The organism is Streptomyces sp. NRRL F-5755, from assembly GCF_001279365.1.
Taxonomy (GTDB): Bacteria; Actinomycetota; Actinomycetes; order Streptomycetales; family Streptomycetaceae; genus Streptomyces; species Streptomyces rimosus.
In genome coordinates this window covers 1-56047 of sequence record NZ_LGCW01000266.1, presented here as the reverse complement: position 1 = coordinate 56047, position 56047 = coordinate 1, and the positions used below count along the sequence as shown (strand labels likewise).

Here is a 56047-nt window from a genome sequence, read left to right as displayed (position 1 = left end):
GAACCAGCGCGGTGAGGGGTTGGGGCGCTTGATGCCGTAGATGATGCCGCCGGCGCTGTAGAGGACGCCGCCGACGATGACGAGGACGAGGACGGCGATGCCGCCCTTGCGCAGGAAGTCGGGCAGGAAGAAGACGGCCGCCCAGCCGAGCGCGATGTAGCAGGGGGTGTAGAGCCAGCGTGGTGCGCCCACCCAGAAGACGCGGAAGGCGATGCCGGCGAGGGCGGCCGCCCAGACGGCCCACAGGAGTATCTGCCCGCGGGTGCCGGGAACCAGCAGCATGGTCAGCGGGGTGTAGGTGCCCGCGATGATCAGGAAAATGTTGGCGTGATCCAGTCGGCGCAGCACGGCTCCGGTGCGCGGGCCCCAATTGCCCCGGTGGTAAAGGGCGCTGACCCCGAAGAGCAGGCAGGCCGAGAGGGTGTAGACGGCGCAGGCGATCCGGCCGCGGGTGCTGTCGGCCAGGGCCGTGAGCACCACACCGGAGAAGAGGGCGGCGGGGAACATCCCCGCGTGCAGCCAGCCCCGCAGCTTGGGCTTGAGTGGCGCGGCCACCGCGGCGACCGCGGAGACTGCGTCGGCGGCCGCGCTGGTCACGGGGGAAGGGCGGCTTTCGGCGGCGTCGGGCGCGGAAGTCATGGCCGCAATGCTACCTACGCAACCGTAAGTTACGGATTGGTCCGGAAGTGGTGACGGTCACGAGAACCTCCTCTGGACAGATGTGGATCGGGGTCGGATGATCAAATGAGTGCGGTCGGCACCGGATGAGCGGTCGCGAAGCATCCGGGTCGCAGCCCCCAAGGGGCAGACACCATCATCAAGCGGGCTCTGCCGGCATGTGCGCAGACAGTGGTCCGACCAAACCCTCATCTAGGAGCGATCGTGGCGCGCGACAACGCGGCTCCCTCCCCCGTCCCGACCAACCACCAGGGGCTGATCTCCTGGGTCGATGAGATCGCAGCCATCACCGAGCCGGACCGTGTCGTGTGGTGCGACGGCTCGGAGGCGGAGTACGAGCGCCTGTGCGAGGAGCTCGTCGCCAAGGGCACCTTCACGAAGCTGGACCCGATCAAGCGCCCCAACTCGTACTACGCCGCGTCCGATCCGTCGGACGTCGCCCGGGTGGAGGACCGCACGTTCATCTGCTCCGAGAAGGAGGAGGACGCGGGCCCGACCAACCACTGGAAGGCCCCGGCGGAGATGCGCGACATCTTCACCGGTGAGCAGGGCATCTTCCGTGGCGCGATGCGCGGCCGGACGATGTACGTCGTCCCGTTCTGTATGGGCCCGCTCGGCTCCCCGCTCTCCGCGCTCGGTGTGGAGATCACCGACTCGGCGTACGTCGCCGTCTCGATGCGCACCATGACCCGGATGGGCCAGGCCGTCCTCGACGAACTGGGGACGGACGGGTTCTTCGTGAAGGCCGTGCACACCCTCGGCGCACCGCTCGCCGAAGGCGAGGCCGACGTGCCATGGCCGTGCAACTCGACCAAGTACATCTCGCACTTCCCCGAGGACCGCGAGATCTGGTCCTTCGGCTCCGGCTACGGCGGCAACGCCCTGCTGGGCAAGAAGTGCTACGCGCTGCGCATCGCCTCGGTCATGGCCCGCGACGAGGGCTGGCTCGCCGAGCACATGCTCATCCTCAAACTCACCCCGCCGCAGGGGGAGTCGAAGTACGTCGCCGCCGCGTTCCCGAGCGCCTGCGGCAAGACCAACCTCGCGATGCTGGAGCCCACGATCTCCGGCTGGACGGTCGAGACCATCGGCGACGACATCGCCTGGATGCGCTTCGGCGAGGACGGCCGCCTGTACGCGATCAACCCCGAGGCCGGTTTCTTCGGCGTCGCGCCCGGCACCGGTGAGCACACCAACGCCAACGCGATGAAGACCCTCTGGGGCAACTCGGTCTTCACCAACGTCGCGCTGACCGACGACGGCGACGTGTGGTGGGAGGGCATGACCGAGGAGAAGCCCGCGCACCTGACCGACTGGAAGGGCAACGACTGGACCCCGGAGTCGGAGACCCCGGCGGCCCACCCCAACGCCCGCTTCACCGTGCCGGCCGGGCAGTGCCCGATCATCGCGCCCGAGTGGGAGGACCCCAAGGGCGTGCCGATCTCGGCCATTCTCTTCGGTGGCCGCCGCGCCAGCGCCGTACCGCTGGTGACCGAGTCGCTGACCTGGCAGCACGGCGTCTTCCTCGGCGCGAACGTGGCGAGCGAGAAGACCGCGGCCGCCGAGGGCAAGGTCGGCGAGCTGCGCCGGGACCCGTTCGCCATGCTGCCGTTCTGCGGCTACAACATGGGCGACTACATGGGCCACTGGATCAAGGTCGGCGCGGACAAGGACCAGACGAAGCTGCCGAAGATCTACTACGTGAACTGGTTCCGCAAGGACGACGCGGGCCGCTTCGTGTGGCCGGGCTTCGGCGAGAACAGCCGGGTGCTCAAGTGGATCGTCGAGCGCCTGGACGGCAAGGCCGAGGGCGTCGAGACCCCGATCGGCATCCTGCCGACGAAGGAGGCGCTGGACACCGACGGCCTCGACCTGCCCGATGCGGACCTCGACTTCCTGCTCACCGTCGACAAGGACGTGTGGCGCGAGGAGGCGGCGCTGGTCCCCGAGCACCTGAACACCTTCGGTGACCACACGCCGAAGGAGCTGTGGGACGAGTACCACGCGCTCGTACGCCGACTGGGCTAGTACGGCGAAACGGTCCGGCGCGGACGCGGACGCGCACCGGACCGCCATGGTCGACGGCCGGGGCCACGTGCACGAACACGTGGCTCCGGCCGTCTTTGCTCACAAGGGCCTCAGGCCGTCGCCAGCTCCTGCACCGCCGAGCCGGCCTCATGGGCCTCCATGCGCTCGGCCGCCAGCGCGGCGGCGGCGCCGTCGGCCCGCGAGGTGGCCACCGCGAGGGCGCTGCCGGCCAGCATCCGCGCCCGCCGGTGCAGCCGGGGCGCGCGGGCCGGGTCGCCGCCGCTCGGTGCGGCCCGCAGCGGATACGCCCCGCCGCGCAGCCGGGTGACCTGCTCGGCGATGCGCTCGGCGGCGTCGTCCAGCGCGGGATCGGGCACGGTGGCGCGCAGTTCGTCGGTGACGGTGAGCAGTGCGGTCAGATGGCCGGCGAGCCGGATGTCCAGTTCCTCCGCGCGGGAGCGGTGCGGGACGTCCTGGTCGGCGGCCATGGAGTGGACCGACTTGGTGCGGATCGGTTCGTACATGGGATGGCCTCCTGGCAACGCGCAACGGCTAGGAGACCATCCTAGCTTAGACAGTGTCTAAAGTTGTGATCCGTACAGCAGGAATGCGGGCGTGGCGTCCGCCCGGACGCGCTCAGTACTGCCCGTAGCCGTCCAGGAACGTGCCGATGCGGGTCACCGCGTCCGTCAGGTCGTCCTTGTTCGGGAGGGTGACCAGGCGGAAGTGGTCCGGTTCGGGCCAGTTGAAGCCGGTGCCGTGCACGATCATGATCTTCTCGGCGCGCAGCAGGTCCAGCACCATCTGCCGGTCGTCCTTGATCTTGTAGACCTTCGGGTCCAGCCGCGGGAAGGCGTAGAGCGCGCCCTTGGGTTTGGTGCAGGTCACGCCCGGGATCTGGGTGAGCAGTTCGTAGGCGGTGTCGCGCTGTTCCAGCAGCCGGCCGCCCGGCAGCACCAGGTCGTTGATCGACTGCCGGCCGCCGAGGGCGGTGGCCACGGCGTGCTGGGCGGGCATGTTCGCGCACAGTCGCATGTTGGCCAGGATCGTCAGGCCCTCGATGTAGGAGGCGGCGTGCGCCTTGGGGCCGCAGACCGCCAGCCAGCCGCTGCGGTAGCCCGCCACCCGGTAGGACTTCGAGAGGCCGTTGAAGGTCAGGGTCAGCAGGTCGGGGGCGATCGCGGCGAACGGGGTGTGGGTGGCGCCGTCGTAGAGGATCTTGTCGTAGATCTCGTCGGCGCAGACGATCAGGTTGTGCCGGCGGGCGATCTCGGCGAGGCCGCGCAGCATCTCGTCGTCGTAGACCGCGCCGGTCGGGTTGTTCGGGTTGATGACCACGAGGGCCTTGGTGCGGTCGGTGACCTTGCGCTCGATGTCGGCGAGGTCCGGCATCCAGTCCGCCTGCTCGTCACAGCGGTAGTGCACCGCCGTGCCGCCCGACAGGGAGACCGCGGCCGTCCACAGCGGGTAGTCCGGGGCCGGTACGAGCACCTCGTCGCCGTCGTCCAGCAGCGCCTGCATCGACATCTGGATCAGCTCGGAGACGCCGTTGCCGAGGTAGATGTCGTCGACCGACAGCTCGATGCCCTGGGTCTGGTAGTGCTGCATGACCGCGCGCCGGGCGGAGAGCAGGCCCTTGGCGTCGCCGTAGCCGTGCGCCGTGCCGACGGTGCGGAGGATGTCCTCCAAGATCTCCGGCGGGCACTCGAAACCGAAGGCCGCCGGGTTTCCGGTGTTCAGCTTGAGGATGCGGTGACCCGCTGCTTCGAGTCGCATCGCCTCCTCAAGGACCGGCCCCCGGATCTCGTAGCAGACGTTGGCGAGCTTCGTTGACTGGATCACCTGCATGCCGCCACCTTACGGGCGCGTCATACGCCCTGCCTGGTGTTCTTGTTCACCTTCGGGGGCCGGAGGGTGTGGGTTTGGTCACCCGTCGTGACGGTGCGGAACGTGCCGTTCCGGTGGTGGACGGGGCCAACGGGGCTCCGTTGGCGGGCATACTGCCGTACGCTCCCGGCGGGTGCGCGCACGGGGAGGCGCACACCACGGCGCTGAGCGCCGGTGCCCGTACTCCGGCCGGTGCCGGGCGCGGGGCCGCACCACCGGCACCGATCACGGGGGCGACATCGTGTCATCCACGCAGCGGCTCTCGCTGCTCAACGACGAGCCGGTGGACTCCGCCGGAGGCGACCTGCTGGGCGCGGGCCGCGCCGCCCGGCAACTGGCCGACCTGCTGCTCGCCTCCCGGGCCTCCACCCCCTTCACCCTCGCCGTCGACGCGGGGTGGGGCATGGGCAAGAGCAGCCTGATGCGCCTGGTCGACGCGGAGCTGACGACGGCGCCCGAGGTGCACACCGTCTGGTACAACGCCTGGACCTCGACCGGCGCGGACGCCCTGGAAGGGCTGATCAAGTCGGTGCTGATGCGCTTCGACCGGCGGCTGCTGCGGCGGGCCCTGCACCGGGTCTCCGAACAGCGGGCCCTGCTGCGCGTCCTGCGGGCGCTCGCCACCGTCGCGGCGGGCCCGCTCGGCGCCGCCGGGCTGGTCGACGAACTGTGGAGCAGCCTGTCGGTCAACTCCCAGGCCCGCAACGAGATGCGCGACGCGATTCGCGACCTTGCCCAGGAGTGGTCCGAGAACGCGGCCTACTCGCCGCGCCGGATGCTCGTCGTCTTCATCGACGACCTGGACCGCTGCTCCGAGGAGACGGTGCTGGCGGTGTGCGAGGCGGTCAAGGTCTATCTGGACGTACCGGGGCTGGCGTTCGTCATCGGCTGCGACCGCTCCGTGATGGGGCCGAGCGGCCTGCTGCGCGACCTGTCCCCGGCCGGCACCGCCTTCATGGAGAAGATCTTCCAGACCAGCTACCGCATCCCGGTGGCCGACGGCCAGGACGTACGGGAGTACATCGCGTGGTGCGCGCGCACCGCCGGGATCGAACGGCTGCTGGACGCGCCCCTGGTCGACCTGCTCGCCGAGCGCTCGGCCCGCAACCCGCGCCGCATCAAACGGCTGGTCAACGGCTTCGTCCTGGAAGCCACCCTGAACCCGATGTGGGCCGACCACCCGCCGGAGGCGGTGCTGCGCACCCTGCTGATCCAGTACTTCTACGCCGACTTCTACCGGATGATGACCAGCCCGCCGGGGGTCGACGACGGTGATGTGGTCGCGGACTTCTGTACGTACCGGCGGGTGCGGACGCTGTTGCGGGCCCCGGAGGACGTCCCCGAGGAGATGCGGCCGCTGGTGAACACCTTCCTGGAGCAGCGCGACGTGGCGCCCGACCCGGTGAACCGGCGGGCGGCGCTGGAGCGGCTGGAACGCGAACTGCCCACCGTCTTCCCCGACATGGTCACCGACGCCGCGTTCAACTCGCTGCTCGACGGCCTGCTCGACCTGCCGCGCTCCGGGAAACTGGTGCGCAGGCTGCGCGAGGGCGCGCCCGCGCTGGTGGCGGCGCCGCAGCGGGAGCCGGACATCGGGGCCGGGGCGATACCGGACGCGCGGACCGGCATCGTCGTACGGCGCGGGACCGGCTTCCCGGACTTCGACCCGCAAGCGCCCCTGGCCGGCCGCACGATCCTCTGGGTCGACGACCGCCCCGAGAACAACACCTCACTGGCCGCCTGGTTCCGCCGGGAAGGGGCGACCGTGGAGATCGCCGTGGATTCCGCTGCCGCCGACGCCGCCATCGCCGCCTGGTCTCCGTGCCTGATCATCTCCGACATCGCCCGCGGTACGGACAACCAGGCCGGTTTCACCCACGTGGCGGCCCTGCGCCGGGACGAGCGCTACACCGGCCCCGTCGTCTTCTTCGCCGGCCGGGTCACCCCCGCCCGCCAGGACACCGCCCGCGACCTGGGGGCGCTGGGCGTGGCGGCCGACGCGGACGAGCTGATCCGGCTGATCAGGGGCGCGTTCGCCGCACCGTACGCCCCGCCAGTACATCCGTCCGCCGCCCGTCCTCGATGACGAACCGCCCGTCGATCAGGACGTGCGGAATGCCCGTCGGCAGGGTGCGCGGCGCCTCGAAGGTGGACCCGGCGGCGACCGTGTCCGGGTCGAAGAGGACCAGATCGGCACGGTAGCCCTCGCGGACCAGGCCGCGGTCGGGCAGCCGCAGCCGCGCCGCCGGACGCCCGGTCAGATGCGCCACGCACTCCTCCAGCGACAGCACGCCCAGCTCCCGCGTGTAGGTCCCCAGGTACTTCGGGAACGTGCCGTACGCCCGCGGGTGCGGCTTGGCGCCCTGGAGGATGCCGTCGCTGCCGCCGGTGTGCACCGGGTGGCGCATGATCGCGCGGACGTTCTCCTCGTGGCCGACGTGCTGGAGGATCGTCGGGCCCAGCCGGTCCCGGAGCAGCAGCCGCCGGGCCGTCGTCCACGGCGCCTCGCCGCGCTCCCGCGCCGACGCGGCGACCGTCCGGCCGACGTGGTCCGCCAGCGCGGGGTCCGAGACGCCGGAGATCTCGATGGTGTCCCATTCGATCGGCACGCCGTGGCAGCCGTCCGCGCCCTCCACCTCCATGACGTGCCGGATGCGCTCCGCCGTCGCGTCGTCCCGCAGCCGCGCCAGGGTCGCCTCCGGACCGCCCTCGCTCGCCCAGCTCGGCAGCATGGCGACCAGCGTCGTACAGCCGGGCGTGTACGGGTACGTGTCGAGGGTGATGTCCGCGCCCGCCGCCAGGGCCTCGTCCAGGAGGGCGAGGAGTTCGGGGGCGCGGCCCTTGTTCACGCCGAAGTTCATGGTGGCGTGGGCGAGGTGCAGGGCGCAGCCCGCCCGGCGGGTCAGGCCGACCATCTCCGCGTACGCCTCCAGGGCGCCCGCCCCGTACGAGCGGTGGTGCGGGCAGTAGTAGCCGCCGTAGCGGGCCACGACCCGGCACAGTTCGGTGAGTTCGGCGTCGTCCGCGTACATGCCGGGGGTGTAGGTGAGGCCCGAGGACAGCCCGACGGCGCCCTGCTCCAGGCCCTCCGCGACCAGCTGCCGCATCCGCGCCAGTTCGCCGGGCGTGGCCGCGCGGTCCTCCCAGCCGAGTGCCAGCATCCGTACGGTGCCCTGCGGGACGAGGTACGCCGCGTTGACGGCGATGCCCTGGCCGCCGAAGCCGTGGTCGAGGCGGTCCAGGTACTCGCCGACCGTGCGCCAGCCGAAGTCGATGTCCGAGCCGTCCCCGTTCCAGCCGGTGATCTGGGCGCGGACCTCGGCGAGCGTACGGTCGTCGACCGGCGCGTACGACAGGCCGTCCTGCCCGATGACTTCGAGCGTGACGCCCTGTGCGGCCTTCGCCTCGTGTGCCGGGTCGCGCAGCAGCGCCAGGTCGCTGTGCGCGTGCATGTCGATGAAGCCGGGGGAGAGGGCCAGGCCCGCGCCGTCCACGACGCGTGCGGCGCCGGGGCGCGGCCCGGAGTCCGTCTCCCGGCGGATCTCGGCGATCCGGCCGCCGTCGAGGGCGACGTCCGCCCGGTAGGAGGGGGTGCCGGAGCCGTCGATGACGCGTACGTCGCGGACCACGGTGTCCATGACCGAACTGCCTTTCCTGTCGAAGAGAGGCCGGGGCCGGGCCGCGGCGTACGGCCATGGCGTACGGCCCCCGCTCCGGCGAAAGGGGGGTGCACCGGAGCGGGGACCTGGCGCGCCCGGGGCAGGGGGATGCCCCCGGCGCTCGGCGCGGGGCTCGGGGGTGGTGCCCCGCGCCGGGATCGTGGGGCCCCGGGGTCACGGGGCCGCGGTGGCCCGCCTCAGAAGAACGTTGGGCCGCCTCAGAAGAACGTACGGACGTAGTCCACGACCGTGCCGTCCGCCTCGGCCACCGGGATCAGCTGCCACTTGTCGAAGGACGTGCACGGGTGCGACAGCCCCAGGCCGACCCAGTCGCCGACCTCCAGGGCGTCGCCCCGCTCCGTACGGACCCAGGCGTGCTGGTCGGAGAGCCCGGTGACGGTGATGCCGTCCGCCGGCCGCTCGCTGCCGTCCCGGCCGGACCGTACGACCTGGGCCTGCGGCAGGTCGAGGTCGTACGCCGCGTCCCGCTTGCCCGCGTTCAGGAACGCCTGCTCGGGGGTCGGGCGGGAGACGACCTGCGCCCACAGGCGGAAGGCGGGCCGCAGGGCGCCCTCGTCCGGGACGCGGTTGAAGGGGGTCAGGCGGCGGTAGTGGCCGTCGTCGTGGGAGACGTACGCGCCGGAGCGCAGCAGCTTCAGCAGGGGCCGGGACAGTTCGGGCGCCTCGGCGAAGACCTCGGCGACCGCGTCGAACCAGGCGCTGCCGCCCGCGCTGAGCACGATCTCCTCCAGGTCGGCGAAGCGCCCGGTCCGGTCGAAGGACACGGTCAGCGCGAGGAGGCGGCGCAGCCAGGCCGTCACCCGCTCGTGCGTGGCGTCGGGCACCTCGCCCTCGTACCCGGCGATGCCGACCAGGCGCAGCGTGTCCACGCCCGCGACGGCGTCGGCCAGTTCGAAGCACTCGGCGTCGGTACGGACACCGGTCCGCGCGCCCTCGCCCGCGGCCAGTTCGATCACCACGTCCAGCGGGCGGGTGGCGCCCGCCTCGCGCAGGGCGGCGTCCATCAGCTCGATGCCGCGCAGCGAGTCGACGTAGCAGACGCAGCGGAAGCCGGGGTCGGCGTCCAGTTCGGCGGCGAGCCAGCGCAGTGCGACGGCGTCGACGACCTCGTTGGCGAGGAAGATCCGCTGGATGCCGTAGGCGCGGTAGACGCGGGCCTGGTGCGGGACGGCGGCGGTGATGCCCCAGGCGCCGCGGGCGAGTTGGCCGGCGAAGAGCTGCGGGGCCATCGAGGTCTTGCCGTGCGGGGCGAAGGCCAGGCCGTGCCGCTCGGCGTAGCTCTCCAGCAGCGCGAGGTTGTGCTCCAGCGACTCGGCGGACAGGGCGAGGACGGGGGTGGTGAAGCCGCCGGTGAACAGGTTCCGCCGTTCGGCCGCGAGCTCGCCGACGGTACGGCCGTCCGCGTCCGGGGGAAGTCCCTTGAAGCGGTGGTCGACGCGTTCGTCCGCGAGGGTCCTCGCGTGCCGGGCGGCGGTGGCTGCGTCGGCGCCGGGCGCGGCACCGGTGGCGCTGCGGTCGGCGTGGGGCGCGGCGGCCATGGGGGCCTCCTCCAGATCATGTTGCACTGTGTGCAACACCCATTGCGCATATCGCTTACTGCTGTCTAACATCCGAGCCATCGCCGGGTCAATGGTGCGTAACACGTCGCGGAACGGCTCAACGAGCCCGTACGCAAAGGAGTGCAGGAGATCGTGACCACGTCCCAGAACGTCCGCACCGATGGCACCGGCACGACGGACGGCACCGCCACGCCGCGAGGTGCCGGTGCGCCGGACGGCGCGGGGCCCGGCGGACCGGGCACCGACGTCGTCTGCCTCGGCGAATCCATGGTCACCTTCATGCCCACCGAACCCGGGCGGCTCGCCGACGTCTCCCTCTTCGAGCGCGGTATCGGCGGCGCCGAGTCCAACGTCGCCTGCGCCCTCGCCCGCACCGGCCACCGCACCCGCTGGATCTCCCGCGTCGGCGCCGACGCCTTCGGCGACCACCTGCGCGCGGCCGTCGCCGCCTGCGGCGTGGACGTCTCCCACGTTCAGCGCGACCCGGACCGCCCCACCGGCGTCTACTTCCGTACGGCGGGCGAACGCGCCACCGGTACGCGGACGGCCGCCGGCGAGGCCGAGGTGGCGTACTACCGCGCCGGATCCGCCGCCTCCGCCATGGCCCCCGGCCTGCTCGACCACGACGTGCTGCGCGACACCCGCGTCCTGCACCTCACCGGCATCACCGCCGCCCTGTCCGACAGCTGCCTCGACGTGCTGCGCACCCTCACCGCGCCGTCCCCCGGGCGCCCGCTCGTCTCCTTCGACGTCAACTACCGCGTCGGCCTCTGGCAGGACCGCACCGTACGCGGCCCCGAGATCGTCCTCGACCTCGCCCGCCGCTGCGACCTGGTCTTCGTCGGCGAGGATGAGGCCGCGGCCGCCTGGGACCTGCACGGGCCGGAAGCCCTGCGCGAAGCGCTGCCCGAACCCGCCGTCCTCGTCGTCAAACAGGGCGCCCACGGCGCCACCGTCCACGCCCGCCAGGCCGACGGCACCGACACGCTCACCACCGCGCCCGCCCTCGCGGTCGACGTGGTCGCGCCCGTCGGCGCCGGCGACGCCTTCGCCGCCGGATTCCTCTCCGCCACCCTCCGCGACCTGCCCGTGTTCGAGCGCATCCGGCACGGCCACCTCATGGCCGCCGCCTCCCTCACCGTCCCCGGCGACCTCGGCACACCCCCCTCCCGCGACCTCGCCGACCACCTTGCGGGCCTCGACCCCGCCGCCTGGGGGAGACTGCGACTCGGCCCCGGCTGGACGACCGACGGTGACACACCCACCGAGCGCAACGGCGACACCACCAGCCACGGGGTGCACAACCCACGGGTGGAGGTCCGTACACGATGAGTCAGACAGTCGACCGCGCACTGAGCATCCTGCCGCTGCTGGCGGAGGGCCCGGCCAACCTGGAACAGGTGGCCGGCCGCCTCGGCGTGCACAAGTCCACCGCGCTGCGGCTGCTGCGCACGCTCCACGAGCACGGCATGGTCTACCGGCAGGGCGACCAGCGCTACCGCCTCGGCGCCCGGCTCTTCGCCCTCGCCCAGCAGGCCGTGGAGAACCTGGACGTACGCGAGATCGCCCACCCGCACCTGGTCGAGCTGAACGAGAAGTGCGGGCACACGGTGCACCTCGCGGTGTACGAGGAGAACGAGGTCCTCTACATCGACAAGGTCGAGAGCCGCTATCCCGTACGGATGTACTCGCGCATCGGCAAACCCGTCGCCATCACCGTCGCGGCCGTCGCCAAGCTGCTGCTCGCCGACCTGCCCGAGGCCGAGCGCCGCGCGCTCGCCGAAAAGCTCGACTACCCCCTCTACACGTCCCGTTCGACACCCAACGCCACGGCGTTCCTCGCCGAACTGGCCAAGGTGCGCGAACAGGGCTGGGCCACCGACCTCGGCGGCCACGAGGAGTCCATCAACTGCGTCGGGGCCCCCATCCGCGGCGCGGACGGCCGGGTCGTCGCCGCCATGTCGGTGTCCGCGCCGAACGTGGTCGTCACGGCCGAGGAACTCCTCACCCTGCTTCCGTCGGTACGCCGTACCGCGGACGCCATCAGCCGGGAGTACTCCGGCAACACCCCGCAGAAGGACCAGTAAGGAAGCCTGACCATGACCGAGAAGACCGCCCTCACCCCCGCCACCCACACCACCCCGCCCGCCAAGTTCTCGCACGGCGTGAAGAAGGGCAACATCCTCCAGGTCGCCGGCCAGGTCGGCTTCCTGCCCGCCGTCGAGGGCCAGGCCCCCACCCCGGCCGGCCCCACCCTGCGCGAGCAGACGCTCCAGACCTTCGCCAACGTCAAGGCGATCCTGGAGGAAGGCGGCGCAACCTGGGACGACGTCATGATGATGCGCGTCTACCTCACCGATGTCGACCACTTCGCCGAGATGAACGAGATCTACAACGCGTACTTCGAGGCCGAGGGCCTGAAGGAAGCGCCGGCCGCCCGTACGACCGTGTACGTCGGCCTCCCCAAGGGCCTGCTCATCGAGATCGACGCCCTCGCGGTGCTGGGCTGACCGGGACACCCCCTTGCCGTTACCGCCGCTGAACCCGCCGCACGGTGCGGCGCCCCGCACGCCCGGGGCGCCGTGCCGCGGTCCCCCCTGCCTGGAACCACCCTGTCTGACAACGGAGTCACCACATGGTCCACGCTGCCCTCGCCGCTGCCGCGGCCCCCGCCGCACCACCGACGCCACCTCACACCGGCGGCCTGCTCGCCCTCATACCGGGAACCCCCGGGCTCCTCACCGTCGCCGCCCTGGGAATCCTCCTTCTCCTCTTCCTCATCATCAAAGTCCGCCTCCAGCCGTTCGTAGCGCTGCTGGGCGTCTCCATAGCCGTAGGCCTGGCAGCCGGCCTCTCGGTAACCGAACTCTTCGGCACAGTCCAGAAATCCAGCCTCCCCTCCCTCATCGAGAGCGGCATGGGCGGCATCCTGGGCCACGTCGCCATCATCATCGGCCTGGGCACCATGCTCGGCGCGATCCTCGAAGTCTCCGGAGGAGCCGAGGTATTGAGCGCGCGCCTACTGGGCCTCTTCGGCGAACGCCGCGCCCCCCTGGCGATGGGCCTCACCGGCCTGATCTTCGGCATCCCGGTCTTCTTCGACGTGGGCATCTTCGTCCTGGCGCCGATCGTCTACGCGGCAGCCAAGAGAAGCGGCAAGTCCATCCTCCTCTACTGCATGCCGTTGCTCGCCGGCCTCTCCATGACCCACGCGTTCCTGCCGCCCCACCCCGGCCCGGTCGCGGCCGCCGGCCTCTTCAAGGTGGACCTGGGCTGGATCATCCTCATGGGCATCGTCTGCGGCATCCCCGCCGTCCTGGCCGCCTGGGCCTACGCCGCGTGGATCGGCAAGCGGATCTTCGTCCCCGTACCGCAGGACATGGTCGAGGCGGCCGAAGAGTCCCGAGCCGCGGTGATCGCCGAACAGACGGCGGCAGGCGTCCGGCCCCACGAAAAGCCGGTCGCCCTGGGCACCGTCCTCACCATCATCGGCACCCCCCTGGTCCTGATCCTCCTCGCCACCTTCTCCTCGATCGCCCTGGCGCCCTCCACCCTGCGCTCGGTCGTTGAGTTCTTCGGCAACCCCTTCGTGGCCCTGACGATCGCCCTGCTCCTCGCGTACTACCTCCTGGGCATCCGCCGAGGCTGGTCCCGCAAGTCCCTGGAAACGGTCTCCACCGCGTCCCTCAAACCGGTGGGCAACATCCTGCTGGTGGTCGGCGCGGGCGGCATCTTCGGCGCCGTCCTCAAGGGCAGCGGCGTGGCCGACGCCCTCTCCGACACCTTCCACAACGTCGGCCTCCCCGTCATCCTGCTCGCCTGGCTCCTTTCCGTGGTCCTCCGAGTAGCCCAGGGCTCGGCAACCGTGGCCATCGTCACCACCGCCGGCATCGTCCTCCCCCTGATAGACGGCCAACACCTCTCCCAACCCCACCTGGCCCTGATCATCATGGCCATCTCAGCCGGCTCGATCTTCGCCTCCCACGTCAACGACGGCGGCTTCTGGATGGTCGCCAAGTACTTCGGCATCTCCGAACGCGACACGTTGAAGTCGTGGACGGTGTTGGAGACGGTGCTTTCGGTGGTGGGGTTTTTGGTGGCGGCGGGGGTGGGGGTGGTGGTCTGAGGCGTGCCCGGTGGATCACGCTGCGATCAGAAGGGTGAAGCAGGTCGTCTCATTGCGATGATGAGATGTTCGAGTACCACGGGTGGATCACGGTCAGGGAGACCGCAGGCGATGACGACGACAGATCTCGGCTGCGGCACATAGTCGATGAGCTTCGCATGTATATCGCCCAGATGGACAGCCCATACTTGCTTGACCTCAGATGGATGAACGGCGAGCCGTTCATCCACCTCGGCGGCCTTTCCAATCACCGTTCGTCACCTGACGTCGTCGAGCTGTTCGAACATGTGGCCGTGACCGCCCCTGGTTCCTACGGACTTCTCCATGTCTGCGACGACGAAGACCCGAACCACGAGAACGAGGTATACGTGCTCAGGCTCGTTCGCGGCACGGTCACCCAGCACACGGAGACGCTGCTGTCCCCGTACGTGCCGACGGTGGAAGATGCCTGCATGGGCTGAGGCACAGCCCCGCGAAGTGGTACGTCCTGACGTGCTCAAGCGGGTCGCCGACCCCGTAGTGGTTCCGCATCCTTCGCATGGTGGAAACAGCTGTGGCCGACCGTGAACGTTCAGTACGACAACCGGAGGCTGGCGTGTTCGAAGCCGAGCTGAAAGCGCGTGTACGGGAACCGACGGTGGTGCGCAGCGGTTTGGAGCGGATGGCTGTCGGGCGGTCGGGGTCGAAGCCCGAGTATGAGACGAGTGTCGGTGACCCGGATGCCGTCCGGGCCATGCTCGGCGGGCTCGGTTATGCGGAGGCGATCGCCTTCGAGAAGCGCTGCCGTAATGACGAATTCACCGCATACGGCCGGCCGATGCTCGCCATCCTCGTTCGAGTCCCGGAGATCGATGGAACGTATGTCGAGTTGGAGACGAAGGTGGGGGAGGAAGGGGCATTGCCGGATGCATTGAGGGACGTACGGGCAGTCCTCGGGGAGTTGGGGATCGGGGAAGGTGACCTGACCACCGAGATGTACACCGACGCCGTTCGGGCGCGGCGTACGGGGAAATCTTGATGGCCGGGGCCCGCCGTACGGCAGGCCCCGGTTACGCGATCGGTGGCGTCCGGCTCAGGCGTCCGGCTTCTTGCCCGCTGCTGCCTTCTTGATGCGGTCGCTCTGCGGCTTCGCGAAATCGGCGTAGGGCTCGCCGGCCGTGAGGTCCGTGGATTCCAGGCGGATCAGGACTCCTCCCAGGCGCATGTGGACCTCGGTGCGCTTTCCGGTGAAGGCGTCGGTCGCTTCCGCGCCGGCGTAGATCTGGAGAGGTTTCGCGTCGGCGCCGGCCTTGTGGCGTTCTCTCTTGGTCAGGCCCTTCATGGCGGCCTGTGCGTCTTCCGGGGTTTTCCGTGGTGTCCTGGCATTTACGCAGGGCGTGGCCGGGGAACAGGAACCCCGGGCTCCGGCTCTTCCAGCCCCCGGGTGCGCAACTGGCTCACGAGGGCGGTGCGCGCCTGGTCCTGCTTTCTGTTGCTCGTCGCTGCCCTGGTCCGCGTCGTTACCGGTCTTCGTGCCGCCGCTGCCACAGGCGGCCAGTGCCGCCGCCCTCACCGCTTCCGGTCGCGTACGGCCGCGACGATCGTCACCGCGGTGCCGGCGAGTATCGGCACGAGCATTGCCGGGACAAGCCAGCCGGGCACGTCCGGGTCCGGCGTGGAACGCCAGAACAGGCCGCAGCCCGCGAGGAGGGAGAGGCCGATGCAGGCGTTGAGCAGGAGTACGGCGCGGGCGAGGCGGCGGGCCGAGGCCCGGTTGGCGGGTCTGTTGGTCAGGGACGAGGCGGCCCGTGCGGCGAACGGTGTGTCGGCGGCCGTCAGCTCGTCGCGTGGTGTCAGCCGCAGCGTCATCTCCGCGCCGGCGGCCGTCACCACCGTCACGCCCGCGTACACGAAGACCAGCACGAACGCGCTGCCGACCGACTTGTCCGCCCAGGCGTCCACTCCGTCGCTCCCGATGTGCCACGGTATCCGCCCCGGCAGGTGCGGATAGCGCAGCGCGCCCCAGATCGTCTGGGCGGCGAGCAGGGCGGCGCTGGGGAGCAGCCACGGCCGGATCGGGGAGGAGAAGATCGCCATGGGGCAATCGTCTGATGAAAGTCCCGGGTGGGGAAGCAGGCGTGGTACGCCGTGACCGGGGCCCGCCCACGGCCGGCCCCGGTCACGCGAGGGATCACCCCGTCTTGCAGTACTGCGCCTCCTTGCCGATCGAGCGGTACATGCAGTCGCTGTTCTCCAGGAGTTGGAGGACCGCGTCGCGGTTGCGGGACGTTTCGCGGGCGATGACGGAGTCGCGGGGGTAGAAGCCGCCCGCGCCCGCGGAGGACGGGTACATCTCGAAGGTGTAGCCGAAGATTCTCTGATTGCCCCAGAGCCAGTCGTCGATGGAGCCGTCCGTGATGTAGAGGTCGCTGGACTGCTCGGGGGTGTAGCCGTTGCCGGCGGCCATGGACTTGCCGACGGCGGCGAACGCGTCGCGGTCGTCCTGGGTCATGCCGGGGGCGGTGTCGTTGTAGGTGTAGCCGAAGGGCCACAGGACCAGTTCGCTGTACGTGTGGAAGTCGATGGCGGTCTTGATCTGCTGGACGCCGCCGACGACACGGCCGCGGACGAAGTTGCTGACGACCTTGACCTCGGGGGCCGAGGCGGCGGACGGACCGCGGTAGGTCTCCGAGCCGGTGCTGCCCGAGGAGCCGCCACAGCAGCCCCACTTGAAGTCCCAGTTGCGGTTCAGGTCGGTGCCGACGTTCGCCGATCCGCTGTTGGGCTGGCGGTTCTTGCGCCAACTGCGGAACGAGCCGCTGGCGATGTCATACGCGCCGCCGTCCGGGTTCACGTCCGGGATGATCCAGATCTCGCGCGAGTCGAGCATCTTGGTGACGCGCGGATCGCTGCCGTACTTGGACGTGTAGTCGTTGAGCAGGTAGAGCGCCATTTCCACGGTGAGGTGTTCGCGCGCGTGCTGGTGCGCGGTGAACAGGACCTCGGGTTCCTGTTCGTCCTGGGCGACGTTCTTGCTGAGTTTGAGGGCGAGAATGTCCCGGCCCTCGTAGGACTTGCCGATGACGCGCTTGCTGAGGATGGCCGGGTACTTGGCCACCAGGGCGTTGATCTCGGCGGTGGCCTCGGCGTAGTTGTGGTATTTGCCGTAGCCGGAGGGGAAGTCCTTGACGTGGTCGCCGGTGCCCGACGGCGGTGCGGGCAAGGCCCGTAGCCGGTAGCCGAGTTTGCGTACGAGTGTGGCCTGCGCGGTGTCCGCGGTGATGACGACGGTGCGGCCGTGCACCTCGTCGATGGACACGCCCGTCGAGGCGAGCGCGCTGCGCTGCGCGGCGGTGGCGGGGCCGGTGATCTCGTACTGGCGGGGTGTGCCGGTGTCCGCCGCCGGGGTGCCGACGCCGACGGCGGTACGGGCGGAAGTGTCCTGGCGAGGGGAGTCCTCGGCCTGCGCGGCAAAGGGCGCGGCCAGGGCGAGGGAGACGAGCGCGGTGAGGACGGTGGTCCGCCTGCCGCGTCTTCGGGGTCGTCGCATGGTGTCCTCCGTGGGGGTGTGAGGCGAGCGACGGCGCCAGTGTTCGGCGTTGGCATGCCTCGGTCAATCCCTTCCGTTGACACAAACACGCCAAATTCACGCGGGTTTCCGGAAGATTCTTGTCAGGGGCCGGTGCCGCCCCAACAATGCGCACGACAAGTCCGGCGCCACGCCGGACTCACCAGTGTGAGAGGACCCCCACATGAACAGACCTCTCGTCGGCGCCCTGGCCACGGCCGTCCTGGGCGCCACGGCGCTCGCGGGCACCGCCGGTACGGCCCATGCGGCCACGACATCGGACGCGGCGGACCGGGGTGCGGCCCGGACCGCGACGGCACCGCAGCTCGCGGCCGTGGCGCAGGCCGTGGCTCCCAAGGCGAAAGCCGTCACCTTCGCGGGCACGGTCGCGCTCAGCAACTGTTCGGGATCGATCGTCCGGATGCCGAACTCAGCCGACAACGATCCGGCTTTGGTCATGTCCAACGGCCACTGCCTGGAGAGCGGTATGCCCGACCCGGGCGAGGTCGTCGTCGACCAGCCGTCCAGCCGCAGCTTCACCGTGCTCAGCGCCTCGGCCGGCAACCTCGGCACGGTACGCGCCACCAAGATCGCGTACGCCACCATGACCGACACCGACGTGTCCTTCTACGAACTCTCCTCCACCTACGCCCAGATAAAGCAGCGCTACGGCATCAAGGCCCTGGACATCGCCACCACCCACCCCACCAAGGGCGCCGGGATCACCGTCGTGTCCGGTTACTGGAAGAAGACGTACTCCTGCAACATCGACGGATTCGTGTACCAGTTGAAGGAGGGGGGCTATGTGATGAAGGATTCCGTGCGCTACACCCCCGCCTGCAAGACGATCGGCGGTACGTCCGGGTCGCCCGTCATCGACACCGCCTCCGGCAAGGTCGCCGCCATCAACAACACGGGCAACGAGAACGGCGGCCGCTGCACCATGAACAACCCGTGCGAGGTCGACGAGAACGGCAAGGTCACCGTGCGCAAGGGCATCAATTACGCGCAGGAGATCTACACCATCCCCAAGTGCTTCGGCACCGGCAACAAGCTGGACCTGGGGCGGGCGGGGTGCGTACTGCCCAAGCCGTGACGGCGCGGGAGGCATACGCGGTCTATGGCCCGTAGAACGTGAGCCGGCCGTGCAGTGCTTCGAGCACCGCGCGGCCGGTCTTCCGCTGTACGTACGGGATCACGTACCTACGGGATCACATACCTACGGGATCACGCACCTACGGGATTACGGCATCCCATGCACATGCGCCCCCACCTGCCCCGCGAACGCATTGCCGTTCGCCGCGTCCCAGTTGGTGGACCAGGCCATCGCGCCCCGCAGGCCGGGGTAGGTCTTCGGCGGCTTGAACGAGCCGCAGTTCTCGCCCTGCGTCAGACAGTCCAGCGCCGCGTTCACCACGGACGGCTCCACGTACCCGCCGCCCGCCGCGCGCGAGGACGCCGGTACGCCGATGCCCACCTGCGACGGGGCGAGCCCGCCTTCCAGCTGGACGCAGGCGAGCGAGGTGAGGAAGTCCACCGTGCCCTGCGCGTACACCTTGCCGTCGCAGCCGTTCATCGAGCCGCTGTTGTAGTACTGCATGTTGACGACGGTGAGGAAGTCCTTGATCCCCAGGGCCGTCTTGAAGTACTCGTTCTGCGGCGACTGCATGTCGACCGTCTGCGGCGCCATCGTGACGACCACACCGCTGTGCGCGGCATGCAGGGCCTTGAGCGCCTTCGTCATATAAGTCGAGTTGAGTCCGTTCTCCAGGTCGATGTCGACGCCGTCGAACCCGTACTCGTCCATGAGCCTGCCGACCGAGTCGGCGAAGTTCTTCGCGGAGGCGTCGTTGCCGACCGAGACCGCGCCCTTCTCGCCGCCGACCGAGATGATCACCGATTTCCCGGCCGCCTGCTTGGCCTTGATGTCCGCCTTGAACTCGTCGGCGGAGCCGTAGCCGACCGCCGGGTCGAGGTGGAATCCGACGGCGCCGGGCGCACCGGTCGCCTCCGCGAAGGACACCGCGATGATGTCGTAGGCGTCGTCCACGTCCTTGAGTTTCTGGTCGCCTCCGCGAAGGACACCGCGATGATGTCGTAGGCGTCGTCCACGTCCTTGAGTTTCTGGACCGTGGCGCCGTTGTCGAAGTTCTGCCAGTAGCCGGTGACGGCGTGCTTCGGTACGGCCGCGGTGCGGGCCACTGTGGGGGAGTGGCCGGCTTGCGCCGTGGCGGACACAGTGGCTTCGGACGCGTCGGCGGTGCCGGCCGCGACGACGCCGGCGGCGGTCAGGGCCGCGGCGGCGAGGCCCGCGAGCGCCCGCGCGCCGCGTCGTGCCGTACGTCCTGTACGTCGTTCCGGATGTGCTGCTCTTCCTGATCGTGCGCGTACCACTGGTGCCTCCGTGGGGGGAGTTGAGCTTGGTGGTTCTGCTGCGCGTTCAGGGGCCCCTGAGCTGTTGTGGTGCTGGTGTTGCACGTGGTGCGTCGTGCTGGCGTACAAGGTGGTCCAGACCAATGTCCGTGTCAAGAGGTCGCGCGGAACACGGAATTCCCCGGGGCCGGGACGGGAGAAGGGAGCGACGGGGAAAAGGAGATGCCAAGACGGGGACCGAGTAACCCGGAACATGTTCTCCGGGGCGGAACTCGTGGATAAGGTGCTGAGCCAACAGCAGTGCCGACAGCGCCATGAGCCAACAGCAGTGCCGACAGCGCCAGCAGCGCAGTGGGGGACGCGACGTGCCGACCGCGATTGCAGTCACCAGCGCCGACCTCGCGCTGCCCGCCACCGACCGGCAGACCCCGGCCGCCGTCGTCGTCCGCCCGCCGCACGCCCAGCCGTTGGACGAGGCGCTGACCGAGCTGGGCGCGGTGCTGGAACACCACGGCCACCTCGTCGCCCTCTACTCCACGGCCTGCCCGCCGGACCACGTACGCCGTCTGCACACCCTGCGCGCCGTCCTGGAGAGCGACCGGTTCGCGATCGTGCCGGTCGACCTGCCGCCGCTCGGCCTCGCCGTACTGGGCCACCAGCTCCGGCAGTTGTCGCTGTGCGACTTCAGCCCCGGCCTGCTGGCCTGCGCGGCCCGCCTGCTGGCCCACTACGTGCACGCGGGCGCCCTGCTGGGCAGCGTGGCCCGGCTCGACCGGGTCGCCACCGATCTGCGCTCCCACCTGCGTTCCTGGGTCCCCGGTACGCACTTCGCCGTGCTCGCCAACCCCGAAGCGCACCTCGTCCACCTCGACCGGCACGCCGAACGGGCCGCCGACGCCGGGCTGCGCCCGCCCGGCTTCGCCACCCGCCTCGTCCACGCGCGCGGCCAGCTGGCCGGCGACTGGGTCGGCGGCGTGCTGGCCCGCTCCTGGCAGGTGCAGGGCACGTACGAGGTCCCGCTGCCCGCCGAGTCGGCGGCCTGGTGGGGCACTCGCAAGCTGGCCGAGTTCGCGGCGGCCATCCCGGATCTCTCGGTGCTCTACCAGCTCGTGGCGTCCGTACGGAGAGAGGAGTGCCGCTGGTGCGGTCTCGAACTCATCGGCGACCGGTGCGCGTTCTGCTGCGCGCCGTCCGCCGCTCCGACCGCGGGCGCGGGCCCGGGCGCCGCGCGCCGTACGAACCGGTCCGCGCGCTCCCTCCCCGGCCCGGACGCCGACACGCCCGCCTCCTCCCTGCTGCGGCGGCGCGGTCTGGCCCCGGTCGCACCGGCCGGCGTCCCCGGGCCCGAGCCGGGCCGCCGGACGGCCGTACGGGCACGCTGAGCCAACGGCGCACGGCCGACCGGCCCGTACCGAACCCATCCGTACCCGCCCCGCCCGGCACCCGCGCGCCGGACCCCCACCCGTGCGAACCGCCCCGCCCGGCCCCGGCCGTACCCGCCCCCGCCCGCCCCGTCCCCAGCGAGGTCCCGCACTCATGAACTCACGCCAGCGCCGCGGAGTGATCCTGCTGCTCCTGTCGGTCCTCTGCGCGCTCGGCGCGTTCGTCGGCGTGCTGTCGGTGATCCGCGACGTGGAGTCCAAGGTCGGGCCCGAGCGCACCGCGTACCGGCTCAAGTCGGACGTGGCCGCCTACCAGGCGCTCGATCCGGGCCAGTTCGAGCAGGTCGCGATACCGGAGCGCTGGCTGCCGGACACCGCCGTCACCGACCTGGCCCGGGTACGCGGGAAGATCACCGTCACGCCCCTGCACAAGGGCTCGCTCCTCCAGAACGACATGGTCGTCGACCGCCCGGCGCTCAAGCCGGGACAGCAGGAGATCGCCATCATGATCGACGCGGCCACCGGGGTGGCCGGGAAGATCAACCCCGGGGCGCGGGTGAACATCTACGCCACCTTCGAGGGCAAGCGCGCCGAGGACAAGCCCGTCTCCAAGGTGATCGTCGCCAACGCGCAGGTCATCGACCGCGGCAAGCTGACCCCGCTGGAGAACAAGGACCCCGGCGACACCCGCTCCTCCAGCACCCGCCGCGCCACCGAGGCGGTGCCGATCACCTTCGCGCTGAGCACCGCGGACGCCCAGCGCGTCGCCTACGCGGAGTCCTTCGCCACCCACGTACGGCTCGCCCTGGTCGCCCCCGGCACCGAGGCCGCCATCCCGCCGGGCGAGCGCACCTACACCCTCGACGGCGACAAATGACCCGGAGGCACAGGTGACCATCCGCATCCTCGCGGCCGTCGGCGAACCGGACGCAGCCCGTGCCGTGTCCTCGCTGATCGGCCAGCTGCCGGGCGCCGAGCCCGCGCCGCCGGTCGCCGACTCGACGGCCCTGGTCAACGCCCTCGACCAGGCCGCGTCCCGGTCGGTGGCCGGTGCCGCGGCCCCGCCGTCCGCGGCCGTGGACGAACTCCCCGAGGTCGTCCTCGTCCACGAGCGCATCGGCCCGGTGCCCGCGCTGGAGCTGATCCGCGACATCGCGCTGCGCTTCCCCGCGGTCGGCGTCGTGCTGATCACCGCCGACGCGGGTCCCGCCTTGTTCGCCGCCGCCATGGACGCCGGCGCGCGCGGCGTCGTCGGCCTGCCGCTCGGCTACGACGAACTGGCCGCCCGGGTGCAGGCCGCCGCCCAGTGGGCGACCGGCGTACGGGTGCACCTGGGCGGCGGCCAGGAGGCGGCGGCCGGGCCTGCCGGGACGCTCGTCACCGTCACGGGCGCCAAGGGCGGCGTGGGGACGACCCTCACCGCCGTCCAACTGGCCCTTGCCGCGCGCGCCGCCGGGCGCAGCGTCGCGCTGGTGGACATGGACCTCCAGTCCGGCGATGTGGCCTCCTATCTGGACGTCCAGTTCCGCCGTTCGATCGTCGACCTGGTGGGCATCCAGGACATCTCCGTACGCGTCCTCCAGGACGCCGTGCACGCCCACCACACCGGCCTCGGCCTGCTGCTGGCGCCGGAGGAGGGGGAGCGCGGGGAGGAGGTGGACGACCGGGCCGCCCGTACGGTCCTCTCAGCGCTGCGCTCGCGCTATGAGCTGGTGGTGGTGGACTGCGGCGCCCAGATGCAGTCCGCCAACGCGGCAGCCGTCGAACTCTCCGACGTGGCGCTGCTGGTGACCACGCCGGATGTGGTTGCCGTACGGGCCGCCAAGCGCCTCGTACGGCTGTGGGACCGCCTCCAGATCCGCAAGGCCGAGGACACCACCACCGTCGTCAACCGCCTCACCCGCAACACCGAGATCCAGCCGCCGCTGGTCGCCAAGGCCACCGGCACCCGCGTCGCGCGCACACCCGTACCGGCCGGCTTCAAGGAGCTCCAGCCGTACGTCGACGCCGGCCGGATGCAGGACCTGGACGCCCGCTCCACCGTCCGGCAGGCCCTGTGGGCGCTGGCGGGGGAGCTGGGCCTGGTCGACGCGCCCGCCGCACGGCAGGGGCGGGGCAGCCACCGCGCCCGTACGTCGCTGACCGGGCGGCGGCGCAAGGCGCTGACGGCCGGACCGGGCGCCGCGGAGCCGGGCGCGCCCGGCTCGTACGGCCCGGCCGATCCGTACGAGGAGGGCTGAGGGATGCGCCGCACCCGGCCGGGCGACGACCGCGGTCAGGTCTCCGTCGAACTGCTCGGCCTCGCGCCGCTGATCCTCATCGCCCTCGCCGTGGTCTGGCAGTTCGTGCTGATCGGCTATACGTACGCGCTCGCCGCCAACGCGGCGGACAAAGGCGCGCGAGCGGGCACCGCCACCCGGACCGGCGGCGCGGGCGCCTGCGCGGCGGCGGCGAAGAAGGACCTGCCCGGTGCCTGGCAGGGCGGCGCCGAGATCACGTGCGGTGCGCAGGGCGGCCTGTTCACCGCCCGGATCGGGCTCAAGGTGCCGGTGCTCTTCCCCGGCGTCGCGGACTTCCCGTGGGGGACGGTCACGGGTTCGGCGGGGGCGGCGGAGGAGGAGGGGACATGAGGGGGACGGTACGCGCCCGCAGAGGCAGCAGGCCGCGCGTCCGGCGCGACGACCGCGGCCAGATCTCCATCGAATTCCTCGGCTTCCTGCCGATCCTGCTGCTCATCGCCCTCGCCGTGGTGCAACTCGGCCTGGCCGCGTACGCCGTCCAGCAGGCCGGTACGGGAGCGCGCGCCGCCGCCCGTACGGCCACCCTGGACGAGGCCGACCGGAAGACCAGCCCGGTCGCGGCGGGCAAGGCGGCCATGAGCGACTGGGCGGGCGCGGACGCCGTGGTCGTGGCGACCGAGGGCGGCGACGAGGTACAGGCCACCGCCACCGTCGAGATCCCGACCCTCCTTCCCGGCGTCGGCCCCTGGCACGCCACCCGCACCGCCACCATGGCCCTGCCCGCGGAACCCGGAGGAACGACCGCCCCATGAGCCTCAAAGCCCGCATCGCCGCGCCGGAGGCCCCGCCGTCCGGCCGCGAGGACGGCCATCTCGTCGCCGTCTACCGCGCCAAGCTGCTCGAAGAGATCGACCTCGCCGAGATGTCCGCGCTGGCCGCGGCCGAGCGCCGCACCCGCCTGGAGCGCGTTCTCGGCCACATCATCAGCCGCGAGGGCCCGGTCCTGTCCACCGCCGAGCGCGCGCAGCTCATCCGCCGGGTGGTGGACGAGGCGCTCGGCCTCGGCGTCCTGGAACCGCTGCTCGAAGACGCCTCGGTCACCGAGATCATGGTCAACGGTCCTGACCAGGTGTATGTGGAGCGGCACGGCCGGGTGGAACTCGTACCCGTCCGCTTCGCCTCCCACGAACAGCTCATGCAGACCATCGAGCGCATCGTCTCGACCGTCAACCGCCGGGTGGACGAGTCCAATCCGATGGTCGACGCGCGGCTGCCGTCCGGCGAGCGCGTCAACGTCATCATCCCGCCGCTCGCCCTGAACGGCGCCACCCTCACCATCCGCCGCTTCCCCCGCGCCTACACGCTGCCCGAGCTGATCGGCATGGGCACGCTCGACGACGGGATGGTGATGCTGCTGGCGGCGCTGGTGCGCGCCAAGTTCAACGTCGTGGTCTCCGGGCCCACCGGCGCGGGCAAGACCACCCTGCTCAACGCCCTCTCCGGGCTGATCCCGGAGGGCGAGCGCATCATCACCGTCGAGGACGCCGCCGAACTCCAGCTCCAGCAGACCCATGTGATCCGCCTGGAGTCCCGGCCGCCCAACGTGGAAGGCAAGGGCCGGATCACCATCCGCGACCTCGTACGCAACTCGCTGCGCATGCGCCCCGACCGCATCATCGTCGGCGAGGTCCGCGGCGGCGAGACGCTGGACATGCTCCAGGCGATGTCCACCGGCCACGACGGCTCGCTGGCCACCGTGCACGCCAACAGCGCCGAGGACGCCCTGATGCGTCTCCAGACGCTCGCCTCCATGTCGGACGTCAAGGTCCCCTTCGAGGCGCTGCGGGATCAGATCAACAGCGCCGTCGACTGCATCGTGCAGATCGCCCGGCACGCCGACGGCTCCCGCCGGATCGGCGAGATCGCCATCCTGGACTCGCACGGCCACGCCGACTACCGCCTCGCCACCGTCTGCCGCTTCGAGGCCGAGCCCAGCGGCGCCGACCGCACCGTACGCGGCCGCTTCCGCTACTTCCCGCTGCCGCGCCGGGTCGCCCAACGCCTCTACCTGGCCGACGAACCCGTACCCCCGGCCTTCGGCGTCGCCGCCACCGACGGCCGGCTCGCCACCCGAGAGGTCTTGTGACAGCCCCGTAGTCCCACCGCCCGCAAGCCCGCAGCCCGCAGCAGGAGGACGGACGTAACCCCATGTCCCTGGACAGCATCGCCCTGCTCACCCTCGGCACCACGCTGCTCTGCGCGGTGCTGGCCGTGGTGGGCCTGCGGCTGTACGCGACCGGACGCGAGCGCCACCAGGCCCTCGTCGACCGGCTCTCCGACGACCCCGGCCTGCCCCGGACGGGCCGCGGCCGCCGCTTCACGGGCGTCGACCGCCGGCTGCGCGCCACCCGCCTCGGCCGCGGCCTCGAACTGCGGCTGGCCGCCACCGGCCTGGACGTCACCCCCGGCGAGTTCTTCGTCTGCCTGCTAGCCGTGGTCGCCGGGGTGTGGCTGGTCGCCCAGGCGGTCCTGGCGCCCTTCTTCGGGCCGATCGCCGCGCTGGCGGCGGTCTGGGCCGCGTACGCCTTCCTCAACTGGCAGCGGCAGAAACGTATCGAGCGGTTCATCAACCAGCTGCCCGAACTGTCCCGCATCCTCGCCAACGCCACCCAGGCCGGGCTGGCCCTGCGCACCGCCCTGGGCATGGCGGCGGAGGAGCTGGAGGCGCCGGCCGGCGAGGAACTGGCCAAGGTCTCCGACAAGCTCGCCGTCGGCCACTCCCTCGACGAGGCCCTGGACGAGCTGGCCGCCCGCCTGCCCTCGCGCGAACTGGTCGTCCTCGTCACCACCCTCGTGCTGTCCAACCGCGCGGGCGGCACGGTCGTCGGCTCGCTGCGCAACCTCACCAAGACCCTGGAGGAGCGCAAGGAGACCCGGCGCGAGGTGCGCACCCAGCTCTCCCAGGTCGTCGTCACGGCGTACGTCGTGCCGTTTCTCGGCCTGGGCACGCTGCTGCTGATGGACCGCATCGCGCCCGGGGCCATCGACCGGATGACGGCCACGTTCCTGGGGCAGGCCGCGGTGGTCGTGGCCTGTGTCCTGTACGCGGTCGGCTTCTTCGTGATCCGCCGCATCTCCAAGATCGACGTCTGACCGCGCCCGCCGCACCTCCCCTCCAGAAGGCACCCACCCATGGGAATCGGAACGACCGGCCTCCTCCTGGCCCTCGCGCTCGCCCTCTCCGTCGCGGGCATCTGCTACGGCATCGCCCTCTACCGCCGCGAGGCCAGGCTGCCCCCGGACATCGCCGTCGCCCTGGAGATGGGGTCCTCCCGTACCACCGTCGTCGGCTCGGCGGTGGACCGGATGGGCATGCGCTACGCGCCACTCGTCCTACGCCTGATGGGTGAGAAGAGAGTGGCCAAGGTGCGCAGGCGCATCGATCTCGCGGGCAACCCGGGCGGCCTCACCGTGGACCGCTACGCGGCCCGCCGCGCGGTCTACGGCTTCCTCGGCTTCGGCGGCGCGCTCGTCATGCTGCTGCGCTCCCAGCTCCTGCTCGCCCTCCTGCTGTTCGCCTTCGGCCTCTTCTGGAACGAGGTCGGCATCTGGGCCGCCATTCGCCAACGCAAGGACACCATCGAACGCACCCTGCCCGACTTCCTCGACGTGCTCGCCGTCGTGGTCAGCGCCGGACTGGGCTTCCGGCAGGCCCTGGACCGGGTGGCCGACAAGTACGAGGGTCCCTGGGCCGACGAGCTGCGGATCACCCTGCGGCAGATGGACATGGGCGTCAGCCGCCGCGAGGCGTTCGAGGAACTGCGCAGACGCAACGACTCCGATCAGGTGGCCCAGTTCGTCACCGCACTCCAGCAGGGTGAGGAACTCGGGTCCCCGATCGTGGACACGCTCATCCAGATCGCCGATGACATGCGTCGCACCGATGCGCAGAACGCCCGCCGCCGCGCCGCCCGCGCGGTGCCCAAGGCCACCGTGGTCGTGACCACGTTCATGGTGCCCGGCACGATGATCCTGCTGGTCGCGGGCTTCTTCCTGGGCTCGGGCACCGACTTCGGCTCAATCATGGGCAAATGAGCGGTGCTACGCGGGCGGTGCGTCAACTCACATACCGCACACGCGGTTTCCGCGTCTCGAAACGGCCCCCTGTTGTGCGTGCGCCCTTCGCGTACGCAACGGTATATGGCACAGTCGGCATCCATGTGTTCCCCGGCCCCGGCCGCACCGCCGGGCACACCGGGACATCCGGAAACGGCGCTGCCGACGAGGACGGGGCGGGGGTGGGACCGATGCCGTCGGACCGAACGGGCGTACCGGGAGAGCCGGGCGCGGCGGAGGGGACGGCGCTGCCGGGCGGACCGGACGGCCCGAAGGGCCCCCCGATGCTTCAACTCGGTTCACCGGGAAAGGAATGGGGCCGTGTGCCCTGTTCCGGGACCGGTGTTCCGGCGTACGTTTCTCGTGTCGCGAGCGTGTGTGTGCGCAGTGTGCTCACGTTCGGTGCACGGGCGTCCGGTGCCCGTCCGAACCGGGCCCGCCCGTACGGCGCCCGCTCGCGCGGCGACACCACGGGGGCAGACCATCCGGACCGGAGCGGCCCGGCCGCCCATGGAGGGGAACACGATGGCGAAGCGGTTGTTCGGAAACGACCGGGGACAGACCTCGAACGACCGGGGTCGGACCACGAACGACCGGGGGCAGACCTCGATCGAGTACCTGGGCATCATCGCCGTGGTGGTGGCGATCGTACTGGTGCTGTCGACCACGGACTTCGGCAGCCAGATCGCCACGGCCATCTCGAACAAGATCTCCCAGGTCGTGGGCATCTGACGCGGAGCGCGTCCCGCCGGCGGGCGCGGCGCGCCGGGCCGGAAGGGGACGCGCGACGGGCCCGGGACTCCGGGCAGGCGTTCCCCGTCTACATCGTGGCCGTGGCGGGCCTGCTCTTCCTGGCCCTGGCGTTCTTCGCGGTCGGTCAGGCCGCGGCGGTACGCAACTCCGCGCAGACCGCGGCCGACGCGGCGGCCCTCGCGGCCGGGCAGAAGTACCGCGACCAGCTGACCACGAAGCTCCTGGACGCGGTCCGTACGGGCGCGCCCTGGCGCGACTTCCTCGACGGCCGTGGCGTACCCGGCGACGAGGCGTGTACGAACGCCCAGTGGTTCGCGGGGCGCAACGACGCCGACGCGACGTGCACCCCCGGCTCGTACCCCACGTCGTTCGCCGTCCGGGCCGACACCCGTAAGACGGTGGGCCGTTCGGTCATTCCGGGGACCGAGGGCAAGCACGCGTCGGCGCGGGCCAAGGCGGTGGTGGAGCCGCGCTGCGCCGCGGGTCCGCAGCGGGAGCCGGGGCCGCCCGGTACGGGTCAGGGCGGGGACCAGGGCCAGAGCGGGGGCCAGGGCCAGGACGAGGACGGCGACCCGCCTGCCGGGGAACCCGCGCCCGGCGACGGCCCCGCGCCCGGCCCTCCCCTCGACCTCGTCTGCGAGCACGGCAAGAAGTGGACGATCGACCCCGCCGACCCGCGCGGCGAGCTGCCGGAAGCGTCCGACCTGTTCTCCGTACGCCTTGCCGAATGACCAGCCGACGACGAGCAGAGGGAATCGCATCCATGAGTACCGGGCGCCCTTCGAAGGCCAGGAGAGTGGCCGCCGCGGCGATCGCCGCCGGGCTCGCTCTCGTCGTGAGCGGCTGCGGCGGGGACGACGGCGGCGGCGCGAACGACGGCAAACCCCCGACACGGGCCGCCGCCCCGAAGCACACCGGCCGCGGCACCCCGGCCGCCGACACCACCCAGGCCATCGGCGAGATGAAGGGCCCGGACGGGGTGGTCGTCACCCTGCACTCCGCGGTCCGCGACTCCGGCGGCTTCGTCACGGTCAGCGGTACGGTCACCAACAAGGGCACCAAGATCTTCAACGCGATCAACTGGCGCTCCAACGAGACCGGCATGCGCTCGCGCTCCTCCGTCTCCGGCGCCACCCTGGTCGACAAGGCCGGCAAGAAGCGTTACCTGGTGCTGCGCGACACCGAGGGCGAATGCCTGTGTACGACCGGGCTCAGCGGCCTCAAACCCGGGGAGAGCCGGCCCCTGTTCGCCCAGTTCCCGGCCCCGCCGGAAAAGGTGACCGAGGTCGACTTCCAGCTGCCGACCCTGCCGCCCGCCACCGTCACGATCTCGGACTGACCCATGGCCACCACGTCCGGGACCAGGACCCGTACGGCACGCGCCGCCGTCACCACGGCCGCCGCCCTCCTCCTGGCCGTCACCCTCGGCCCGACCGCCGCCCGCGCCGACGACCCGCCCGGCGTCTCCGAGGACACCACCGCCCCGGTGAAGATCGACCCGCGCGACCCGGACCTGCGGATGGTCCAGGGCGCCACGCTCGCCCCCGCCAAGGTCCTCAACATCAAGTCCATCGTCGAGACCGACGACGGCGCCGAGCGGCGCCAGGACACCAACGCCAACGTGACCTTCGCCCTCCAGGCCGAGGTCCTCTTCGGCAAGGACAGCGCCGAACTGACCCCCGAAGCGCTCTCCCGCATCAGCACCATCGCCACCGAAATCAAGCAACAGCACGCCACCAACCTGCGCGTCTTCGGCTTCACCGACAACCTGGGCACGTCCGCCCACGGCCTGGTCCTCTCCAAGGACCGCGCCAACGCCGTCCAGCGTGAACTGGCCAAGGCCCTCGGCCCGACGATCACTTTCCAGATCCGCGGCTACGGCGAGGAGTACCCGATAGCGGACAACGGGACGGAGGACGGGCGGAAGAAGAATCGGCGGGTGGAGGTGAGCTTTCCGCGGGCGGGGCGTTAGAGCTCCGGGGACACCAGGGGCAGCTCTCCGCGTACACGAGGGCGGAGAAATTCGTTGGCGGAGTACGGCCACTACTGCTACTTTTCCGGAGGCCGTGCGAGGAAATGAGGAGGTGGTACCCGTGAACGTATCGACATGGGTGCTCCCCTCCGGGGTCACGGTCGGACGATAGGTCGTCGTCCGGGAGCGCCGCCTCCGAGCACTCCCGAAAGGCACGACCGTGCGCTTCATTTCTGAGCGGCGTCTCGACGACGGCGTCCTCGAACGCGAATTCATCCTCGGTGAGATTCCCGGCATTCTGTGGACGCCCGGATCCGCATCCACATCCACATCCGGACCTGCATCCGATTCCGAATCCGCACCTGCACCCGCACCTGCACCGCTGATCCTCCTCGGCCACCCTCCCCTCGGACTGCGCCAGATGTACCCCCGACTGGTGGACCGGGCCCGGCACTCCGCGGCCGAGGGCTTCGCCACGGCCACCATCGAGCTCCCCGGGAGCGGCGATCGGCCCCGCCGGCCCGCCGCCGAGCAGGCCCGCGCCGACCTGCGCCGGGCGATGGAGGCCGGCGAGCCGGTCACCGACGAGATCGTCGACGCTCTCGTCCTCCCGCTGGTCGACGAGGCGGTGCCGGAATGGCAGGCCGCCCTGGACGCCCTCCTGTCCCTCCCCGGGATCGGCGGCCCGGTCGGATATTCCGGGGGAGTGATCTCCATCGGCATCCGGCTGGCGGTGGTCGAGCCGCGCATCGTGGCCGCCGGGCTCTTCGCCGGGAGCCTCGTGCCGCGCGCGATGTTCGAGGAGGCCCGGCAGGTCACCATTCCGCTGCATGTCCTGCTCCAGTGGGACGACGAGAGGAACGACCGGCAGGCGGCCCTGGACCTGTTCGACGCCTTCGGCTCCAGGGAGAAGACCCTGCACGCCAACATGGGCGGGCACACCGGCGTCCCGCGGTTCGCGGGGGACGACGCGGCGCGGTTCTTCGTCCGGCACCTGAAGTAGGCCGGGCCGCCGGGCATGGGGTCGGCCACTCGTATTGAACTGAGCGTTCCAATACCTGTACCGTCATCCCCATGCCCCGCCCCAGGAAGTTCGACGAGGAGCGGGCGGTCGACGCGGCGATGCACGCGTTCCGGGCCGCCGGCTACGAAGCCACGTCCACGCAGGACCTGTGCGAGGCGACCGGCCTCGGCCGCAGCAGCATCTACAACACCTTCAAGAGCAAGCACGACCTCTTCGAGCGGGCGCTCGGCCGCTACATGGGCGAGCGCAACGGTGAACTGTTCGCGCTGATGGAGAGCGATCTGCCGGTACGGGAGAAGATCCGTACGCACCTTGAGCGGGTCGTCGAGGAGGAGTGCGGCGACCAGGACGACCGGCGGGGATGCCTGGTGGTCAACACCGCCGTCGAAGTCGCGGCCCGCGACCAGCAGGTCGCGGGCGAACTGGCCCGGGACTACCGGCTGCGGCTGGAAGTGATCCGCGCGGCGCTCGCGTCCGGGCAGCGGGACGGCGACATCGCCGCGGACAAGGACGTCAGTGCCCTCGCGCACCTGGTCATCGCGGCCGTCGGCGGTCTGCGCGTCTCGGCGCGCTGCGGGGCCGGCCGGACCGCGCTGCGCGGGGTCGTGGAGGGGGTCATGGCGGCTTTGTGAGGGGCGGGCCGACGCGCTAGGCGGCCCGCCTTCTCTTGTGCCTTCGTTTTGGACTGGTCAATACATAACGCCGGGCGATTACGCCCGCGCCGTATCCGAAAACCGGAGCAGGAGCAGAAGCACGTGAAAGCCATACCCATAGCCGTCCACCTCCTCGGCCTGGGAATCTTCGCCCAGGGCACCTCCGAGTTCATGCTCGCGGGGCTGCTGCCCAATGTGGCCACCGACCTCGGAGTTTCCATCCCCGACGCCGGACTGCTGGTGTCCGCGTTCGCCATCGGCATGGTCGTGGGCGCGCCCGTACTCGCCGTGGCCACCTTGCGCATGCCGCGCCGGACCGCACTGATCGCCTTCCAGCTCGTCTTCATCGCGGGACACGTGATCGGTGCCCTGGCCCCGGGCTACGGGGTGCTGTTCGCGACGCGGGTCGTCAGCGCCTTCGCGTACGCGGGCTTCTGGGCGGTGGCCGCCGCGACGGCGGTGAGCCTGGTGCCCGCCGGCGCCAAGGGCAAGGCGCTGTCGGTCGTCGGCACCGGCCTCACGCTCGCGACGATCGTCGGCGTACCGGCCGGCACGGTGCTGAGTCAGCACGTGGGATGGCGCGCGGCGTTCTGGGCCGTGCTCGCCCTGACCGTCATCAGCCTGCTCGCCCTGCTGGCCGTACTGCCCGCCGGTCGGGCGCCGCACGCCGAACTCCCCTCCCCCCGCCGGGAGTTCAAAGCCATGGCCCGGCCCGCCCTATGGGTCTCCTACCTCCTCACCACCCTGAGCTTCGGCGTCGCCATCGTCACGTTCAGCTACCTCGCACCCCTGCTGACCGAAGTGAGCGGACTGCCGTCCGGGCTGGTACCGGCCGTACTCGCCCTGTACGGCGTCGGCGGCCTCCTCGGCATGACCCTCGGCGGACGCACCGCCGACCGCCACCCCCTGCGCACCCTCTTCCTCGGCATCGGCGCACTGACGATCGCCTCCGCACTACTGGCACTGACGGCCACGAACCTGCCCGCGACCATCGCCTTGATCTTCACCCTCGGCCTGACCGGCTACCTCACCAACCCGGTGGTCCAGTCCCGCGTCTTCACCCTCGCCCCGGACGCCCCCACCCTGGCTCCCGCCGTCAACACCTCCGCCTTCAACGTCGGCATCACCCTCACTCCCATGCTGGGCGGCCTCACGATCGACGCAGGTTTCGGCTACACGTCGGTGGCCTGGGTGGGCGCGGCGGTCGGCGTGGCAGCGATGCTCGCGGCGCTGTGGGCGGGGGTGTTGCAGCGCAGGGCGGAGGCCCGTACGGCAGCGGGTCAGTCGCCGAATGCGCCCGAGCCCGTCGTCACAGCTGCCAGGCCGGACGCCCTGACGGCAGCCGACTGACCGATTGGCTCAGCGGTACAGCTCGCACCACACAATCTTGCCGTCCGCTCCGAGGCAGTTCGGATCGAGTGCGTACCAGTCCCAGTCGTCGGCATACGTGTGCGTGGCCGCTGAGTTCGGCGAGCGAGTGGCAGCGTCGAGTCCGGGCGCTTCGGGGTGAGTGCCGAGCGGGTACGTATGTTCGCGCACCACTACGGCTGTGTGGATGAGGCGTACATCGCTGCTCTCGCCGACATGACGGTGGGGCATGGTCGGCAATGGTGGGACGAGTACCGGGCAATTGCTGCCGTCGGGGCTACTCGATCTCGCCGAGCTGGAGCACCGCGCTACGTCGATCAGTACGGCGCAGATTGCTCACCTGCCTGGGCTGATGCAGACCGTCGGTTACGCGCGGATCATCTTTCGGCAGTCCATTCCCGCGCTGTCTCCTCCGGAGATCGAGCATCGCGTCTCCCGCAGGATCAAGCGGCAGGAGATGCTCTACGGTGATGACCCGACGCCCCTCAAGGCGATCATTCACGAGGCGGCGCTACACATGCAGTTCGGCGGCCGACGAGTTGCCAAGGAACGGCTCTGTCATGTAGCCGAGTTGAGCGAGCTGTTACACGTCACCGTGCTCGTGACCCCCTACTCGGCCGGGATCTTTCCCGGTGCCGGTCGGGCGGTGCTCTACGTCTTCGGGCGGTTCCGCAACTGGACACGGTGCAGTTGGACTTCGAGCATGGACCTGAGTACGTGTATGCGGGTTACCAGTTGGAGAAGTACCGCACTTTCATGCGTTGCTTCGAGGACGTGGCACTTCAAGAGTCCGCGTATCGTGAGCTTCTTCATCAAGTCATCAGCGAGCTTTGAAAGAGGCGGTCCCTTGTCTTCCCTTAGCTGGCAGAAGTCGTCCCACAGCAGCGAAGGCAACAATTGCTTGGAGCTCGCGGTGGGTGCTGATGGTGCAGTGTTGGTTCGCGAGAGTGATGAGCCGTCCATAGTTGTCACTGCCGGCTCTGCTGTGATCGGAGGGCTGCTGCGGGCCGTCCAGGGCGGAACTATCGACTGTTAAGCGGGCCTGATGTGCAAGGCTTGGTGCGCGCTTAGGCCGACGGCTACGAAAGGATGGACCTCAACCGTGTCCATGCTTGGCTGGCAGAAGTCCTCCTACAGCGGCAACGCGAGCAACTGTGTCGAACTCGCGGAGGCCGCCGGCAGGACCGTGCTTCTTCGCGAGAGTGATGAACCGTCCACCGTCATCGTCACCAGCCCTCAGGTTCTCGGAGGGCTGCTGCGGGCCGCCCGAGGTGATGTGATCGACCGCTGAGGATCCCGACGCCTTGGAGGTACGGCCATGTCCATCGCGCCCGACCCGGCACCCGGCCACCGGTCCATCGGGAACCTGATCGCGCGCTACGCCGAGCTCATGGACGACAGTGGCTTCGCCGGGCTCGGCGTGTTGCCGGCCGATGCGACCTTCATCGGGATCGGCGCGCCGGTCAGGGGGCCGAGGCGATGGAGCGGATGTTCAGGGACGCGCTGATCGTTTACGCCGACGGTGCGCCGCGGACCCAGCACGTCACGTCCAATGTGGCGATCGAGGTCGACGAGCGGGCCGGTACGGCGGACGCGCGGTCGTACGTCACTGTGTTGCAGGCGTTGCCCTAGTTGCCGTTGCAGGTCATCGCCGCCGGTCGGTACCGGGATCGGTTCGAGCGTCGGGGCGGACGGTGGCGGTTTGTGGAGCGGCGTGTCCGGATGCGGCTTGTCGGTGATGTGAGCCGGTATCTGCGCGGGGGCACCGCGTAGCGGGGGCGGCGTTCGATCATGCGTGCGGCGCGGCGCGGTCATGCCTGGGTTGACGGCGCGGAGGCGCCATCTCGCGGTTGTCGGCGCCGGTTGCCGACTGGAAGGGGTAATTGCGCGGAGTCGGACGGCTGGTTGGCGCTGGAAGATAGTACATATGCGGGTATGTGCCCTATGGTCGTTTTCGCACCGATCACGCGCGATCAGCTGGAAGCGCATCACGCGGGCCTGTCTGCTTGCTCCTGCCCTGGGAGAGGCCGGCCCGCGGCAGGGAGACGAGCCACCAGCTGATGCGGCGTGGGGCGGTGCCGAGCTGTCGAGCGGGTGGAGGACCGAAGTACGGGAAGATCAGGGGGTGTCGACCGTGACGCGTACGCCGGGGCGCAGGCCCCAGCGGGCCATCGCGCCGGCCTCCGCCTCCAGGACGTGCCGGGCGCGGAGACGGGGGAGCCCGAGCCGTCCCGGCCGCATGGTGCGGACGGTGAGCACGGTGAGGTCCCGGGTGAGGTAGGCGACGTCGATCGCGAAGCGCATACGGAAGGTGTGGACCGCGCTCGCGGGGGTGAGGAGCAGGGCGCCGTCGATGCCGTCGCGCCCGAGGAGGCCGCGGCTGCGCGCGCGGTAGGACGCGGCGATCTCCAGGGGGATCGCCGCCCGGCCGGGGGGCGCGGTGTCGCCGGAGGGCACCACTGGGGTGCAGGGGGCCACCGGCCCGCCGGGCGCCTTTGGGGCGTGGGGAGGCACCGGCCCGCCGGGCGCCCCCGGCCCGCTTGCCGCCGAGATTCCAGCCACCCCCTTCCCGCCCTCACCGGCTTCGCCCACCCCAACGGCTTCCGCCCCCGTCGTTTCCCCGCCACCCCCCTGTACGAAGCGGAGCGTTCCTGATCCGTTCTGCCAGTGGGTCATGGGGAGCGTTTTATCAGCCTAGGGTCGGCCGTGTGGCTGTGATGCTGATGGTTCTTGCCGCCGTGTACGGGGCCGCGGCCGGGGTGCTCGTGCCGCGGCCTGCTTATCGGCTGGCTGTTGAGCCGGGGGAGGCGTGGCGGGTCCGCTGTCCGGGTGGGCATCCGGTTGTCGGTCCGTGGCGGGGGTGGCTGGGTGTGGGGCGCTGCCGTTCGTGTGGGCCGTATGGGCCGCGCGTGGTGCCGATCGCGCTGGTCACGGCGGTGGTGTGCGTACTGCTGGCCGCCGCCACCGGTCCCCGTCCCGAGCTGGTGGCCTGGCTGGCGGCCGCCCCGGTGGCGGTGCTGCTCGCCGTGGTCGACTGGCGCGTGCGGCGGCTGCCGGATGTGCTGACCCTGCCGTTGGCAGGCGGTGCGGTGCTCCTGCTGGGGGGTGCGGCGCTCGGTACCGAGGCGGCCGGGTCGTGGGGCGGGGCAATGCTCGGAGGGCTCGCCCTCGCCGGGTTCTATTTCGTCCTTTATCTGGTCAATCCGGCGGGAATGGGGCTGGGGGACGTCAAGTTGGCGATCGGGCTGGGGGTCACTCTTGGGTGGTACGGCTGGGCAATTCTGATCACTGGCGCGTTCGCGGGGTTGCTGCTCGGCGCGCTCTACGGCTGCGGGGTCCTGCTGCGGCGCGCCGGACGCGCGGAACGCCGTGATGATGGGCTCAAACAGGCCATCCCGTACGGCCCTTTCATGATCATCGGAGCGTTTCTCGGGGTGCTTCTGGGGGGCGCGGCGGCGTCTTGATCCAAAATCCGGGCGCGCCGTTCCACCCGAAGTTGCACGGAGCACCCCCTCGGCGGGGTTATGGTGGAAACCCCCCCTCGGGCCGGTCCGTATCCCCCCCACGGACCGGCCCGCTTTTTTGTGCCCGGGTATGGATCTCGCCATGATCACGCCAGGGCGGGTTTCGTACACGGAACGTGCGAACGTCTCTACGGAAGGTAGGGAGTGTTCCGTAAAGGCGTCGCAGACCGAACAGAATCAGCCGCGCTTGGCCCAGATGTTCACACCGTCGGTCGACTTCGCGAACTCCTCGATCTCGGACAATTCCTCGTCCGTGATCTTCGGGGCGCCCACCGCGGCCACGTTCGCCTCCAGCTGCGCCACGCTGCTCGCCCCGATCAGCGCCGAGGTCATCCGCTCGTCCCGCAGCACCCAGGACAGCGCCAGCTGGGCGAGCGACTGGCCGCGGCGCGCGGCGATGTCGTTCAGGCCGCGCAGCCGCCGCCGTACGTCCTCCGAGAGCAGCCCCGGGGCGAGCGACTTGCCCTGGGAGGCGCGCGAGCCCTCCGGAATGCCGTTCAGGTACTTGTCCGTCAGCAGGCCCTGGGCCAGCGGCGCGAAGGAAATGCAGCCCATGCCTTCCGCCTCCAGGGTGTCCAGCAGCGCGTCGTCCTCCGTCCAGCGGTTGATCATCGAGTACGAGGGCTGGTGGATCAGCGGCCGTATGCCCATCTCCCGCAGGATGCGGGCGGCTTCGCGGGTCTGCTCGGAGGAGTACGACGAGACGCCCACGTAGAGCGCCTTGCCCTGCTGGACGGCGGACGCCAGGGCGCCCATCGTCTCCTCCAGCGGAGTGTCCGGGTCGAATCGGTGCGAATAGAAGATGTCGACGTAATCGACGCCCATCCGCTTCAGCGAGGCATCCAGCGACGAGAGGAGGTATTTGCGCGAACCCCATTCGCCGTACGGCCCGGGGTGCATGAGATATCCGGCCTTGGTGGAGAGGACGATCTCGTCGCGGTAGGGCCGGAAGTCCTGCGCGAAGATCTTTCCGAAGTTCAGCTCGGCCGAACCGGGCGGCGGGCCGTAGTTGTTCGCCAGGTCGAAGTGGGTGATGCCCAGGTCGAAGGCGCGGCGCAGGATCGCCCGCTGGGACGCCAGTGTGCGGTCGTCACCGAAGTTGTGCCACAGTCCCAGGGAGACGGCGGGGAGTTTGAGGCCGCTGCGCCCGGTGCGGCGGTACTCCATGGAGTCGTAGCGCGTATTCGCGGCAATGTGGACAGAGGCGTCAGTCATGGTCATCTCCTTATCACGGAGTTGTGACACACCTGATTGGGTCGCCGGGACCTCCGCGACGTAAAGTTGCCGACTTGAGGCGACGGGGGCGACCGCCATTTGCACGGAGGGGCTTGACCACACATGCTGCGATCTTCCGGGGTGCGCATCCCGTACCCGCCCGCGTTGCGCAACCTCGTCTACAGGCTCTACGCCCGCCGGGTCGAAGGCCGCCTCGATCATGCCCAGGTCCCCAAGCACATCGGCGTCATCCTCGACGGCAACCGCCGCTGGGCGCGCGCCGACGGCCGCACCACCGTGCAGGGCCACCAGGCCGGTGCCGACAAGATCACCGAGCTGCTGGGCTGGTGCGCGGAGACCGATGTCGAGGTCGTCACGCTGTGGCTGCTGTCCACGGACAACCTCGACCGGCCCGAGAAGGAACTGACCCCGCTGCTGGGCATCATCGAGAACACGGTGCGCGGCCTGGCCGCCGACGGCCGCTGGCGGGTCCACCACGTCGGCAACCGCGACCTGCTGCCCTCCGACACCCAGCGGGTGCTCAAGGAGGCCGAGCAGGCCACCGAGGGCCACACAGGCATCCTGGTGAACGTCGCCGTCGGCTACGGCGGCCGCCAGGAGATCGCGGACGCGGTGCGCTCGCTGCTCCTGGACCACGCCGAGCGCGGCACCACCTTCGAGGAACTGGCCGACATCGTCGACATCGACCTCATCTCGGAGCACCTTTACACCCGCGGCCAGCCGGACCCGGACCTGGTGATCCGCACCAGCGGCGAACAGCGGCTCTCCGGCTTCATGCTCTGGCAGAGCGCCCACTCGGAGTACTACTTCTGCGAGGTCTTCTGGCCGGCCTTCCGCAAGGTGGACTTCCTGCGCGCCCTGCGCGACTACGCCGCCCGTCACCGCCGTTACGGCTTTTAGGCCACCCGGATCACGAACTCCCGGCGCGGGACTCCACCCGCGCCAAAGCCGTAACCAAGCGTTCACCGACCGTGCGTCATATGCCATTGCATGGGGGCGCGCGTTCGCGGGAATATCCCTTCCAGGTCGGTATCCGGCAGGACCAGTCATCGGATGCCGTATCTCAGCGGACGGCACGGGGCCGTCCGCCCGGGAGGCCCTTTGCACACCACGGACGACCGTGCGGACCGCACGGGCGACGCGGAGGGCCGGCGCTCGGCCCGCGCACGAGGGTCCGAGCCCGGTCCCGTCGCCCGCCGCCCGACGGCGCGGCGACTTCTCTCCCGCGACGCCGTCGCACCCCGACCTCATCCGAGGGGGTACGTCCACCCGTGGTGAACAGCAAGCAGCGCCGTGAGAACGGCCGGCGCACCTATGTCCTCGACACCAGCGTCCTGCTGGCGGATCCAGGGTCCATGTCCCGCTTCGACGAGCACGAGGTCGTGCTGCCGGTCGTCGTGGTCACCGAACTGGAGGCGAAGAGGCATCATCCGGAATTGGGCTACTTCGCCCGGCAGGCCCTGCGCCTGCTCGACGAGTACCGGGTGCGGTACGGGCGGCTGGACGCCCCGATCCCCATCGGGGACCTGGGCGGAACCCTCAGGGTCGAGCTGAACCACGCCGACCCCGGAGTGCTGCCGGCCGGCTTCCGCCTGGGCGACAACGACTCGCGGATCCTCGCGGTGGCCCGCAACCTCCAGGCGGAGGGCTACGACGTCACGGTCGTCTCCAAGGACCTGCCGCTGCGCATCAAGGCTTCCGCGGTGGGCCTGCTGGCGGAGGAGTACCGCGCCGAACTGGCCATCACGGACTCCGGCTGGACGGGCATGGCGGAGCTGACCGCCACCGCCGAGCAGATCGACGACCTCTTCGCCGCGGAGAGCGCGTACTTCCCGGAGGCGGCCGGGCTGCCCGTGCACACCGGGCTCGTACTCCAGTCGGAGCGCGGCAAGGCACTCGGCCGGGTGACGGCCGACGGCAGCGTACGGCTGGTGCGCGGCGACCGGGACGCGTTCGGCATCCACGGGCGCAGCGCCGAGCAGCGCATCGCCCTGGACCTGCTGCTCGACCAGGAGGTCGGCATCGTCTCGATGGGCGGCCGGGCCGGTACGGGCAAGTCGGCGCTGGCGCTGTGCGCGGGCCTGGAGGCGGTGCTGGAGCGGCGTCAGCACCGCAAGGTGATGGTCTTCCGGCCGCTGTACGCGGTCGGCGGCCAGGAGCTGGGCTATCTGCCGGGCACCGAGGCGGAGAAGATGAGCCCGTGGGCCCAGGCCGTCTTCGACACGCTGTCGGCGGTGACCACCGCGGAGGTCATCGAAGAGGTGGTGGGCCGCGGCATGTTGGAGGTGCTGCCGCTCACCCACATCCGCGGCCGTTCGCTGCACGACGCCTTCGTCATCGTCGACGAGGCGCAGTCGCTGGAGCGCAACGTCCTGCTGACGGTGCTGTCCCGGATCGGCGCCAACTCGCGCGTGGTGCTCACGCATGACGTGGCGCAGCGCGACAACCTGCGGGTCGGCCGGTACGACGGCGTGGTCGCGGTCGTCGAGAAGCTCAAGGGCCATCCGCTGTTCGCGCATGTGACGCTGACCCGCTCGGAGCGGTCGCCGATCGCGGCGCTGGTGACCGAAATGCTGGAGGACGGCCGGATCTGACCGGGTGTGGCATGGGGCGCCGTCCGGCGGGAGCGCAGAAGCTTAGCCGGGCGGCGCCGTGCTGCGCGGGCATTTCCGTAAATCATCCGGGCCAAACGAGGTGTGAGCTTTCACACGCAACGGAGAATTGATTCGACGACTCCGCTTCGGGCAAAGTCTGGTTCCTGTCAGGCCCCGCATACGGCACACCAGCACCCCCAGCGGTGCGGAACCCCGAGAACTGCATAGCGCGCCGTATGCCGCCCGAGCACCACGCGGACCCCGAGGGGTACGTACCGGGCCAGTGCCTCCCGTGACCAGCCGTCCCCTCCGCTCGTTCGGGGCCGGAACAAGGGGAGACCAGCGCCAGGGGCACGATTGCGTCCGCGAGGTCACCTATGCGGACGATGCTGGAAGGAAAGCGTGTGAGCCGGATTTCGGTCCGGGGATTCGCCGTGGCCTCCGCCACCGCGGTCACCACCGTCGGCGCCGTTGTCGGTGTCGCGTCAGGTCAGGAGCAGGGCTCGGTCGCCCACACCGAGGCCACCGCGGCCGACGCCACGATCGCCGACATCCCCGCGGGCCAGCAGGCCCAGGTGCAGGCCGCGCCCCTGACGCAGCAGGCGGACGAGGCGTCCACGCAGGCTGACGCCGCGGCGCTGAAGTCCGCGCAGGAGGAGGCCCGCAAGGCGGCCGCCCAGGATGCGCAGGACAAGAAGGACGCCGCCGACAAGAAGGCGAAGGCCGAGGAGGACGCCAAGAAGCGCGAGAAGGAGAAGGAAGAGGCTTCCCGCTCCGCCGCGCGGGACGCGTCCACCTTCACCGCCAAGGCGTCCTACAGCATCGCCGAGACGCAGGCGATCGCCCGTCAGATGCTGCCGGGCGACCAGTTCCAGTGCTTCAGCAACATCGTGGACCACGAGTCCGGCTGGAACTACCGGGCCACCAACGCCTCCTCCGGTGCCTACGGCCTCGTCCAGGCGCTGCCCGGCACCAAGATGGCCTCCGCCGGCTCCGACTGGCGGACCAACCCGGCCACCCAGATAAAGTGGGGGCTGAACTACATGAACAGCCGTTACAACAGCCCGTGCGGCGCCTGGTCCTTCTGGCAGGCCAACCACTGGTACTAGCAACGCGTGCGGCGGCCCCTGCGCAAGACGGCCGCCGCTCCGCTTCGCACGCGAAACCCCCGACCGCGACGGCGTCGGGGGTTTCGCGCGCCTGTCACCGGTAACGTCGTCCTGACAGCACCGGGGGGCGGGAGGGGAAGAGGAAGCGACATGTCCAGATTGCCTCAGTGGGTCGGTGGCCTCGGCGCCGGTCTGACGCGGATCGCAGAGCGGCTGGAGGACCAGCGGCGGCGCGCGGAGGCCGCGGCGGCCGAGAGCGACCCGGAAGAGCTGAGGCGTGCCGAGCGCGCGGACGGTTCCGGGGCGCCGCGCGACGACGCGTACGGTGCGTCCCCCGGCCCGTACCCCGACGGCCGGTCCACCGGCGCACCGGAGGACGCGCCGCACCAGCCGGCCAACTCGGTCCCCGCCCCGCCGGCCTACGCGCCCGCCGTCGCGCCCCGCCCCGACCCGGTGGCCGCCGTGCCCTGGGGCGTACGGGTCGCCGCCGAGGCGGGCTGGCGGCTGCTCGTCCTGGCGGGCACGATCTGGGTGCTGGCCAAGGCCATCACGTCCATCCAGCTGGTGGTGCTGGCGTTCGTGGCCGCGCTGCTGATCACGGCGCTGCTCCAGCCCACCGTCGCCTGGCTGAAGCGCCGTGGCGTGCCGCGGGGGCTCGCCACGGCGCTGACGTTCATCGCCGGTTTCGTCATCATGGGCCTGGTCGGCTGGTTTGTCGTCTGGCAGGTCCAGGACAACATCGACTCGGTGTCCAGCCGTATCCAGGAAGGCATCACCGAGCTGAAGGGCTGGCTCCTCAAGAGTCCGTTCCATGTGACCGAGGACCAGATCAACAACATCGCCAAGAACCTCCAGGACGCGGTCGGCGCCAACACCCAGGCCATCACCTCGGCCGGGCTGGAGGGCGTGACCGTCGTCCTGGAGGTGCTCACCGGCATCCTGCTGGCGATGTTCACCACGCTCTTCCTGCTGTACGACGGCCGGCGCATCTGGAACTGGGTGCTCAAGCTGGTGCCGAGCGCGGCGCGCGAGGGCGTCGCGGGCGCCGGGCCGCGCGCCTGGCGCACGCTGACCGCCTATGTGCGCGGGACGGTGATAGTGGCCCTGATCGACGCCATCTTCATCGGCATCGGCATCTACTTCCTCGATGTGCCGCTGGCCGTGCCGCTCGCCGTCTTCATCTTCCTGTTCGCCTTCATCCCGCTGGTGGGCGCGGTGGTCTCCGGCGCGCTGGCGTGCGTGGTCGCGCTGGTGACGCAGGGCGTCTTCGCGTCGCTGATGGTGCTCGCGGTGGTACTGGCGGTGCAGCAGATCGAGGGGCATATCCTGCAGCCCTTCATCCTGGGCCGCGCGGTACGGGTCCACCCGCTCGCCGTCATCCTGTCGGTGGCCGCGGGCGGCCTGATCGCCGGCATCGGCGGCGCGGTGGTCGCGGTGCCGCTGGTCGCGGTCACCAACACCGTCGTCGGCTACCTCCGCTCGTACTCCCGCGAACAGGCCCTGCGCATGGCGCCACCGCCGCACGGCGCCACGGCCCTGGACATCGCGCCGACGCCGCCGAAGGGGGCCGACCCGCAGGACTGAGCGGGGTCCGGATCAGTACGGCGCCTCCTTCGCGCCCTCGTACGCGCGCAGCCGGACCGTGTCCTGATCGGTCCAGCCGGGCGGCGGGACGATCGCCGCCCAGCCGTCGACCGCTCCGGTGCCGTAGCGGTGCCCGTGCGGTGGCGGGGCTCCGAAGGACACCGCGAGGTCGACCGTCGTCTGCCAGAAGGTGATCACCGGCCAGAAGCGCATCTCGTCGGTGACGTCCGGGCCGAGCGGCCGGTTCAGCCAGGCGGGCCGGTGCCAGAGCAGGTCGGGCGTCCACCACACCACCGGGTCGGAGGCGTTCTGGAGGTAGACCACCCGGGGGTGCTCCCACGGCCCGGCCGGGCGCTTGAGGTCCCGCTCCGGATACTGGGCGAAGCGCACATGCCGCCCCCGGTCGTACTCCGGCCGCCACACCGGGCTGCCGGGGTCGCGCCCGGCGGTCACTTCCTTCCATACGGGGCTGACGTGGGGCGGCCCGGCCAGCAGCGCGCCGTCCACCTTGCCGAGCATGTCGTCCAGGCCGTCGAACGCCGCCTCGGTCGCGTACGTCCCCAGGCTCTCGCCGCCGACGACCAGCTTGGGCCGGTCGTCGGCGGGCAGCGCGGACCACTTGGCGTACACCGCGTCGAACACCGCGCGGGCGTCCCGTGCCGCTTTCTCCTTGTCGACGAGGAAGGAGATCCAGGACGGCAGGTACGAGTACTGGGTCGCCACGATCGCCGAGTCGCCGCCGTACATGTACTCCAGCGGCTCCGGCATCCGCGGGTCCACCCAGCCGCTGCCCGTGGTGCCCAGCAGCGCCAGCACCTTGCGGTCGAAGCCGCCGGTGCGCTCCAGCTCCTGTACGGCGAGGTCGGCGGTGCGCCGGAAGTGGGCGTCGCCGCCCTCCTGTTCGCCGATGTAGACCCGTACCGGGTCCTTGGCGGGCCGGCCGGTGAAGGCGGCGATGTCCTGCTTGCGGGGCACCGAGCCGATGAAGTTGCGGCCCTCGGCGCCCAGTTCGGCCCAGTCGACCACGGAGGTGGGGCCGCCGGAGACATACGCGGAGGCGGGCCGGGTGATGCCGTCGGCGGTGCTCAGGTTCGCGGCCCTGGAGATCCGGTCGACGATGTCGATGAAACCGCGTTCGTACAGGACGTCCTTGGAGCCGATGGTGACCAGGAGGGCGGTCAGCGCCACCCCGATCACATACGCCGCCGGGCGCGGCACCCAGCGGCCGAAGAACCGGGTGAGCCGGCGGGCCATCAGCCGTACGCACCGGGCCAGCAGCACCAGCAGCGCGCAGACCGCCACCGCGATCAGGATGATCATCGGCGTGTGCCAGACCAGGGAGGGTTCGACCTCCTGGAGACGGCGGAGGCGGCGCTGCGCGTGGGCGCTCCAGGAGACGGCCGCGGTGGACAGCGCGATGCCGAGGACGTGGAAGGCCAGCCAGCAGCGGGCGCGGGTGCGTTCGCCGGGGCGGCGCCGGCACAGTGCGCGGAAGAGGCTGCTCGCCGCGGCTCCGAGGGCGTAGCCGATGGCGGCCGTGATGCCGCCGACCAGGCCCTGGAGGTACCACGGGCGGGGGAGCAGCGACGGGGTGAGGGAGAGCCAGAAGAAGAGGGCCGCGACGCAGCAGGCGGTGAGGTCGGGCCAGCGGCGGACGACCCAGGAGGGGTCGGGCGCGTCCCAGTAGGGGCGCTTGAGCCACCGGGCGAGCAGGTGCAGCAGCGCGGACATTTGCCCCATTATGCGCAGAACCCCGCGGGCCGGTGGTCCGCGGGGTTCTGTCGTACCGGCCGGGTGCCGTGGGGCACCCCCGGTTCACCTACTCGGCGAGGGTGGCCTCGGCGTCGAGGGTGGCGCCGACGGCCTGGAGGACCGAGGCGATCTTGATGGCTTCAAGGATCGTCTCGCGGTCCACGCCGGCCTTGCGCAGCACCTGCTCGTGCGAGTCCAGGCACATGCCGCAGCCGTTGATGGCCGAGACGGCCAGCGACCACAGCTCGAAGTCGACCTTCTCCACGCCCGGGTTGCCGATGACGTTCATCCGCAGGCCGGCGCGCATCGTGCCGTACTCGGGGTCCGACAGCAGGTGCCGGGTCCGGTAGAACACGTTGTTCATCGCCATGATGGCGGCGGCGGACTTGGCCGCGGCGTACGCCTCGTCGGAGAGGTTGGCCTTGGCCTCCGGCTCCAGCTCGCGCAGCACCTTCGGCGAGCGCGAGGCGATCGCGCAGGCCAGAACGGTGCCCCAGAGCTGCTGCTGGGGCAGCTCGCTGTTGCCGATGACCGAGCCGAGGTTCAGCTTCAGGTCCTTGGCGAAGTCCGGGATCGCGGACTTCAGCTCGTCGAGAGCCATGTCAGATCAGCCTTCCAGTTCCGCTGTTCGCCGCAGTTCACTCGCCCGCGAGCAGCGCGACCGGGTCGAGGGTCTCGTCGCCCTTGCTCCAGTTGCAGGGGCACAGCTCGTCGGTCTGCAGGGCGTCCAGGACCCGCAGGACCTCCTTGGGGTTACGGCCGACGGAGCCGGCGGTCACCATGGTGAACTGGATCTCGTTGTTCTGGTCCACGATGAACACGGCGCGCTGCGCGAAGCCGTCCTCGCCCTCGATGCCGAGCGCGCGCATCAGCTCGTGCTTGGAGTCGGCCAGCATCGGGAAGGGCAGGTCGGTCAGGTCCGGGTGGTCCTTGCGCCAGGCGTGGTGCACGAACTCGGAGTCACCGGAGAAGCCGAGGATCTGGGCGTCACGGTCGGCGAACTCGTCGTTCAGCTTGCCGAAGGCGGCGATCTCGGTGGGGCAGACGAAGGTGAAGTCCTTGGGCCAGGCGAAGACGATCTTCCACTTGCCCTCGTAGGTCTTGTGGTTGATCTGCTCGAACTCCTTGCCCTTCTCCAGGGAGACACAGGCGGTCAGATCGAACTCGGGGAACTTGTCACCGACAGTGAGCACAGGCTCTCCTTCGTGTGCCGTAAGTCCTGAATCAGGGCTTACGCGAGGGGTTGGACGGTTCCCTACACTGCCACAGGCCCCATTGATCAGTGAAATAGCCAGATCATCAAACGTTGATCGGTGCTGGCTATCAGTCGCCCCGAGAAGGAGTGGGGTGGGGGTGGCGGCCGGTCCGAGATGTGGGTGAGGTGTTCCGAGCCGGGCAGGCTCGTGCACAACAATGCCGGATCGGTCGAAAAGGGACGGGAATTCGGGGAATCCACCGGCTATCTCCGAAACGATGTTCCCCGGATCGTGCACCTCGCCAAAGCTTCGCCCCATCACGAGCCATGAGACGTACAATCACCCGCATGGCACAGAAGATCGTCACTATTTACACGGATGACCTCACCGGGGAAGAATCCTCGGAGGTCGCCACGCACTCCCTCGCGGTCGACGGTATTGCTTACGAGGTCGACCTCGCGCCGGACAGCTACGACAAGCTGCTGGAGGCGATCGGCCCGTTCCTGAAGGCCGGACGCCGTACCGGGCGTATGAAGACGAGTGCCGGGGCGCGCAAGAGCGGCTCCGCCTCGGGTTCGGGCGAGACCGCGAAGATCCGCGCCTGGGCCAAGGAGAACGGCTACGAGGTGAACGAGCGCGGTCGCGTGTCGGCCGAAATCCGTGAGGCGTACCAGAACGCCAACAAGTAGGACCCCGCGGCATCGGCGAAGGTGCCGCCGCCGTGCCCCCTTTCGCTGCTGTCCGGGGCGCGGTCTGCTGAACGGTGCTGGTGGCAGCCGGTGCGCCGGGGAATCGGCGACGGCTGCCACCGCCCGAATCGCGGCCGAATCCGGCCGCGGAAAAGACCGGACCGCACGTTTCGCGAACGGTACGTACCGGGCAGGTCCGTTTCCGCGACGGCCCGGTAACGAGGTGCCCGTGTGACGGGTGCGCTGCCGTGCCCGCGAAATACACCGCCCGCGTCCGGAGAATCCGGTGCGCACCGGCCGGACGTCAATCCCGGAGCCGGCGAGTCAGCCGTCCCGTGGCAGAACGGCGAAATAGGGCGACGGGAATCCCGGCCGCCGGAAATGTACGGTCCGGAACCGTGCCGGCGGACGCCCGCGGACACCGCTCCCGAAACCGGACGGTAACCCGCCGTGGCAATTGCCCGGCAGTCCGCCCGCCGGAACCCGCCCCGGAAATCTCTCCGCCGGGGAGCGGGCCGGGGCGCCATTAGACTGGACGGTCCTGATCGGAGGTGGCTATCGGTGGCGTCCCCCACGAATGCCGGGACCCGGCAGCGGCAGCCCAGCCTGGCGCAGCTGCGGGCCTTTGCCGCGGTGGCCGAGCACCTGCACTTCCGCGAGGCCGCGGCCGAGATCGGCATGAGCCAGCCCGCACTGTCCGGCGCCGTGTCCGCGCTGGAGGAGGCCCTCGGCGTGCAGCTGCTGGAGCGGACCACCCGCAAGGTGCTGCTCTCGCCGGCCGGGGAGCGGGTCGCGGCGCGGGCCCGTACGGTCCTTGAGGCGGTCGGTGACCTCATGGAGGAGGCGGAGGCGGCCCGCGCGCCGTTCACCGGCGTGCTGCGCCTCGGGGTGATCCCGACCGTCGCCCCGTACCTGCTCCCGACCGTGCTGCGGCTGGTCCACGACCGCTACCCGAACCTGGACCTCCAGGTCCACGAGGAGCAGACGGGCTCGCTGCTGGACGGCCTCCAGCAGGGCCGGCTGGACCTGCTGCTGCTCGCGGTCCCGCTGGGCGCCCCGACGATCACCGAACTCCCGCTCTTCGACGAGGACTTCGTCCTGGTCGCACCCCAGGACCACTGGCTGGGCGGACGCGGCGACATCCCGCGCGAGGCGCTCAAGGACATGGACCTGCTCCTGCTGGACGAGGGCCACTGCCTGCGCGACCAGGCGCTCGACATCTGCCGGGAGGCGGGCCGCGAGGACGGCGCGCCGGTGACGACCAGCGCGGCCGGGCTGTCCACCCTGGTGCAGCTGGTCGCGGGCGGCCTGGGCGTCACGCTCCTGCCCCGTACCGCCTTGCGCGTCGAGACCGCACGCAACGACCAGCTGACGACCGGCTACTTCGCCGACCCGGCGCCGTCCCGCCGGATCGCCCTGGCGATGCGGTCCGGCGCGGCCCGCCAGAGTGAATTCGAGGAGTTCGCGGCGGCGCTGCGCGAGGCGATGCGGGGGCTTCCGGTGCGGATCGTGGAGTGAGGCGGCGCGGGGTCCGTACGTACTGCTGACTCACCCGTACATGAAGGGCCCCCGAGCGGCGCCTACTCCGTACGCAGCCCGTCCGGCCGCATCAGCCGCCACAGCAGCGGCAGGCTGAGCGCGGTCACCGCGAGGATCACCGCCCCTGCCGTACCGGTGAGGGCGGCGATCCCGGGCCAGTCCGGCAGCACCGGCTTGCTGACCAGGTGCAGCAGCAGAAGACCGAGGCCCAGGCCGCAGCCGACCGCCAGCGCCAGCCCGAGGACGACGGGGACGGCGGTCTGCCACAGCACCGACCGGCCGAGCGTGCGGCGCGGTGTGCCGAAGGCGTCGAGGGTGGACAACAGCCGCCTGCGTTCGCGGAGTTGCTCCAGTACGGTGATGAGCAGGCCCGCGCCGATGATGCAGAGCACACCCACCGCGCCCGCCTGGAGTGCCGAGCCGACGATGTCGTACACGCCGGGTGCCCGCAGGCCGTCCCCCGGCGCCGTGACGTGCAGCAGCGGATCGAAGCGGGCGGCCGCGTTGCGTACGTACTCGACCGCGTCCGGGCGGTCCGGGTCGAGATGGACCTCGGCCTCGGCGGTCGGGGCCCGCAGCAGCGCGGGCTCCAGGGCGCCGGGCGTGGCAAGGATTTTCGTCGGCGCCAGGGAGAAGAGGTTGGCGCGCGGGGCGACGGTGCGCGCTGTATGCGGAAGCGTCCAGGTGGTGGGGTTGCGGGTGGCCTCCGGGCTGGAGTCTGGCGAGATGGCCAGCCGGGCGCCGGGGGCCGGGAGGCGTGGCGCTTCGAAGTCGGTCGGGCTGTCCGGGATTCCGCTGCCCTTGCTGAGGAACACGTCGCCGTCCGCACACCGGTCGATACGGGCCAGCCTGCGCAGCGCGTCGCAGTCGCCGACGGCCAGCGCGTAGTACTCCGGCGGGGCATCCCTGCCCGGGGCGGCGGGCTGGTCGGACGACGCCGGAGCCGCGCCGTCGAGCAGCACACCGTACGAGCTCCGCACGCCGGTCGTCTCCCGCAGCCGCTGGAACATGGCGGCGGCGTGAGAAGCGGTCCAGTGCCCGGACCAGGAGCCGACCTGCACCTGGTTCGCATCGGACGGCCGGTACATCTGGTACCCCAGGGCCGGGTCGGTGGTCTGCACGCCCGCCAGCAGCAGTTGCACCGCGACGGCTCCGGCGACCGCCACCGTGATGCCGCTGACCGAGCGCGCCGCCGCGGTCGTGCTCAACTGGAGGCGCCGAACGGCCAGTTGCCAGGACGGTACGCCGCCCCCGCCGAACCGGGCGACCACCGCGTCCAGCAGCCACGGCAGCACCGCCGCCACCCCCAGCAGGAGCAGCGAGGTGCCCACGACCACCTGCACCCCGGCCCCGGTGCCCACGATCGCCGCGTCACCGGCCGCCTTGGGCCACAGCAGCGCGGCGCCCGCGGCGGGCAGCAGCAGCCGCCACCACAGACGGCGCCGGACCGGCGGCGCCGAGCGGGTCACGCCGAGCGGTTCGACGGTGACCCGGCGCATGCCGAACAGGGCGACGCCGACCGAACAGACCGGCACGGCCACCGCGACGAGCGCCGTCAGCCACGGGTCGGGCACCACGTCGGAGGGGAAGACCCCGAGGTTCAGCATCCGTATGCGTGCGATCGGGTAGCGGACCGCGAGGAAGAGGGCGGCGCCCGTGAGCAGGCCCAGCAGCGACCCGGCCAGCGCCTCGCCGGCCGCGATCCGCCGGGTCGTGGCGCGGTCGGTGCCCACCAGCCGCAGCGCGGCCAGCCGCCGGTCGCGGCGCTCCCCGCCGAACCGTACGGACACCGCGATGAACACGGCCACCGGAGTGAGCAGCGCGGCGCACCCGACGAGGACCGCCAGCAGCAGTACCGGGTTTTCGGCGGCGGCTTCTCCGGAGGCGTGCGGGTCGAGGCCGCGGCCGAAGCCGTGGATACGCGTCACACCGGCGCCGATGCCGGTGAGCCGGTCCGTCCCCTGGTAGTAGGCCAGTTCGCCGGGACCGGCCAGCCCTTCGTCGCCGATCCGCCCCACGACGCGGGTGCCCTGGAAGCGGTCGCACAGCAGCGCCCCGTCCGGGGAGGCCAGCAGGTCGGCGAGGGCCGGTGAGACCGCCATCTCGCCGACGCCCGGCAGCCGGGTCACGCCGGGCGGGAGGGCGGGCCGGCCGCCGTCGGGCTGCACCAGGCGCCCGCGCACGGGCTGTTGGCGATAGGCGGTGTCGGTCTCGGCGACCAGCAGCGAGTGGGCGCTCGGACGGCTGTCCTCGATCAACCGGTCGGAACGGGCGTTGTCGCGCGCGACCGCCGTGGCCACGGCGTGCGGCACAGCCGTGGCCACCAGCAGCACCGCGACGCCCAGCCCCACACCGAGCGCGGTCAGCGCCGTACGGACCCATCCGTCGCGTCCGCCGCCGACGGCGAACCGTACGCCCATGGCAAGATCACGGCACCAGCGTCGGACCAGGTGCCGTCCGGGTTTCCCCACCTGCGTTCACTCCGTCCGTAGGCCGTCCGGCCGCATCATCCGCCACAGCGGCGGCAGGCTGAGCACCGTCACCAGCAGGATCACCGCCGCTCCCGCGCCCGCCATACCCGCCACCACCGGCCAGTCCACGAAGACCGCACTGTCGATCATCGACAGCAGCAGCGTGCCCAGCGCCAGGCCGCCGCCGACGGCGAGCAGGAGGCCCAGGGCGACGGGGATCGCGGTCTGCCACAGGACCGACCAGCCGAGTGTGGCGCGGCGGGTGCCGAACGCGTCCAGCGCCGACAGCAGGCGCCGGTGTTCGTACAGCTGCTCCACGGTGGAGATCACCAGACCCCCGCCGATCAGCAGCAGGGTGACCACCGCGCCGATGAACAGGCCGGTGCGCAGGCTGTCGTACTGCCCGTCGTGGCGGTTCTCGGCCAGCGCGATCACGCCCAGCGTCGGGTCGATCCGCGCGGCGGTGGTACGGATGTGCTCCACCGCGTCCGGTGTGGCCGGGTCGTAGCGGACGCTCAGGTGCATGAGGGGCCGGTGCATCCGGCCGGTGTCCACCGCGGACGGGGTGATCAGGATGCCGTGGGTGGGCAGGCCGTCCTCGTCGGCCTTCGCATGCACGACACGGGCCGTGGCGGGCAGGGTCCACAGCTGGGGCGGGCGGACGGGGCCGACGCCCTCGGGCGGGTCCAGGTTGAGCCGGGCGCCCGGCTTCACGAAGGGTCGGTTCTCCAGGTTGGAGGTGATGAAGACATCGCCGTCGCGGCAGGCGCCGACCTCCGCGATCCGGGCCAGTTCCGCGCAGTCGCCGACGGTGGCGAACACGCTGTCCGCCATGCGGTAGTCGCTGCCCTCCATGAACCGGCCCCGGTCGCCGGCCGCCGAGACGGACGACTCGATCGTGCCGCCTGCCGTACGGACCCCCTCGGTGTCGCGCAGCTGCGTGAGCGCGCGCCGGATCTGCGGCCAGCCGTCGGTGCCCCCGGTCATCTCGACCACCGGGCGGCCGTTGCGGGCGTAGGTCTCGGCAAAGCCGGCCTGCATGCCGGTGAAGGTCATGTGGACGGCGATGGCCCCGGCGACCGCGACGGTGATGCCGGCGACCGCGCGGGTGGCGACGCCGCTGTTCAGCTGGAGGCGGCGGGTGGCCAGCTGCCAGGGCACCGGGCCGCCGCGCAGCCGCCGTACCACCGCGTCGACCAGCCACGGCAGCAGCGCGGTGACGCCGAGCAGCAGCAGGGTGGCGCCGGTGGCCAGCCGGATGGTGTTGAGCGGGGTGTCCACCCGGCCGACGTCCCGGGAGACGGTGGCCAGCAGTCCGGCCCCGGCCAGCGGTACCAGCGGCCGCCACCACAGGCGCCGCCGTACGGGCGGCCGGTGGCGGACGACGCCCAGCGGCTCGGCCGTCACCCCGCGCTGCGCGAACAGCGTCACCAGTACGGCGGCGGCCGGCACCAGCACCGCGATCAGCACGGCCAGCAGCGGGTCCGGGACGATGTCCGAGGGGAAGACGTTGATGTCCCACAGCGTCACCACCGAGGCCAGCTGCCGCCCGCCGAGGAAGAACCCGGCGCCCAGCACCAGCCCCGCCAGCAAGCCGAGCAGCGTCTCACCGGCGGCGATCCGGCGGGTCGTGCGGATGTCCGAGCCGACCAGGCGCAGCGCGGCGAGGCGCTGTTCGCGCCGCTCGATGCCGAACCGTACGGATGTGCCGATGAAGACCATGACCGGCGTCAGCAGCGCCACGCACGTCATGATGACCAGCACCACCGCCGGGGCCCGCATCGGGCGCTGCACGAACTCCAGCCCGAAGTGGTCGATGCGGTAGGCCCCGGACCGTTCGGTCAGCGCGGAGCTGCCCGCGAGATAGGTCAGTTCGGCCGGTCCTTGCAGGCCCTCGTCGCCGATGGTGCCCACCACGCGGTACGGGAGGCGTTCGCGCAGCGCCTTGCCGCCGGACGAGTCCAGCAGCTCCTTGAGGGCGGGGGAGACCAGCATGGTTCCCGGGCGCGGGAGTTCGGCGATGCCCGGCGGCTTGGGCGGGTGCGTGCCGTCGGGCCGTACGAGCCGCCCGCGGATATTCTGGTGGTGGTAGCGGGTGTCGGCGTGCGCGTACAGCAGGGTGTTGTCGGCGGGCCGCGGCTCGTGCGCCTGGCCCAGGTTCTCGCGGGCCTTCTCCCGGCCGTGCCAGGAGTCGAGCAGGGAGGGCACGGACGCGCCGAGGAAGAGGACGGCGACGCCGAGCCCGACGCCGACGGCGGTCAGGACCGTACGGATCCAGCCTTCACGGCCGCCGCCCGCGGCGAAGCGCAGGCCCATCATCAGGTCGCGGGCCCAGGCGGCGGGGCCGGCCGGCGGGGAGTCGGGCATGGCGGGGAGCGTAGGTTCGGCGGCTTCGCGGGCCGGGATGCCGCGCCCGGCGGGTCCGCCGTTGGTACGAGGGCCGAGCAGCGTCATCCGCAGGCGCCGCCGGACGGGCCCCCATGTGGCGCGTGGGTGCCGGGCGGGCTCATAGCAGGCCCGCCAGCATGTCCTTCACCTTGCCGTCGCGGACGACGACCTCGCGGTCGGAGTAGGCCGCGACCCGTGCTTCGTGGGTGACCAGGACGACGGCCGCGTTGGTGTCGCGCGCCGCGTCGGTCAGCAGGGTCATCACGCGCTCGCCGTTGAGGGAGTCCAGCGCGCCGGTGGGTTCGTCGGCGAAGATCACGCGGGGCCGGGCGGCGAGCGCGCGGGCCACCGCGACCCGCTGGCCCTGGCCGCCGGAGACCTCGCCGGGCCGGCTGCCCGCGGTGTCCTCGACCTCCAGCCGCTCCAGCCACTCGCGGGCGTGCCGCTGCGCCTCCTTGCGCTTGACGCCGTTCAGGCGCAGCGGCAGCGCCACGTTCTCCAGGCAGGTCAGCTCGGGCACCAGCTGGCCGAACTGGAAGACGAAGCCGAAGTCCGCCCGGCGCAGGGCGCTGCGCTGCGCGTCGTTCATCCCCGTCACGTCGTGGTCCCCGTAGCGGACCGTGCCGGAGTCGGGCAGGACGATGCCCGCAAGGCAGTGCAGCAGGGTCGATTTGCCGGAGCCGGAGGGGCCCAGGACGGCGACGACCTCGCCCGGGTGGATGGAGAAGTCCACCCCGTCCAGCGCGGCGGTCCGCCCGAACGCCTTGTGCAGCCCCTCGGCGGCCAGCAGCGATCCCGCGGGCGTCACGAGCCGATCACCGCGGCCAGCTTGTCCAGGCGCGCGGCCGTCAGCTCCAGCCAGCGCAAGTCGGCCTCCAGATGGAACAGGGCGTGGTCGCAGATGAGCTGGTCGGCGAGGTCGCCCTTGCGCTTGCGCTCGGTCAGGCCGCGCATCAGCCGCAGGTGCTCGGTGCGCTGGGAGTCCAGCAGCTCGGCGGCGTCCCGGCCGGTGAGCAGGGCCAGCACCACCTTCGTGTACAGGGTCGACTGGAGGTACGGCTCGGGCTTCTCGGGCCGGGCGAGCCACTGCGCGACGTCGGTCACGCCGGCGTCCGTGATGGCGTACCGCTTGCGCTCCGGGCCCGCGCCCGCCTCGACGCCGTCCACTTCGACGAGGCCGTTCTTCAGCAGCCGGGACATGGTCGAGTAGACCTGTCCGTAGTGCAGCGGACGGTCGTGGCCGAAGTGCTCGTCGAACGCGCGCTTCAGGTCGTAGCCATGGCGGGGGCCGGACTCCAGGAGGCCCAGCAGCGTATGACCGATTGACATGCGGACCACCTTACTTCGTTGCTACGGCCGTGGTGTATACGTGCGGTGCATAGCCCGCCCGGCCCCGGGGCCCGTGGCGCGGGTCCCGGGGCCGGGCGGCGGGGTCACTCCGTACGCAGCCCGTCCGCGCGCATCATCCGCCACAGCGGCGGCATGCTGAGCAGCGTCACGAGCAGCACCAGAGCGGCGCCGAACAGCGGCAGCGGCCAGACCACCGACCAGGCGATGCCGCTCTTGTCCGTCAGGCCCAGCAGCACCCGGCCCAGGCCCAGGCCGCCGGCCACCGCCATCGGGACGGCGGTCTGCCACAGCACGGACCAGGCGAGCGTGGAGCGCCGGGTGCCGAAGGCCACCAGGACCGACAGCAGACGGCGGCGTTCGCGCAACTGTTCCAGGGTGGTGACCAGCATGCTGGCGGCGATCAGCGTCATGGTCGCCACGGACGCGATCAGCAGGCCGTTGCGGACGCTGACGAAGCGCCGGTCGTCGCTGGTGTCCATGAGCTGGAAGGCGTTGGCCGTCACGTCGATGCGGGCCGCGGTGTTGCGGGCGTGCTCGGCGGCGTCCGGGACGGCCGGGTCGAGCCGCACCATGGCCCGCGCCGTGGGATCGGCCAGCTTCGCGACGTCGATCGCGCCCGTGGTGGCGAACAGGCCGGTGTGCTGCTCACCGGTCGGGTCGGGCCGGGCGTCGACGGGGCGGATCGTCCGGGGCAGGGTCCACGGGTTGGGCCGGCCCTTGAGCTTGCCGTGCTCGTCGAAGTCGTTGAGCAGCACCCGGGCGCCGGGGGACACGACCTTGGGCAGGTCCTCGTCCGTGAAGGTGCCGGGACCGCCCTTGATCAGGAAGACGTCGCCGTCCTTGCACGGGCCCGGCCGGGCGATCTCCTGGAGGGTCTCGCAGCTGCCGGTGGTGAGCGAGGTGCTCAGCGGCAAGCCGCCCTCGTCCCGCTCCGGGCCGGGGGAGACGATCCGCGAGTTGACGGTGGCGATGACGCCGCTGACGCCCTGCGTCCCGTTGAACGCGTCGATCATCTTCTGCGCGGCGGCGCCGTCCTTGGCGGGCAGCACCACCTGGAGCTGGGCCCGCGACGCGTCCTGCCCGGTGGGCTTGGTGAAGTCGTCGCCGACGGCGGTGAACAGCATCTGCAACGCGATGGCTCCGGCCACGGCGACGGTGATGCCGCTGACCGCGCGGGCCGCGCTGCTGCTGCTCAGCTGGAGCCGGCGGGCGGCCAGCTGCCAGGGGAC

General features: G+C 71.1%; 54 protein-coding genes and 1 pseudogene (1 of these 55 cut by a window edge). 35 read left to right on the top strand and 20 right to left on the bottom strand.

Features of this window, described 5'->3' with window-relative positions:
* Nucleotides 1-639: the 5' portion of a PAQR family membrane homeostasis protein TrhA gene (gene trhA / locus ADK86_RS23875; protein WP_053698424.1), read on the bottom strand. It extends 90 nt beyond the left edge of the window; 639 of the gene's 729 nt are visible here — the first part of the coding sequence; it begins with the start codon at nucleotides 637-639; the stop codon falls past the left edge of the window.
* Nucleotides 640-882: 243 nt separating this feature from the next.
* On the opposite strand from trhA, the gene ADK86_RS23870 reads away from it, so the two are divergent.
* Complete coding sequence (locus tag ADK86_RS23870) at nucleotides 883-2706, top strand: phosphoenolpyruvate carboxykinase (GTP) (RefSeq protein WP_053698423.1); 1824 nt, start codon at nucleotides 883-885, stop codon at nucleotides 2704-2706.
* A 110-nt stretch (nucleotides 2707-2816) separates the two neighbouring features.
* On the opposite strand, the gene ADK86_RS23865 is transcribed toward ADK86_RS23870, so the two are convergent.
* Nucleotides 2817-3230, bottom strand: a complete 414-nt coding sequence (locus ADK86_RS23865; RefSeq protein ID WP_053698422.1) for a hypothetical protein — start codon at nucleotides 3228-3230, stop codon at nucleotides 2817-2819.
* 112 nt (nucleotides 3231-3342) lie between these two features.
* Nucleotides 3343-4554: a pyridoxal phosphate-dependent aminotransferase gene (locus tag ADK86_RS23860; RefSeq protein ID WP_053698421.1), complete on the bottom strand. Its 1212-nt coding sequence runs from the start codon at nucleotides 4552-4554 to the stop codon at nucleotides 3343-3345.
* Nucleotides 4555-4834: 280 nt separating this feature from the next.
* On the opposite strand from ADK86_RS23860, the gene ADK86_RS23855 reads away from it, so the two are divergent.
* Nucleotides 4835-6679 carry a P-loop NTPase fold protein gene (locus tag ADK86_RS23855; protein WP_234345988.1) on the top strand — a complete coding sequence of 615 codons (1845 nt, stop codon included), beginning with the start codon at nucleotides 4835-4837 and terminating at the stop codon, nucleotides 6677-6679.
* Here ADK86_RS23855 and ADK86_RS23850 read toward each other — a convergent pair.
* Both ADK86_RS23850 and ADK86_RS23845 read right to left on the bottom strand, forming a co-directional pair.
* Nucleotides 6615-8231 (bottom strand): N-acyl-D-amino-acid deacylase family protein, encoded by a 1617-nt coding sequence (locus tag ADK86_RS23850; protein ID WP_053698420.1) that lies wholly within the window; start codon nucleotides 8229-8231, stop codon nucleotides 6615-6617. The genes ADK86_RS23855 and ADK86_RS23850 overlap by 65 nt on opposite strands.
* A gap of 239 nt (nucleotides 8232-8470) precedes the next feature.
* Complete coding sequence (locus tag ADK86_RS23845; RefSeq protein WP_053698419.1) at nucleotides 8471-9811, bottom strand: amino acid deaminase; 1341 nt, start codon at nucleotides 9809-9811, stop codon at nucleotides 8471-8473.
* A 153-nt stretch (nucleotides 9812-9964) separates the two neighbouring features.
* On the opposite strand from ADK86_RS23845, the gene ADK86_RS23840 reads away from it, so the two are divergent.
* The 6 genes from ADK86_RS23840 to ADK86_RS23815 all read left to right on the top strand — a co-directional run bounded on the left by ADK86_RS23840 (nucleotide 9965) and on the right by ADK86_RS23815 (nucleotide 14976).
* The gene (locus tag ADK86_RS23840) at nucleotides 9965-11164 is read left to right on the top strand and encodes a sugar kinase (RefSeq protein WP_053698435.1); all 1200 of its coding nucleotides are present in this window, start codon (nucleotides 9965-9967) and stop codon (nucleotides 11162-11164) included.
* Nucleotides 11161-11919: an IclR family transcriptional regulator gene (locus ADK86_RS23835; protein ID WP_030373954.1), complete on the top strand. Its 759-nt coding sequence runs from the start codon at nucleotides 11161-11163 to the stop codon at nucleotides 11917-11919. Before ADK86_RS23840 ends, ADK86_RS23835 begins: the two co-directional genes overlap by 4 nt.
* Before the next feature lie 12 nt (nucleotides 11920-11931).
* Nucleotides 11932-12342, top strand: a complete 411-nt coding sequence (locus ADK86_RS23830) for a RidA family protein (RefSeq protein WP_003985464.1) — start codon at nucleotides 11932-11934, stop codon at nucleotides 12340-12342.
* Between the two features lie 125 nt (nucleotides 12343-12467).
* Nucleotides 12468-13958 carry a GntP family permease gene (locus tag ADK86_RS23825; RefSeq protein ID WP_053698418.1) on the top strand — a complete coding sequence of 497 codons (1491 nt, stop codon included), beginning with the start codon at nucleotides 12468-12470 and terminating at the stop codon, nucleotides 13956-13958.
* A gap of 65 nt (nucleotides 13959-14023) precedes the next feature.
* A complete protein-coding gene (locus ADK86_RS23820; protein ID WP_053698417.1) occupies nucleotides 14024-14419 on the top strand; it encodes an Imm7 family immunity protein in 396 nt (131 codons plus the stop codon).
* Between the two features lie 134 nt (nucleotides 14420-14553).
* Nucleotides 14554-14976 carry a CYTH domain-containing protein gene (locus ADK86_RS23815; protein ID WP_053698416.1) on the top strand — a complete coding sequence of 141 codons (423 nt, stop codon included), beginning with the start codon at nucleotides 14554-14556 and terminating at the stop codon, nucleotides 14974-14976.
* 54 nt (nucleotides 14977-15030) lie between these two features.
* On the opposite strand, the gene ADK86_RS23810 is transcribed toward ADK86_RS23815, so the two are convergent.
* The 3 genes from ADK86_RS23810 to ADK86_RS23800 all read right to left on the bottom strand — a co-directional run bounded on the left by ADK86_RS23810 (nucleotide 15031) and on the right by ADK86_RS23800 (nucleotide 17487).
* Nucleotides 15031-15279, bottom strand: a complete 249-nt coding sequence (locus ADK86_RS23810) for a hypothetical protein (RefSeq protein ID WP_053698415.1) — start codon at nucleotides 15277-15279, stop codon at nucleotides 15031-15033.
* Between the two features lie 227 nt (nucleotides 15280-15506).
* Nucleotides 15507-16034, bottom strand: a complete 528-nt coding sequence (locus ADK86_RS23805) for a DUF1648 domain-containing protein (RefSeq protein ID WP_053698414.1) — start codon at nucleotides 16032-16034, stop codon at nucleotides 15507-15509.
* 94 nt (nucleotides 16035-16128) lie between these two features.
* Complete coding sequence (locus ADK86_RS23800; RefSeq protein ID WP_053698413.1) at nucleotides 16129-17487, bottom strand: M14 family metallopeptidase; 1359 nt, start codon at nucleotides 17485-17487, stop codon at nucleotides 16129-16131.
* Between the two features lie 202 nt (nucleotides 17488-17689).
* On the opposite strand from ADK86_RS23800, the gene ADK86_RS23795 reads away from it, so the two are divergent.
* Nucleotides 17690-18601, top strand: coding sequence for a S1 family peptidase (locus ADK86_RS23795; protein ID WP_053698412.1), 912 nt, complete (start codon nucleotides 17690-17692; stop codon nucleotides 18599-18601).
* A 147-nt stretch (nucleotides 18602-18748) separates the two neighbouring features.
* On the opposite strand, the pseudogene ADK86_RS23790 reads toward ADK86_RS23795, so the two are convergent.
* Nucleotides 18749-19899: pseudogene (locus ADK86_RS23790) on the bottom strand (chitinase).
* 344 nt (nucleotides 19900-20243) lie between these two features.
* Here ADK86_RS23790 and ADK86_RS23785 point away from each other — a divergent pair.
* From ADK86_RS23785 to ADK86_RS23715, 15 genes are all read left to right on the top strand, one after another.
* Entirely contained in the window at nucleotides 20244-21260 is a 1017-nt protein-coding gene (locus ADK86_RS23785; protein WP_234345987.1) for a hypothetical protein, read from the top strand.
* Nucleotides 21261-21414: 154 nt separating this feature from the next.
* Nucleotides 21415-22137, top strand: a complete 723-nt coding sequence (cpaB, locus tag ADK86_RS23780; RefSeq protein WP_199834461.1) for a Flp pilus assembly protein CpaB — start codon at nucleotides 21415-21417, stop codon at nucleotides 22135-22137.
* A gap of 13 nt (nucleotides 22138-22150) precedes the next feature.
* Nucleotides 22151-23500 (top strand): AAA family ATPase, encoded by a 1350-nt coding sequence (locus tag ADK86_RS23775; RefSeq protein ID WP_053698410.1) that lies wholly within the window; start codon nucleotides 22151-22153, stop codon nucleotides 23498-23500.
* 3 nt (nucleotides 23501-23503) lie between these two features.
* Nucleotides 23504-23890 (top strand): TadE/TadG family type IV pilus assembly protein, encoded by a 387-nt coding sequence (locus tag ADK86_RS44650; protein ID WP_053698409.1) that lies wholly within the window; start codon nucleotides 23504-23506, stop codon nucleotides 23888-23890.
* Nucleotides 23887-24312, top strand: a complete 426-nt coding sequence (locus ADK86_RS23765) for a TadE/TadG family type IV pilus assembly protein (RefSeq protein ID WP_053698408.1) — start codon at nucleotides 23887-23889, stop codon at nucleotides 24310-24312. The genes ADK86_RS44650 and ADK86_RS23765 overlap by 4 nt, the downstream gene beginning before the upstream one ends.
* Nucleotides 24309-25646: a CpaF family protein gene (locus tag ADK86_RS23760; RefSeq protein ID WP_053698407.1), complete on the top strand. Its 1338-nt coding sequence runs from the start codon at nucleotides 24309-24311 to the stop codon at nucleotides 25644-25646. Before ADK86_RS23765 ends, ADK86_RS23760 begins: the two co-directional genes overlap by 4 nt.
* A gap of 62 nt (nucleotides 25647-25708) precedes the next feature.
* Nucleotides 25709-26653 (top strand): type II secretion system F family protein, encoded by a 945-nt coding sequence (locus ADK86_RS23755; protein WP_053698406.1) that lies wholly within the window; start codon nucleotides 25709-25711, stop codon nucleotides 26651-26653.
* 39 nt (nucleotides 26654-26692) lie between these two features.
* Nucleotides 26693-27595 carry a DUF5936 domain-containing protein gene (locus ADK86_RS23750; protein ID WP_053698405.1) on the top strand — a complete coding sequence of 301 codons (903 nt, stop codon included), beginning with the start codon at nucleotides 26693-26695 and terminating at the stop codon, nucleotides 27593-27595.
* A 546-nt stretch (nucleotides 27596-28141) separates the two neighbouring features.
* Nucleotides 28142-28348, top strand: coding sequence for a hypothetical protein (locus tag ADK86_RS23745; RefSeq protein ID WP_234345986.1), 207 nt, complete (start codon nucleotides 28142-28144; stop codon nucleotides 28346-28348).
* On the top strand, nucleotides 28345-29100 hold the full coding sequence (locus ADK86_RS23740) for a pilus assembly protein TadG-related protein (protein WP_078952220.1): 756 nt from the start codon (nucleotides 28345-28347) through the stop codon (nucleotides 29098-29100). The genes ADK86_RS23745 and ADK86_RS23740 overlap by 4 nt, the downstream gene beginning before the upstream one ends.
* Before the next feature lie 32 nt (nucleotides 29101-29132).
* On the top strand, nucleotides 29133-29708 hold the full coding sequence (locus ADK86_RS23735) for a hypothetical protein (protein WP_053698403.1): 576 nt from the start codon (nucleotides 29133-29135) through the stop codon (nucleotides 29706-29708).
* 3 nt (nucleotides 29709-29711) lie between these two features.
* Nucleotides 29712-30341: an OmpA family protein gene (locus ADK86_RS23730; RefSeq protein WP_053698402.1), complete on the top strand. Its 630-nt coding sequence runs from the start codon at nucleotides 29712-29714 to the stop codon at nucleotides 30339-30341.
* 220 nt (nucleotides 30342-30561) lie between these two features.
* Nucleotides 30562-31344 (top strand): hypothetical protein, encoded by a 783-nt coding sequence (locus ADK86_RS23725; RefSeq protein WP_053698401.1) that lies wholly within the window; start codon nucleotides 30562-30564, stop codon nucleotides 31342-31344.
* A 71-nt stretch (nucleotides 31345-31415) separates the two neighbouring features.
* Nucleotides 31416-31997: a TetR/AcrR family transcriptional regulator gene (locus ADK86_RS23720; protein ID WP_053698400.1), complete on the top strand. Its 582-nt coding sequence runs from the start codon at nucleotides 31416-31418 to the stop codon at nucleotides 31995-31997.
* 132 nt (nucleotides 31998-32129) lie between these two features.
* Complete coding sequence (locus ADK86_RS23715; protein ID WP_053698433.1) at nucleotides 32130-33368, top strand: Cmx/CmrA family chloramphenicol efflux MFS transporter; 1239 nt, start codon at nucleotides 32130-32132, stop codon at nucleotides 33366-33368.
* Nucleotides 33369-33377: 9 nt separating this feature from the next.
* Here the strand turns inward: ADK86_RS23715 and ADK86_RS43890 are convergent, their stop codons facing one another.
* Nucleotides 33378-33617, bottom strand: a complete 240-nt coding sequence (locus ADK86_RS43890) for a hypothetical protein (RefSeq protein WP_199834462.1) — start codon at nucleotides 33615-33617, stop codon at nucleotides 33378-33380.
* Between ADK86_RS43890 and ADK86_RS23710 the strand changes: the two genes are divergently transcribed.
* From ADK86_RS23710 to ADK86_RS44640, 4 genes are all read left to right on the top strand, one after another.
* A complete protein-coding gene (locus tag ADK86_RS23710; protein WP_234345985.1) occupies nucleotides 33616-34422 on the top strand; it encodes a DUF397 domain-containing protein in 807 nt (268 codons plus the stop codon). The genes ADK86_RS43890 and ADK86_RS23710 overlap by 2 nt on opposite strands.
* 72 nt (nucleotides 34423-34494) lie before the next feature.
* Nucleotides 34495-34677: a DUF397 domain-containing protein gene (locus ADK86_RS23705; protein ID WP_324611412.1), complete on the top strand. Its 183-nt coding sequence runs from the start codon at nucleotides 34495-34497 to the stop codon at nucleotides 34675-34677.
* Nucleotides 34678-34704: 27 nt separating this feature from the next.
* Nucleotides 34705-34893 (top strand): hypothetical protein, encoded by a 189-nt coding sequence (locus ADK86_RS44645; protein WP_234345984.1) that lies wholly within the window; start codon nucleotides 34705-34707, stop codon nucleotides 34891-34893.
* Nucleotides 34875-35018, top strand: coding sequence for an aromatic-ring-hydroxylating dioxygenase subunit beta (locus tag ADK86_RS44640; protein WP_234345983.1), 144 nt, complete (start codon nucleotides 34875-34877; stop codon nucleotides 35016-35018). The genes ADK86_RS44645 and ADK86_RS44640 overlap by 19 nt, the downstream gene beginning before the upstream one ends.
* 486 nt (nucleotides 35019-35504) lie before the next feature.
* On the opposite strand, the gene ADK86_RS23695 is transcribed toward ADK86_RS44640, so the two are convergent.
* The gene (locus ADK86_RS23695; protein WP_324611411.1) at nucleotides 35505-35843 is read right to left on the bottom strand and encodes a DUF192 domain-containing protein; all 339 of its coding nucleotides are present in this window, start codon (nucleotides 35841-35843) and stop codon (nucleotides 35505-35507) included.
* Between the two features lie 452 nt (nucleotides 35844-36295).
* Between ADK86_RS23695 and ADK86_RS23690 the strand changes: the two genes are divergently transcribed.
* Nucleotides 36296-36850, top strand: a complete 555-nt coding sequence (locus tag ADK86_RS23690; RefSeq protein ID WP_420718879.1) for a prepilin peptidase — start codon at nucleotides 36296-36298, stop codon at nucleotides 36848-36850.
* A gap of 237 nt (nucleotides 36851-37087) precedes the next feature.
* On the opposite strand, the gene mgrA is transcribed toward ADK86_RS23690, so the two are convergent.
* Nucleotides 37088-38131, bottom strand: a complete 1044-nt coding sequence (gene mgrA, locus ADK86_RS23685) for an L-glyceraldehyde 3-phosphate reductase (protein WP_420718878.1) — start codon at nucleotides 38129-38131, stop codon at nucleotides 37088-37090.
* 117 nt (nucleotides 38132-38248) lie between these two features.
* Here mgrA and ADK86_RS23680 point away from each other — a divergent pair, with 117 nt between their 5' ends.
* The 4 genes from ADK86_RS23680 to ADK86_RS23665 all read left to right on the top strand — a co-directional run bounded on the left by ADK86_RS23680 (nucleotide 38249) and on the right by ADK86_RS23665 (nucleotide 43433).
* Nucleotides 38249-39046 carry an isoprenyl transferase gene (locus ADK86_RS23680; protein ID WP_050500486.1) on the top strand — a complete coding sequence of 266 codons (798 nt, stop codon included), beginning with the start codon at nucleotides 38249-38251 and terminating at the stop codon, nucleotides 39044-39046.
* A gap of 371 nt (nucleotides 39047-39417) precedes the next feature.
* Nucleotides 39418-40740, top strand: a complete 1323-nt coding sequence (locus ADK86_RS23675) for a PhoH family protein (RefSeq protein WP_053698397.1) — start codon at nucleotides 39418-39420, stop codon at nucleotides 40738-40740.
* A gap of 404 nt (nucleotides 40741-41144) precedes the next feature.
* Nucleotides 41145-41849 carry a transglycosylase SLT domain-containing protein gene (locus ADK86_RS23670; protein WP_030586905.1) on the top strand — a complete coding sequence of 235 codons (705 nt, stop codon included), beginning with the start codon at nucleotides 41145-41147 and terminating at the stop codon, nucleotides 41847-41849.
* 150 nt (nucleotides 41850-41999) lie between these two features.
* Nucleotides 42000-43433 (top strand): AI-2E family transporter, encoded by a 1434-nt coding sequence (locus tag ADK86_RS23665; RefSeq protein WP_053698396.1) that lies wholly within the window; start codon nucleotides 42000-42002, stop codon nucleotides 43431-43433.
* A gap of 12 nt (nucleotides 43434-43445) precedes the next feature.
* Here the strand turns inward: ADK86_RS23665 and ADK86_RS23660 are convergent, their stop codons facing one another.
* From ADK86_RS23660 to ADK86_RS23650, 3 genes are all read right to left on the bottom strand, one after another.
* The gene (locus ADK86_RS23660; protein ID WP_078952215.1) at nucleotides 43446-45164 is read right to left on the bottom strand and encodes an alpha/beta hydrolase; all 1719 of its coding nucleotides are present in this window, start codon (nucleotides 45162-45164) and stop codon (nucleotides 43446-43448) included.
* An 88-nt stretch (nucleotides 45165-45252) separates the two neighbouring features.
* Entirely contained in the window at nucleotides 45253-45786 is a 534-nt protein-coding gene (locus tag ADK86_RS23655) for an alkyl hydroperoxide reductase (RefSeq protein ID WP_053698394.1), read from the bottom strand.
* 37 nt (nucleotides 45787-45823) lie between these two features.
* On the bottom strand, nucleotides 45824-46378 hold the full coding sequence (locus ADK86_RS23650; RefSeq protein ID WP_030586925.1) for a peroxiredoxin: 555 nt from the start codon (nucleotides 46376-46378) through the stop codon (nucleotides 45824-45826).
* A 350-nt stretch (nucleotides 46379-46728) separates the two neighbouring features.
* On the opposite strand from ADK86_RS23650, the gene ADK86_RS23645 reads away from it, so the two are divergent.
* Nucleotides 46729-47070, top strand: coding sequence for a histone-like nucleoid-structuring protein Lsr2 (locus tag ADK86_RS23645; RefSeq protein ID WP_003982743.1), 342 nt, complete (start codon nucleotides 46729-46731; stop codon nucleotides 47068-47070).
* Between the two features lie 561 nt (nucleotides 47071-47631).
* A complete protein-coding gene (locus ADK86_RS23640; protein ID WP_078952214.1) occupies nucleotides 47632-48588 on the top strand; it encodes a LysR substrate-binding domain-containing protein in 957 nt (318 codons plus the stop codon).
* A gap of 62 nt (nucleotides 48589-48650) precedes the next feature.
* On the opposite strand, the gene ADK86_RS23635 is transcribed toward ADK86_RS23640, so the two are convergent.
* From ADK86_RS23635 to ADK86_RS23615, 5 genes are all read right to left on the bottom strand, one after another.
* On the bottom strand, nucleotides 48651-51029 hold the full coding sequence (locus ADK86_RS23635; RefSeq protein WP_053698393.1) for an FtsX-like permease family protein: 2379 nt from the start codon (nucleotides 51027-51029) through the stop codon (nucleotides 48651-48653).
* A 57-nt stretch (nucleotides 51030-51086) separates the two neighbouring features.
* Nucleotides 51087-53534 (bottom strand): FtsX-like permease family protein, encoded by a 2448-nt coding sequence (locus tag ADK86_RS23630; RefSeq protein WP_078952213.1) that lies wholly within the window; start codon nucleotides 53532-53534, stop codon nucleotides 51087-51089.
* 52 nt (nucleotides 53535-53586) lie between these two features.
* Entirely contained in the window at nucleotides 53587-54276 is a 690-nt protein-coding gene (locus ADK86_RS23625; RefSeq protein WP_053698392.1) for an ABC transporter ATP-binding protein, read from the bottom strand.
* Complete coding sequence (locus ADK86_RS23620) at nucleotides 54273-54797, bottom strand: PadR family transcriptional regulator (RefSeq protein ID WP_053698391.1); 525 nt, start codon at nucleotides 54795-54797, stop codon at nucleotides 54273-54275. Before ADK86_RS23620 ends, ADK86_RS23625 begins: the two co-directional genes overlap by 4 nt.
* Before the next feature lie 104 nt (nucleotides 54798-54901).
* Nucleotides 54902-56047: ABC transporter permease (locus ADK86_RS23615; RefSeq protein ID WP_324611410.1), on the bottom strand; the 1146-nt coding region annotated here is incomplete at its 5' end.

Bases quoted from the DNA above. Each gene is read 5' to 3' on its own strand.
- ADK86_RS23865 (WP_053698422.1), bottom strand. From the start codon at position 3,230: ATGTACGAACCGATCCGCACCAAGTCGGTCCACTCCATGGCCGCCGAC.
- ADK86_RS23860 (WP_053698421.1), bottom strand. From the start codon at position 4,554: ATGCAGGTGATCCAGTCAACGAAGCTCGCCAACGTCTGCTACGAGATC.
- ADK86_RS23850 (WP_053698420.1), bottom strand. From the start codon at position 8,231: ATGGACACCGTGGTCCGCGACGTACGCGTCATCGACGGCTCCGGCACC.
- ADK86_RS23845 (WP_053698419.1), bottom strand. From the start codon at position 9,811: ATGGCCGCCGCGCCCCACGCCGACCGCAGCGCCACCGGTGCCGCGCCC.
- ADK86_RS23835 (WP_030373954.1), top strand. From the start codon at position 11,161: ATGAGTCAGACAGTCGACCGCGCACTGAGCATCCTGCCGCTGCTGGCG.
- ADK86_RS23830 (WP_003985464.1), top strand. From the start codon at position 11,932: ATGACCGAGAAGACCGCCCTCACCCCCGCCACCCACACCACCCCGCCC.
- ADK86_RS23825 (WP_053698418.1), top strand. From the start codon at position 12,468: ATGGTCCACGCTGCCCTCGCCGCTGCCGCGGCCCCCGCCGCACCACCG.
- ADK86_RS23820 (WP_053698417.1), top strand. From the start codon at position 14,024: ATGTTCGAGTACCACGGGTGGATCACGGTCAGGGAGACCGCAGGCGAT.
- ADK86_RS23810 (WP_053698415.1), bottom strand. From the start codon at position 15,279: ATGAAGGGCCTGACCAAGAGAGAACGCCACAAGGCCGGCGCCGACGCG.
- ADK86_RS23805 (WP_053698414.1), bottom strand. From the start codon at position 16,034: ATGGCGATCTTCTCCTCCCCGATCCGGCCGTGGCTGCTCCCCAGCGCC.
- ADK86_RS23800 (WP_053698413.1), bottom strand. From the start codon at position 17,487: ATGCGACGACCCCGAAGACGCGGCAGGCGGACCACCGTCCTCACCGCG.
- ADK86_RS23795 (WP_053698412.1), top strand. From the start codon at position 17,690: ATGAACAGACCTCTCGTCGGCGCCCTGGCCACGGCCGTCCTGGGCGCC.
- cpaB (WP_199834461.1), top strand. From the start codon at position 21,415: ATGAACTCACGCCAGCGCCGCGGAGTGATCCTGCTGCTCCTGTCGGTC.
- ADK86_RS44650 (WP_053698409.1), top strand. From the start codon at position 23,504: ATGCGCCGCACCCGGCCGGGCGACGACCGCGGTCAGGTCTCCGTCGAA.
- ADK86_RS23765 (WP_053698408.1), top strand. From the start codon at position 23,887: ATGAGGGGGACGGTACGCGCCCGCAGAGGCAGCAGGCCGCGCGTCCGG.
- ADK86_RS23760 (WP_053698407.1), top strand. From the start codon at position 24,309: ATGAGCCTCAAAGCCCGCATCGCCGCGCCGGAGGCCCCGCCGTCCGGC.
- ADK86_RS23755 (WP_053698406.1), top strand. From the start codon at position 25,709: ATGTCCCTGGACAGCATCGCCCTGCTCACCCTCGGCACCACGCTGCTC.
- ADK86_RS23750 (WP_053698405.1), top strand. From the start codon at position 26,693: ATGGGAATCGGAACGACCGGCCTCCTCCTGGCCCTCGCGCTCGCCCTC.
- ADK86_RS23745 (WP_234345986.1), top strand. From the start codon at position 28,142: ATGGCGAAGCGGTTGTTCGGAAACGACCGGGGACAGACCTCGAACGAC.
- ADK86_RS23735 (WP_053698403.1), top strand. From the start codon at position 29,133: ATGAGTACCGGGCGCCCTTCGAAGGCCAGGAGAGTGGCCGCCGCGGCG.
- ADK86_RS23730 (WP_053698402.1), top strand. From the start codon at position 29,712: ATGGCCACCACGTCCGGGACCAGGACCCGTACGGCACGCGCCGCCGTC.
- ADK86_RS23720 (WP_053698400.1), top strand. From the start codon at position 31,416: ATGCCCCGCCCCAGGAAGTTCGACGAGGAGCGGGCGGTCGACGCGGCG.
- ADK86_RS23710 (WP_234345985.1), top strand. From the start codon at position 33,616: ATGGTCGGCAATGGTGGGACGAGTACCGGGCAATTGCTGCCGTCGGGG.
- ADK86_RS43890 (WP_199834462.1), bottom strand. From the start codon at position 33,617: ATGCCCCACCGTCATGTCGGCGAGAGCAGCGATGTACGCCTCATCCAC.
- ADK86_RS23705 (WP_324611412.1), top strand. From the start codon at position 34,495: ATGCTTGGCTGGCAGAAGTCCTCCTACAGCGGCAACGCGAGCAACTGT.
- ADK86_RS44645 (WP_234345984.1), top strand. From the start codon at position 34,705: ATGTCCATCGCGCCCGACCCGGCACCCGGCCACCGGTCCATCGGGAAC.
- ADK86_RS44640 (WP_234345983.1), top strand. From the start codon at position 34,875: ATGTTCAGGGACGCGCTGATCGTTTACGCCGACGGTGCGCCGCGGACC.
- mgrA (WP_420718878.1), bottom strand. From the start codon at position 38,131: ATGACCATGACTGACGCCTCTGTCCACATTGCCGCGAATACGCGCTAC.
- ADK86_RS23680 (WP_050500486.1), top strand. From the start codon at position 38,249: ATGCTGCGATCTTCCGGGGTGCGCATCCCGTACCCGCCCGCGTTGCGC.
- ADK86_RS23665 (WP_053698396.1), top strand. From the start codon at position 42,000: ATGTCCAGATTGCCTCAGTGGGTCGGTGGCCTCGGCGCCGGTCTGACG.
- ADK86_RS23660 (WP_078952215.1), bottom strand. From the start codon at position 45,164: ATGTCCGCGCTGCTGCACCTGCTCGCCCGGTGGCTCAAGCGCCCCTAC.
- ADK86_RS23655 (WP_053698394.1), bottom strand. From the start codon at position 45,786: ATGGCTCTCGACGAGCTGAAGTCCGCGATCCCGGACTTCGCCAAGGAC.
- ADK86_RS23645 (WP_003982743.1), top strand. From the start codon at position 46,729: ATGGCACAGAAGATCGTCACTATTTACACGGATGACCTCACCGGGGAA.
- ADK86_RS23635 (WP_053698393.1), bottom strand. From the start codon at position 51,029: ATGGGCGTACGGTTCGCCGTCGGCGGCGGACGCGACGGATGGGTCCGT.
- ADK86_RS23630 (WP_078952213.1), bottom strand. From the start codon at position 53,534: ATGACGCTGCTCGGCCCTCGTACCAACGGCGGACCCGCCGGGCGCGGC.
- ADK86_RS23620 (WP_053698391.1), bottom strand. From the start codon at position 54,797: ATGTCAATCGGTCATACGCTGCTGGGCCTCCTGGAGTCCGGCCCCCGC.